The sequence below is a fragment of the Leptospira abararensis genome (assembly GCF_016918735.1).
GTDB lineage: Bacteria > Spirochaetota > Leptospiria > Leptospirales > Leptospiraceae > Leptospira_A > Leptospira_A abararensis.
This window is the reverse complement of record NZ_JAFFPR010000018.1, coordinates 1-57,671: the sequence shown is the minus strand read 5'-3', so window position 1 is coordinate 57,671 and position 57,671 is coordinate 1. Positions and strand designations below refer to the sequence as shown.

Here is a 57,671-nt window from a genome sequence, read left to right as displayed (position 1 = left end):
TCATTATTATAACGCAAAAGATCTTGGAAAGTTTGGGGAAATTGGTCGCACCAATCCCGCTTTAGCAGACAAATTTTTTGGATACTACAATGCTGTGATGGCAGAGGGTGCTCTCACAGAAAGAGAAAAGGCACTGATTGCTCTTGCTGTCTCCCATGCTTTAAAATGCCCTTATTGTATTGATGCTTATACCACTACTTCGTTACAAAAAGGTGCAGATGAAGCACAAATGAATGAAGCAGTCCATGTGGCAGCTGCTATGGCGGCAGGAATTAATTTGGTTCATAGTGTACAAATGCAAAATAAAATTGACGAACTTTCTTTTTAGTTTATGGAAGTAACCGAACAATTATCCACCTTACGAGCATATAGTGGAAAGCCGTTTCACGAAACTGTAGGAAAATCAATTCCAGCAAGATCTTTGAAGGTTTTTCAAATCAATGTAGGAAGGTGGTGTAACCAAGCTTGTCGCCATTGCCATGTGGATGCATCTCCGAAGAGAACCGAGATGATGGATAAGGCCACTGTGGATCTTTGTTTGGACTTAATTTCTAAAATTCCAGAAGTGGAAACGGTAGACATAACCGGCGGTGCTCCTGAGGGGAACCCACACTTTCGTCATCTAGTCGAAGGGGCACGAAACTTAGGCAAACGTGTGATTGATCGTTGTAACCTTACCATTTTGGAAGAACCAGGTTATGAATGGTTGTACGAATTTTTAGCAGAGAACCAAGTGGAAATTATATCCTCACTTCCTTCTGTTTTGGAAAACACAACAGACAACCAAAGAGGAAAAGGTGTATTCCAAAAATCCATCACCGCCTTAAAGAAGTTAAATGATCTTGGTTATGGGAAAAACCTACCCATTCATTTGGTGTATAACCCCAATGGACTTTTTTTAAGTTCCAGTCAATCGCAGTTAGAAAGAGAGTATAAAGAATCTCTTTCTAAAAAATTTGGAATCATATTTAACCAGTTGTTTTGTATCAATAACCTTCCTATCAATCGGTTTTTGGGCTCTTTAGTAAGGGCTGGTAAATTTGAAATGTATATGGAAACTCTTGTCAATGCATACAATCCTGCTACTGTGGAAGGTCTTATGTGTTTAGATCAAATTTCTGTAGGGTATGACGGGACAGTCTATGATTGTGATTTCAACCAGATGTTAGATTTGAAATCCAGAGAAGTGAAACACCTAAAAGATTTCGATTTGCAATCCTTCCTTGGTCGAGAGATCGTTGTAGCAAATCATTGTTACGGGTGCACTGCAGGTGCGGGATCCAGTTGTGGTGGGGAGATTGTTTAGATGTCGATACAAAATGAAAAAGACCTACAAGGGATTTTAAAAGCAGGGAAGTTTGTAGCAAAGGTGCGTGAGTTATTAAAACTCTTAGCAAAAGCTGGAGTTTCGACCTGGGATTTGGACACTGTCGCCAAACAAGAGTTTGAAAAAGCAGGGGCATTCTCCGCTCCCAAATTTGATTATCAATTTCCAGGTTATACTTGTATCAGCACAAATTATGAAATTGCCCATGGAATTCCGAAAAAAGAAACCATTTTGAAGAATGGTGATTTAGTGAATATAGATGTTTCGGCAAAACTAGACGGCTACTATGCCGATACAGGGATTTCCTTTGTTGTCGGTGAGTCTAACGAAACACTCCAAAAACTTTGTGCAACAGCAATCGAAGGAACAATGCGTGCCACAGAACAAGCGTTCACTGGTAATTATTTACGTCATATTGGAAGAGAAATTCATTCTGCTGCTGTGGAAAATGGATTTACTGTGATTAAAAATTTAGCAGGCCATGGAACGGGAAAAAAACTCCATGAAGAACCTCAAGTTTTGGTTTATGAAGAAAAACGAGACCAACGAAAATTGGGTAATGGATTGGTTCTTGCGATTGAGTCTTTTATTTCTACCGGAAGCCAAACTGCTTATGAAGAAGAAGATGGTTGGACACTAGTTGCGAGTAATCGTCGTGGGGAACTCAGTTATGTTGCCCAGTGTGAACATACTGTCATCGTACAAAACGGAAAACCTATCATCGCTACACTATAGATTCAACTGATTCGGTAATTTACTGTTAACCGCAACCACATTCATTTGAATGGATATCCTTTGGAACAGATAGGCTCATCATCCTTATGAACTCATCGGAATCTCTCGAAATTTTCGAATCAGGGGCCTCTCCTGAAAAAGCTCGAGGGGTAATTATCCTTTGGCCAAGCACCGGTGGAAATGCGAGATCGTTTCGGATCCGAGATAGCGAGCTCGAGGCTTCAGGAATTCGCCTCATTCGGTTTAATCCCCCTTCCCATGGAAACTCTCCCGGAATCTACGATCCTAAAACTGCCATACAATTGTTAGATGGCTATTTAAAGGAAAGAGATTATCGGAACAAAGAACTGTATGGAATTGGTCACAGTGGGGGAGGGGTAGCCCTTATGATGTATGCCAACCAAATTCCGTTTCGGCATCTGTTTTTACTTTCCCCCATTTTAGATAGTGTCCTTAGCCTTCGGTTTTTATACGAATCTGGTTCCATTGAAGAGTTTAGTCGGCTCCTTTTGTTACCTGGCGTTTCTGACGATACGAACCCCAACAAACAAATATTAGATACTTTGGCAACTTCTCTGTGGCTAGAGGATGGAAAGATCCAACACTTAACTGTATCGATCAAAAACAGTCGTATTCAAGTCCAAGACTTATCTATTTTTCTAAAGAATCTATTTCTACCAGGATTTGTTGTGGATGGATCCTTCATCCAAAAACGAACCAAATACACGATCTTTCTTCCCAAAGAGGATAAGTGGTTTCCAAAAGCGTACACTGGAACTTTTGCCAAACAGAATTGTTTAGATTGTATTGAAATGCCGGATGCTCCCGATCATTTTTTTTCTTCCTCATGGCTTACGGTTTGGAAACAGATTAAAACCATTGGATTATCAATGGAAAGCTAGGAAATGAGGAAATTCGTTTAATTACTTTACAAATGAACTAGAGTCATTTAGAATCTCCACCTGTATCTTATGAGACCAATCTAATTTGGTCCGGTACAAAAGGAGGATTTGTGGAAACGATTTATTTTACACTGATTGGTTTTGCACTATGGACATTAGGACTTGGTGTGTTTTTGACTTCATTTAGAAGTATACAGGTGTTACTCGGCAAAAAAAAATCAAATGAGTTCCCTGCAGGGATCCAACACGGATCGGATTTCAATTGGAGACTCAACCGTGCTCATATCAATAGTTTGGAAAACCTTCCCATCTTTTTGACAGTGGTTTTTTTAACTTCTAGTTTTGGGATGATTGATAGTTTTGTGAACCAAGCAGGAGTTGTGATTTTGGGAGCAAGGGTTTTACAATCCCTCACTCATTTAACTTCCACAAGTGTTTTAGCAGTGAACGTCCGATTTACATTTTATATGATACAAATTGTAGCCTATATCGTTCTTTTGGTTCGTTTAGTTTAAACACCTTCGCGTTTTAAATCTCGGCCCATAAGAGCTTTGACAACTTCTTTTGGGTCTTTATCTTCGTATAACATTCGATAAACTTCTTGAGTGATGGCCATCTCCACACCCAGTTTGTCAGAAAGATTTTTTGTAGAAAGAGTCGTTTTGACTCCTTCTGCAACCTCATTCATCGAAGCTAAAATTTCTTTTAATTTTTCGCCTTTACCCAAACGAAAACCAACTGTTCTGTTCCTTGATGCTTCCCCACAACAGGTAAGAACTAAATCTCCCATTCCCGAAGGCCCAAGGAAAGTCATTGGATCTGCACCCATCTTGATTCCCATGCGTGTGATCTCGTTTAACCCGCGTGTGATGAGAGCAGCTCTCGTATTTTGACCAAACCCGAGTCCATCGGCAACACCAGCGGCAATTGCGATGACATTCTTTAAAGCACCGCCCACTTCCACACCAACCACATCGGGAGTCCAATAGGTTCGAAAGTAAGTGAAACTGAAAATCTCTTGCACACGTTTGGCGGTGGCTTCGTTTTTAGATGCGATGGACACAATCGTTGGAACTCGTTTGACCATTTCTTTGGCAAAACTGGGGCCAGAAAGATAAGAAAGTTGTGAATGGAATTGTCCAGGAAGTTCCGACTCAAAGATTTCGGATACAAGTCTTAGGCTTTCGTTTTCGATCCCTTTGGAGGCGGAAACAATGGGCACTTTGGGTGGGATATGGTCTTTGATTTCTTTCAAAATTCCCGAAAGGGCATGGCTTGGAGGAGCCGAAACAATCATATCCTTGTCTTTAACAACGTGGATGAGGTTGGTATCTGCTTTCAGCTTATCTGGAAGCACCAAATCCGGCATATGTTTAGTATTCATATGGTTTTCATTGATGGATCTTGCTTGATCCTCACTTCTGGTCCAAAGGGTAACGTCATAACCCTTGTCCGCTAAAATACTGCCTAGTGCAGTGCCAAAACTTCCGGCGCCAATGATACCAATCTTCATGAGTTCTGTATTCTAAATCTGCTTTCCAAAAAGGCAATAGAAAATAAAATTAAAATATGCTTTTGACGGATCTTCTCCGTTTCAATCCACTCAATCTCTTTTTGCCACCAAAAGTGGTCCCAAAGAGTAATTATAAAGTTACCTTGCTTTTGGGTAGCTTACGAAAGGTCATATCGACTGAGATCATTGCAGGGGATCCCGATTTAGAGAGTTTAGAAGTCTCTTCTGCCAAGGGTGAAGTCATTATGACAGGAGTTTACCGGATGGGTTGGCTCTGGATTGCACGTTTTTTAAAAGTGGAATCTATTCGTTACCGAGTCCGTCTGAAACCAGTTTCTGTAAAAGACAACAAAGCTCGTTTGAAAATTGTAGGTTACCGAGTTTGGGATACAAAACCAAGGCGTTTTGACTTTGTTAGGTGGTTTGGTAAAGTGGATCCTTTTCACAAAAAAAAAGTATTTGAATCTATCCTTTATGCGGCACCGCATCTGCTCTCCCTTACTGGTTTACAATGGGAAATTTTATTCGATTTAAATTACTTTTTAAATCTAGTTCCTTCCATTGCAGGAAAAATTGAAATCCAATACATCATTGGAGATAATAACGAACTTTATATCTTTGTAAGATCTTCTACCATCTTAAAACCACTTGTGGATTTTTTTGGCCCTGAATATTTAAAGATAGATTATATTGAAGAAGATCGTGATATTCAGATGTTACTTTGGGAAAATGAATAAATGAAAATTATTTATCTTACAGATATCCATGACGGACTTCATGGTTTAAAACGAATTCTGCAAACTACAGAAGCAGATTTGTATCTGTTTTCTGGAGATATTATTTATAAGGCATTTTTTTCCTTTGATCGTATTATTGATTTTTGCGGAGTCCAAGAAGAATTATATTATTTGTTAACAGAAAGAAAGGATGATTCCACTCCTTTTGATTTTACCACTCATGCCATTCGGTTTCCTGAAAAATATTCCACAGCCATTGTGGAAAAATCTCAAAAGTATAGAGATTTGTACAAACTCGCAGCCAAAACGATGAAAGAAAAATACGAAATCATCGAAAAACTAATTCTTAAATATGCAAAGTCGCCTGTGTATTGTTTGCCGGGAAATTATGATTTGGATTTACAATACACAGAACTTTACCAACGCGAAGTACATCGTAAAAGTTTTGAATTTGGAAATCTAAAAGTTTCTGGTTACGGTGGTGCTCCCATTTGGACCTCAGGGATTCCTGAAAAACTCACCGTAGTCTTTCACGAATACACAAAGAATGGTAAAAATTATAGCGAACCGGAAGATTTTTTCCGCGAAGAACTACCCGATATTTGTTGGATTCACAATCCAGCTTATGGATATTTTGATACCATTCCTGGTGTGGGCAAATGTGGAAGCCAAGGGATTCGAAGGTACTTAGATGATGAATCTCCTTCTCTTGTTGTTTCCGGCCATGTACATGAAGACCAAGGGATCAAAAAAACAAGAAATACGGTCTTTATCAACCCATCTAACTTTGGTGCTGTGGATTCCTTACATGGATTCCAAGAGGGTGGGTATTATGCGGAAATCATTATGGAAGGAAAAAACGTAGTCCAGTCCAATCTTTGTCAATTGCGAGGAGAAGATTGGCATACACTGATTGAAGTGGATTGCACAGAAAAATATCCGAAATTAATATCACAAAATCCTATCTCCACAGTGAGTTCTGAAGATTACATTCGAGGCAATTGAATGGTCACCTTTCTCACGATATGCGGGGTTTTATTCACAGCCGCCTTTTTTTTATATGCCCTCTCTGCCGTTGACAACCAAAGTTTAGATAAAAAAGAAAAAGAACGGCTCGCAAAAGAAGGTTCTTTAAGAGTCGGAGATCCAAGAAAGGTCTATGGAAAACAAAAAGATCCGAATTTACCACAGATTCGCCTATGCCCTGTTTGTGGGACAGTTTTGCGCAAAGATGAATTTTTATATGCAGCGATTTCTACTTATACCAATAGTGAAGGGAAAAAACAGGCTCAGATTTATGGATGTAAATATTGTTATTTGATTTTGGATTCGGAAAAAAAAACAATAGGTTCTTCAGAAACAACAAAAATAAAAGACAATGGATTTGGACCACCCGCGCCCACGGATGAACTATGAAACAGGGTTTGGATCTATCAGAAAGTTTATCGGCACTCAAAGGGATTGGCCCCAAACGAAAGTCCATACTTTTGGATCATGGAGTTACTACTTTTTTCGAACTCCTTACTTATTTTCCCAGGCGTTACTTAGATCGTAATTTTACAAAAGACATTATTTTAAAACAAGGGGATACGGTAACTCTTCTTGGAACCATTGCGGATAGTTATATCGTACATGGAAAAAAGAGTCGGTTACTTGTTGGGTTTCGAACCTTAAACAACGAACGAATCAATTTGGTTTTTTTTCGTGGTGTGAATTTTTTTCATAAAATTTTTACAGTAGATCGAAAGGTTGTGGTTTCAGGAAAATTAGATTACTTTAAAGGATACCAAATCCTCCACCCTGAATATGAATTTTTGTCGGACAAAGAGGAACCGGAAGATTCCATCCACGCAGGTCGTATCATTCCATTGTATCCATCCACGGAAGCTCTCAAAGAAGAGGGACTTGATTCCAAAGGACTACGAAAACTCATCCACCAAGTGTTGGAAGGGGGAAAAATTCCTGAAAACCTTCCCCAGAAACTGGTCAAAAAACGGGCGTTACTTGAACGTGACAAAGCATTTCATGAAATTCATTTTCCTGAAACCATGGAAGCCGTACAAATTGCACGAAAACGATTTGCTTATGAAGAGTTTTTTTATTTCCAACGTCTTCTATTGTACAAACAAAGGGAAAGACAAAAAATAAAACGATTGTTATGGCCACTTCCGAAATCTCCTTCCCGGGAAAATTTAGAAAAGAACCTTCCCTTCGAATTGACTGAAGATCAAAAAGTTGCAGTTAATACGATTCTTTCCCAAACCAAGTCTGATTCTCCTTCCGCATTTCTTTTACAAGGGGACGTAGGGTCTGGAAAAACCATCACAGCCCTTCTCATTGCTCTCCATTATATTGATAACCATATCCAAGTGGCGTTTTTGGCACCGACAGAAATTTTAGCACGCCAACACTACCAAACCATTTATAAATTTATGGGCAATATGCCTTTCCTTGGCATTGAACTTCTTTTAGGCGGCGAAAATAAAAAAACTCGATTAGAGAAACTGACAAGGATCAAAATGGGAGAATCCAATATCATCATTGGAACACATTCCCTATTACAAGAAGATGTGGTTTTTTCCGACCTGGGGCTTGTTGTGATTGATGAACAACATAAGTTTGGTGTGGACCAAAGAGAAACCATTCGTTCTAAGGGAAAAAATCCTGATATCTTGGCAATGACGGCTACACCGATTCCGCGGACACTTTGTCTTACTTTGTATGGAGATTTAACATTAGTAAATATCAAAACAAAACCCAAAGGGCGTAAACCCATCGATACAAGATGGTATAAAGAAGACAGAAGGGCCGGTGTTTATAATTCCATTCGTAAATATGTGGGATCGGGAAGACAGTGTTATATTGTATATCCGCTTGTAGAAGAATCGGAAAAAGTTGATTTGGAATCTTGCACTGTGGCTTATGAAAACTTAAAAACCAATATATTTCCTGAATTAAAAATTGGTTTGTTACATGGTAAAATGAAGAGTGCAGAAAAAGAATCGGTGATGGAAAAATTCAAATCAGGAGAAATCCAAATCCTTGTGACTACTACTGTGGTGGAAGTAGGCGTGGATGTTCCCAATGCTACCATTTTAGTAGTGGAACATGCAGACCGTTTTGGAATTTCCCAATTACACCAGTTACGTGGTCGTGTAGGAAGAAGTGATATTGAAAGTTTTTGTATTTTAATGACGGGTGATTTTATTAGTGATGAAGGAAAAGATCGTTTGGAGGCTCTTGTTAGTTCCAATGATGGATACTATTTAGCAGAAAAGGATTTGGCCATTCGGGGACCGGGGGAACTTCTGGGAGTCAAACAAAGTGGGCTTCCAGAATTTAAAATTGCCGATTTGGTTTCGGACCGGAATTTACTTGATGAAGCCAAAGAAGATGCTTCTTCCTTTCCTTTGGATGATCCAACGGAACTGGCTGAATTGAGTACAAGATTCAGTGAAGGCAAATTTTTATTTGCGAATTAATCTGAAAATTTTTAATGAACCTATCTATGTTTCGCAATCAATACATAACACTATTATTCGTTTCTTTATTTTTAGTTTGCGGGGAAAAACCGCTAAAAACATCTCCAACAGATTTATATTTAGGCCTAGATAAAACATCCTATTTAACGGGAAAATTTAACTCCCCTGGACCATTAGCGCCTGTTATCTTGGAGGAAAATGGAAAAGATCATTTCCTTAGACCCGATGTAAAAAAGGCTCTCCACCAAATGGTAAATGATTTTGAAGATTCAAAACCACCGACTTACAAACAACATATCTTTTTAGTTTCTTCCTTTCGTAACTTTAGTCACCAAAAAGGAATTTGGGAATCTAAATTCACCGGTAAAAAAACAATGCGTGTTCCCATCAAAGGGAAATCACCGGAAGAAATCACTAGTTTGATTTTAGAATTCTCCAGTGCTCCCGGAACTTCGCGCCACCATTGGGGAACTGATTTTGATATCAATGCTCTTGACAATGCCTATTTTGAAGAAAAGGGAAAGGGGAAAATCCTTTACGATTGGTTGAAACAAAATGCTTATAAGTATGGGTTTTGCCAATCTTACAACAGTTTGTCGACAAGAAACAACAAAGGATACCAGGAAGAAAAGTGGCACTGGTCTTATGCTCCTATTTCGAACCAACTCACTAAAGAATGGATCAAGGGATATACATCAGGTGAGATTCAATTGGTTGGAAGTTTTCTCGGAGCGGAAGTACTCGGCGACCGGGCTTTGGACTATGTTCGTTCCATAAACCCGGAATGTGAAAAGATTCAAAACCCTTCTTTATAGGGTTTTATACAAATTCCACATACTAGATAATAATGTCTCTGCGTCACTATAAATTGGTTTCCAATTTAGGAGTTCTCTGGCTTTTGCGGAAGAGGCAAGTAACTTGGCTGGATCCCCTGCTCGCCTTGGGCCTGTTTTGTGAGGAATGTTTTTTCCTACCACTTTTTCAGATAAGTCCGCCATTTCTTTCACAGAGTATCCGGCTTCAGATCCTAAATTTACTGTCAAACTTGCGTTTTTCGACATAATGTAATCTAGAGCTAAGACATGGGCCTTGGCTAAGTCCGAAACATGGATGTAGTCACGAACACAAGTTCCATCTTTTGTTTCGTAATCGGTTCCAAAAATTTCGTATCCATTTCGTATTCCCGCAGCAGCTTCCATAATGATGGGTAGTAAATTGGCAGGAGTTTTTTCGATTCCTTTGATGCGACCTTTGGGATCATAACCCGCTGCATTGAAGTAACGTAATCTTGCTGATTTTAATCCTTTTAGTTTATCAAACCATTCGAGGTTTTCTTCAATACAAAGTTTTGTATATCCGTAGTAGTTCTCTGGTTGTAAAGGATGGTTTTCATCGATAGGGAGATATTTCGGTGCTCCATAGACTGCGGCCGAGGAAGAAAAAACAATGTACTGACAACCATACTGAATGAGTGCATTTAATAAAGTAAAGGTTCCATTTAAGTTGTTCATTGTATACTTAAGTGGATCCGTCATGGATTCCCCAGCGGCCTTCCAAGCAGCAAAGTGAAAAACTGCATCTATTTTTTTGGCAAATGCCTGTTCCAAAATTTCTGGGTTTTGGATTTCGCCTTTGATGAATTCATTTCCAGGAAACAAATTGGCTTCGTTTCCTTTTTCCATATCATCAACAACTAGGATCTCATGTCCCAGTTCCATTAGTTCTAAAACAATATGGCTTCCGATGTAACCGGCTCCCCCGGTAACGAGAACTCTCATTCTTCGTCAGATCCACCTGAGACAAAACGATGATCTACAACTCCGCGTTTACTAGATTCAAAGAATTCGATGATTTTTTGAACTTCAGGAGCAGGGTTTGGATCTTTTTTTAATTCGACAAGTGCTTGTTTGGTGTTAAGTCCACTGTGGTAGATGATTTTATACACCCGTTTGATTGCCAAACGAACATCCGCAGAAATTCCTGCACGTTTCATACCTACTACATTCAAACTAACAACTGCACCTGGATGTCCGTCCACTGTAGCATAAGGAGGGACATCTTTTACTACTTTGGTAAGACCAGCTAACATCGCATAATCAGCAACTCGTACGAATTGGTGGACTCCAACAGAGCCCGAGATAAAAACTTTATCACCTATGACAACATGACCCGCAAGCATCGTATTTTGGACCATAATGTTATGATCGCCCACAATCACATCGTGAGCAATATGCACATTTCCCATAAGATAGTTATGGCTTCCGATCGTTGTAGCTTTTCCTTCTACGGTTCCTCGGTGGAAGATGACGTTTTCACGCATGTGGTTGTGGTCACCAATTTCTAAATAGGTTTTAGTTTCCGGTTTGAAGGCTAAATCTTGCGGCAATCCGCCGTAACTACCCCCGGAAGACAGTTTGTTGAACTTTCCCATTCGAGTACCCGATAGGATCTTTACATGGGATTCAATTACGGTTCCTTCGCCGATTTTGACATCTTTCTCAATGATACAAAACGGTCCTACTTCTACGGACTCATGGAGTTCCGCCTTCGGATCGATGATGGCAGTGGGGTGAATTTTCATAGTGTTTTACAAAAAAAACCGATTCCGACGACCTGCAAATGATTTTTTAAAATGTAATTTACACGCTTTTCTTAGTCTGTTTACTTTTGGTAGGGTGGTGTAACTTGCTTATAGATTGGTCTCGTATAGAATCTTTAGTGGATATGAACGATCCAGAGGACCAGGCCTGGTTAAAAGAGATGATCACCTCTCTTTTGGAAAACATGGCAACTCGGATCGAAAATTTGGGCCGTCTTTTGGTTTCCAAAGAGCCAAAGGATTTGCAGGCAGAATTACACCAAATCAAAGGTGTGGCTGCGAATTTTGGTTTAGCAGCTCTTTCGGATGTGGTGATCAAGGCGGAAGGTTTTGCAAAGGCAGGTGAAATTGACGCCTCGGTAGAAGAGGGAAAAAAAATTGCCGCCATATGGGAATCTACCAGACAAGAATTAGAAAAAAGGTTTTCTACTTAAAAAAATCACTGACTTGTTAGTTTGCGGCCGACATTTCCACGGCCGCCTTACTACCGTTATAAACTCCCTCGATTGTATTTCTAATTACGGATTCATTCATACGAAGTAACAAATCTTCTGATTCTGTGAATATATGGATGAGTTCTTTGGCGTGGATTGCTTCTCTACATTCCACAGTACCTTCCCCCAATTCTAAGGAACGAAGGACCGATGCGGCTTCATGATCTCCCACTCTCCGAATAAAAAGTTTGGGAACCGGATAAAAGGCAAGCTCCGATGGTTTTGTTACTAAAACATCTGTAATACGGATCAGTTTATCGGTTGCTGAAAATGCTTCCGTGTGCGAGGGGAAATGAAACAAAACAACAGGTGGATTGTTTTCATTATCTTCGGAACGTAACGGGTGACGTTCCATAAAATGAATCAAATCGTCCCAAGTGTTGATGGATAAATAAGGAATTTTTTGGACAATGAGAAACTCTTCAATGGATTTTAAAACTTTGGTATGGTCTCCTGTGTTGATCCAAAACACTGCTTTTTTATTTTGCAAATGGTGTTTACTCAATCGTATTAAATCAAGTACATAACCTTTTTGTGCCCCAGCTCCCCCAATAGGAATGAGAAACCTTCTACATTTTTTGGAATCAATTCTACGAACGCGATTTTCGCTATCAGTCACTGCATTTGATACAACATCTTCGGAAACCCAATGTCCGCCAACAGCTAGGTTTTCTTTTGGAACACCCATTTGTATAAATTTTGTATAAGCCGAAGGAGTTTGGACTAAGTTTAGTGCACCTGGCACAAGTAAATAATACTGTGGATGGTTATCGCAGATTAGATGGATTGTTTTTTGAAATCCAGATGCCACCGCGATTTGACCATTTAACGGATATGTGGTGATGATGGGTCCGTCGTTAGGAATTCCCTTCATCAGTCCCTTGTAAAGTTCTGCCAATTGGCAAGAAAGTTCTAAAGAGGTTAGATTTCCTTGGGACATAAGTTGTCCCCAGAGCCATTCTACTGGTCCACCAATCTCGGCACTGAGTCTAGAAAAATAACTATAACCAGAATCAATGTCTGCGATAGCTGTGGCTTCTGGAGACTTAATGGCTAGAAGGTCATGTAAGTACGTGGGAATTTGTTTTTTTAAAGAATGAGAATATACGGAGAGTGCCATGCGGTGGTGGCCATATCCCATACGTATGCTACCGACCACCAATCGTTTTTGGATGGGATGGTTTCCTTCGTTTGAGATCAGCTCCAAACCAGGATAAAGAGGGGAGGGTGAGGAAAACAAAGGAACAGCGGAGTTGCCAATGGAATAACGTTTTTGGAGGATTCCGCGAATGAGCCCTGCGGTTTGTTTGGATAAAAAGCCGGTTTCCAGGCCGAACATGGGTTCTCGATTCATGCAGGAAGTCTATCCATCTTCGATTCCCTTTCAAGTGAAATTTCAATTCTTAGCTGACAGGTGACTAAATTTGGCCATTTCTGGTATCTATGGAACAAGTTTATATATTGGGCGGACTAAGAACCGCATTCGGTAGTTTTGGCGGAACTCTCAAAGATATGAGTGCCGTAGACCTTGGAGTAGAAGTCTCCAAAGCAGCACTTCAGAAAACGGGTGTGGATCCATCTCTCATTGAAGAAAGTATTTTTGGAAACGTAATCCCCACAGGTAAAGACGGAATCTATTTAGCACGACATATTGGTTTGAAGTCAGGAGTCCCGATTGCGAGTCCCGCACTCACACTCAATAGGCTTTGTGGTTCTGGAATGGAAGCTGTCATCCAAGCTGCAAAAAAAATTATGTTGGGGGAAGCACATACAGTTCTTGCTGGTGGTGTAGAATCGATGAGTAACGCGCCTTATGTGGTAAGAAACGCAAGATTTGGTGTTCGTTATGGAAATTCTGAATTTGAAGATTCATTAGCAACAGGTTTAACAGATATCTATGTGGAACTTCCTATGGGAATGACGGCTGAAAATTTAAGCGACCAATATAAAATTTCTAGAGAAGAACAAGACCTTTGGGCTGCGACTTCACAAGAAAGAGCCGAAGAAGCAACAAACAAAGGAATCTTAAAAGATGAGATTCATGCCATTACGATTAGTGGAAAAAATCCTATTGTATTTGATAAAGATGAATTCATCAAAGGAAAAGCGGGTGCTACAAAACTAGCTAACTTAAAACCTGCATTCAAAAAAGATGGAACTGTCACAGCCGGAAATGCCTCCGGAATTAATGATGGTGCATCTGCATTGATTGTGGCTTCTGCTTCCCAAGCAAAGAAGTTAGGAAAAGAACCTTTGGCTATTGTAAAATCATGGGGACATGCTGGTTGTGATCCTGCAAAAATGGGAATTGGTCCTGCAGTTGCGATTCCTGCTGCCTTACAAAAAGCTGGACTTAGTTTGAAGGACATTGGTCTTTTTGAAATTAATGAAGCCTTTGCTGCACAGTACTTAGCCGTTCAAAAAGAACTGGGCCTCGATCCAAAAATTACTAATGTGAATGGTGGTGCTGTTGCCATTGGGCATCCACTCGGAGCGTCTGGTAACCGTGTGACTTTGACTCTTGCATTAGAAATGCAAAGACGAGGAGTTAAATACGGAGTCGCCTCACTTTGTATTGGTGGTGGCCAAGGAATTGCAATCGTTTTAGAAAATCCGAAAGCATAACAGTCTACTTAAAATACTTCCGGGTTATCAATTTCTGTACTCTCCCCAAAGGTCATTGTGCTTTTGGGGGATGGCCGATTGACTTCTCGGAAGCTAAAAAAAACTCTGCGGAAACCCACTAAAGAATCTCCTTTCTTTTTAGATCCCGATACCACTCTTATTACTAAGTTTTTTCCAATTTAAAACTCAGTTTTGGGCAGAGGACCTTTATCTACTCAGGACTGCGTCGATTTCCGTCGATGTTAAAAGTATACATATGGATACGAATTTCTCTCTTAATTGGCCTTTTTCGGGCTTCGAATCCAGATGGTAGCGGAAAAATAAATGCAATCTGAAGTTAGGCGAAATCTTGAAAAAATCCGCACTGTATTTCGAAGTAATTATTTACTTGCGGAATTGGAAGAAGCGGAAAGGGAAAGCCTATTACAATACATTGAGGTACGTTTTGTTCGGTTAGGACAAATATTAATCAAAGCCAACCAAATGCCAGAATACATTCATTTTGTATTAACTGGTCGATTTGGAATGAAACAAAACAAACAAGACTTGAGTTTAGGTAGATATGCTTTTGTCGAGGTTGGTGAATCCATTGGGGAAAGAATCACACTCACAAAAAATCCATCCAAACATGATTATTATGCACTAGAACCTTCTATCGTACTTTTACTTCCCAGATCTCGTTTTTTAAAGTTAGTTGATTCTCATCCAACAATTGCGGAAAAAGCAAAACATAGAGAAGAAGAACAAGAAAAATTTCATTACGTTCGTAAACTTAGCTTTTTTGATGAACTATCTCCGGAAGAAATCAAACTCATTCTTAAATCCATTCAGTTTGTAAAAGTCAACCAAGGGGAGTTTATCTTTGCCGAAGGTGAAGAAGGTGATGCTGCTTATATTGTTCGATCGGGAAAAATCCAAATTCGAACAGAAAATCCAAGAAAGATTATCTCGATTATGCGTTCGGGAGATATTTTGGGTGAAATTGCAATCTTCAAACAGCAAAAACGTTTAGCGAGTGCTGTTGCTTCGGAAGATTCCGATTTATATAAAATACCAGGTGCCGTTTTTCGAAAAGTCATTGGTGTAGAAAAGGGAAACAAACTAGAAGAAATTGTACAGTCGCGTTTACTTCGTTATTCGACATACAAGGCAAAAGAAAAAGAAGAAAATACTATAAGACCTTTTGTTTCGAAACGTTTCGAATTTAGAAAAACAACAAAGAAAGTATACATAGAACAAGTCACTACGGATCAACATACTTTAGTTGGTTTGGTTTGTTCCGAATTAGCATTAAGAGTATTTGATAAACCGCTTCCAACAAATTGGAAAATTAGAATTAAAAACGAGCTAAGTAGAAATATTATACCTGGTATTTTTGAATTAGCAATTGAACTGGAAAAACTAGGTTTTTTAACAAAACAACAACATTTATCTTCTGAACAACTCCCAGAATTGGAAAATCCTGTTTTTATAACTGATGATGAAAATGTTCCTTGTCTGTTATATCTATATGAACCGGAGTTAGATGCAGTTCTAATCTCTCATCCAATAAAAGGAGTTTATGAACTTTCTATATCTCATTTTTTAACAATTTGGGATGGAGTGGTATTACAGTTTTCTCCAGCACCGGCAGCCATGTCAGCAGACGTAAGTTTGATTAGTTTTTTTAAAGAACTACGAATGTTGTTTAGTCCGAAAAAAAGTGAAATTCGTTGGATCTTAGTTGCTACTTTATTTTCAGCTCTTTTGACACTTGCATTGCCTTATTTGATTCGCCAGGTAGTGGACCAGGTTTTAGTATTTTCTGATCGTAATTTCCTGTTTACAATAGTGTTGGGAGTTGCACTTGCAATATTCTTCCAAACACTGTTTTCTCTATTTCGAAATCTAATTGCTATCGGTCTTATGCAAAGTTTGGAATATAATTATTTTGTTCGATTTTTCCAACATATATTAAATCTAACCTTACCAGAATTTCGAAAATTTGAAACTGGCGACTTTACTCAAAGACTTAAAGAAAATCAAAGGATACTGGAAATCACCCAAAGATCAGGGTTGTTTCTAATTTTGGATTTAGTGACTTTACCGATTTATCTTTTTATTTTATTTCGTTTGGATAGCAGTCTTACCTTTGTTGGGCTTTTATTTTTGATCGTTTATTCTTTGTTTGTTGTTCGCTCTAGTGCAAAGATTAAAAAATTACAAAAACATAGTTTTGAATCCAAAAAGAAAACTACATCTTTTTTTCTCTCTCTTTTTGCTGGTATGCCACTGATCAAATCTTCAGCAATGGAAAGTCGTTATCTTTCTAAGGGTCTGAATGAAATTGCAAGAACCATTCTTACCAACTTAAGAGTTGGAAAACGAGTCCATGTTTTGGAACTTATGAGTAAGTTTTTTGAACAGATTGGACTTATTGCTGTCATTACATTCGGTGTAAGCGATGTGTTAAATGAGTCATTGTCACTGGGTAGTTTTTTGGCCTTTTTAGCTTTATATTCTCTTTTGATGGAACCAATTGTTCGGCTATGCCATGTTTATGAAGATTTAAGTGAATTACGAGAGTCACGAGCTCGATTAACAGAGATTTATTCGTTACCAGGCGAAATTGTCAGCCAACGTCCGTTCGGTGAGTTACCGAGACTTACTGGAAAAATTACTTTAGATCATATTAGTTTTCGTTATTCTGAAACAAGTCCCGCTATACTTTCCGATATCAATTTGGAAATAGAAGCTGGCGAAAAGATTGCCATTGTGGGAAGGAGTGGATGTGGCAAATCTACTCTAATGAGAATTATGATGGGAACACTCACCCCCAGTAAGGGGAAAGTATTCGTAGACTCGTTTGACCTTTCTACTTTAGACCCTGAAGAAGTAAGGATTCAGTTTGGGGCTGTAGAACAAAATCCAATCCTATTTTCCGGAACTATCGCGGAAAACTTATCTAAAAAAAATCCTTCTCTGAACAAGGAATCGCTGTTAGCTGGTGCTAAGTTAGCTTCTGTTGATCATTTTGTGGAAAGATTTCCTATGAAATATGAAACAAAAATTGGAGAATCGGGAATTGGTCTTTCCGGTGGGCAACGACAAAGGTTGGCAATCGCTAGAGCATTAGTAACTAATCCAAGTATTTTGTTTTTAGATGAACCAACTTCTGCATTAGATTCTGAAACAGAATCCCATATCCAATCCCAGTGGGAAACTGTATTTCAAGATAGAACAGTCATTCAAATTTCTCATAGGCTCCATAGTACAGTAAGTGCAGATAAAATCATTGTACTTGATGAAGGTAGAATTGTAGAAATGGGAACTCATGCAGAGTTGATCACAACAAAAGGTTTCTATTACCATTTGTTCCCAACATTAAGTGAAGGGGATAAAGATGTTTAAAAAATTCAAAAATATAAAAGAAACAGATTCAAATTGGGAATCAAGGCATTCGGCCTCTTATTATGATGAGTTATTGAAACATCCGGCTCCCAATTGGGAACGTAAAGGAATTTATCTTATCTCCACATTCTTTGTTTGTTTTGTATTGTTTTTGGTTTTTGGCAGAGTAGATGTTGTGGTGCAAGCAACTGGTTCCATTAGACCTAAAGGTAACTACCATATGGTGGAAGCTTTGGAAACAGGAACATTAACAAATTTATATGTGAAATCTGGTGACTTCCTTAAAAAAGGAGATCCCATTATGGAGTTAGAATTTTCTGAACAACAAATCGAATTATCAAAAGATACAAATAACTTGGATTATGAAGAAAAAAAATTACAAAGATTGATTCGAAATAAAAGAGAAGCAGAGAAAATTTTAAAAAACTTAGCTTATAATTTAGAGAATAATTCTGGTTCGGCGCTTTCAGGTGGAGTATTAAATAAATTTGTAAGTTTAAAAAAAGCTTTTATGGATTTTCAAAATGGCGTCGGAGCAAAATTCATTTATGATCAAAGTTTATTAGAGTTTAATGAAGAGTTTGGAAATTTAAAGGACGAAATTCAAAGAGAAGAAAATATTATTTCGAGTCTTAGAGGGGATACGAAGTTAAAAAGAGAACGGGTTGCCAATGCTGTCATTCGAATGCCATTCTCTGGTATTATCGGTGAACTTTCAGTCAATAACGTAGGACAAAATATCATCCGAGGCCAGACTGTTGCTTCCTTAATGGAAGAAGGCCAACCGTTAGAAGCGATTGTGGAAGTAAGTAGTAAAGATATAGGTGCTGTTCGCATCGGTTTATCTTCTGTGATTAAAGTGAAAGCCTTTCATCAAAATGATTTCGGTGTGGTGGAAGGAACCGTTTCTCAAATTATTCCCAATACCAAGGAAAAGGATTCTTTTTCTGTGATTTTGATTTTAGGAACTCAAGATTTAAACCAAGATGGAAAAGAATTTCAATTATTTCCAGGTTTGAAGGTTGTAGCAGATATCGTTATTGATCGAAAAAGTATTTATCAAATTTTATTTCGTTATGCGGATCCTAGGAATTAACTTTGAAAAGAAAGATAAAAGAAATTCCAAATTTATTTGTTGAGGATGATTTTTTATCCACGCTGACAGCTAACGATTTAAAGAAATTTCTTGGTTTATTTGAATTTAGATCGTTGGTTGCAAACGATAGAATTGGTGCAAGCGAATTAGACCCAACACCGATCCTCATTGTGGAGACAGGCAGGATTCAGGTAAAATTAAAAATCAATGAAAGAGAACTATTAATTAAAACATTAACAGAAGGTTCTTTTTATGGAGTTTCTGAATTTTCTTCTGATTCATTAAAAAAACAACTCTTCCTAGTAGAAGAAAATTCTAATGTTCGTGTTTTATCACAAGTTCAATTTTTAAGATTCATTGAATCGGATAAAAATAGAAAAAAAATATGGAGTGAATATAAAGAAAATTTCCAATTACGTGATGAATTAAGAATCCATCCTTATTTTAGAAAACTTTCTAATTCAGAAATCCAAGAATTATCCAAAGTACTGATAAAAAGAAAGATTAGCACGGGACAAATATTAATGAAAGAAGGAAGTAAAAGTTCCTCTTTGTTTTTTATTCGATCAGGAAGATTCAAAGTCACTAAATCAACTTGGCAAAAGGATTACTATTCTTTTGTGGAAGCAGGTTCTGTGTTAGGTGAAATGGGGGTATTGGAGAAAAAGGCAAGAAATGCAACCGTTACTGCTGTCGAAGAAAGTTTTGTTTATGAACTTTCATCCAAAGATGCTGAAAATTTCTTCAAAAAATCTGAGAGTTTACTAATTACCATTCGTTCTATTATGAGCGAGAGGAAACTTAACTTAGGAGATGGTTCTGATGAAGATAAATTTGAAACATCTTCTATTTATGAAGAGGATAAGTTTCATCTTCTTCCGAAATTAAAGTTTTCTCCTCCGCTTAGAAACCAAATCAGATTTCCTTTTTTATTTCAAGATGGTAAGTCACAATCGGGTGACGCTTGCCGTAAGATGATTTTTCGTTATTGGGGATTTTCTTTTGCAGACTATGATGCGGATTCCACTTTTCCTGATTTTGATCCTGACATTCGCCCTAACCATTGGAAGACAAGTTTTGGTGAAGACAGGGGCGATTGTTATTTTGTAAATTGGAGAGATCATGAATTAGAATTAAATAACAATCCGACAATTACTTTTTTTGAGAATTCTAGGTATGTTGTCTTAAAGTCTATAGAGAAAAAAAGAGTTCTCATCATGGATCCAGAGTTTGGTGAAGTGAATCTTTCGCGTGAAGAGTGGGAAAAGAAAGCTTCGGACGTAGTCATCTATTTCATTCCAAAAAATAAACCTGAACAAAAATGGGAGTTGAAGAATCGTTTTTTCGCGGGCCTTGCGGAATATTTTTTGCCTGCCATTCAATATTTAAAAGCCGGGATTGTTGCTAGTTTTGTGATTAAAGGTTTAGAGGTCTTTATTCCTCTGGTAAACTTGTATTTGATTGATGCAGTATTGTTACAAGAGAACAAAGAGTTCTTTTTACCAGTGATTTTGGTGGTTGTTTTACTAAGTTTTTCTCAATCCTTTCTCGCATATTTTAGATCGAATGTAATTTTTTTTACAAGCAATCGAGTGAATCAAACGATAGCCATTCGATTTCTAGTAAAATTAATCTCTTTGCCAATTTCTTTTTTTGAAAGGAATCGGAAAGGTGAAATCCTGACTCGTTGGGAGGAAATTGAATCAGTGATTTTATTCTTCTCTGACCAAGGGGCAATGAAAATTTTTGACTTAGTTTTCAGTTCCTTAGTTTTCATTCTTTTTCTTTTTCTTTCTCCAATGTTACTTGTCATTATTGGATTTTTAATTTTACCAGAAATGTTAATCCTTCGTGTATTAACACCAAAGATCATTGAAGAAACAAAAAAAGAGTCACTTAAAAAATCCGAAACTCTCAGTTACTTTATCGAAACAATTCATGGATTCGAAACGATAAAGAACTTAGGTGCTACTTATTCCCATCGTTGGGATTTTGAAAAAAGACTCGCCACACAATTAAATTCAGAAGGAAAAAAACTATTTTTTTCGAATTTGATTTTTACAAACACAGAGTTTTTTAAACAAATTACTGTTGTGATAGTTATGTTAGTTGGTAGTATGTTGATCTTAAAAGATCAGATGACATTGGGTACATTATATGCCGTTATTGGACTTGTTGCTTATATTCGAAATCCGATAGTTTCTTTGTATGATGATTTTTTAAAATTTCAAAAGGCAAATGTTTCATGGAACCGCTTGCGTAGTTTTGAATCTTTAGATAGCGAGATGACAGACCGAGACAATTTATTCAAAGTAGATTTACCCGAGGTAAAAGGGAATATTGAGTTTAAAAATTTAACTTTTTCGTATGATACTTTAAAGCCAGAATCGGGAATTCGTAATCTAAAAATTAAAATTCAAGCTGGTAAAAAGATAGCCTTTGTCGGTCGGAGTGGAAGTGGGAAATCCACAATTCTAAAACTGATTCTTGGTTTGTATAAACCGCAAGAAGGAGAAATCATCATCGATGATGTTTCTTTGGATGAAATTTGGCTTCCTAGTTTACGTACAAAAATAGGTGTTCTCTTCCAGGAGAATCCTTTGCTTGCGGGAACTGTCAGAGAAAATATTTCAATCACAAAACCAGAAGCGACTCTAAGTGAAGTAGTGGATGCAGCCAAACTTGCTTGTATTCATGATGATATCGTCAAACTCCCGCTTGGTTATGATACGGAAATTTCCGAAAGAGGATTTATTTTCTCTGGAGGGCAAAAACAAAGGTTATCGCTCGCTCGTTTGTTCCTCCAAAAGCCAAATCTTCTATTATTGGATGAGCCGACAGCTTCTTTAGATAAGGAAACAGAGGCGCGAATTCTGTCTCATATCAACGCAGTATTTGCAGATGCGACCATCATCACAGTGGCCCATAGGTTAGATACAATACGAAATTATGATCAAATTTTTGTATTGGAACGAGGGAAACTGGAAGGTAAGGGTACTCACCGAGAATTACTTTCTAAAGGCGGAATTTACCAATTACTTCATTCCAAACAGGAAGCAATCCGATAATTGATTTAGTGATTCGTTTTTATTTATATATAATTTCAGTTTTTTTATCCATTTTTATGGTTTCCAATTTATGGGCCGAACCTGTGGATTTTTATGACTTACCTAAGTTAGTCGGGGAGAAGTCCTATGAATTAAAATTGAAAGAAATGGAGATCGAACGTAAAAAAGTTGATATTGATTCCAAAAATTTACGTTATTTACCTTCCGTAAATTTAGAACATTCTCCATTTTTCGAATCACTCAGAGGAGATGGTTATAATAGAAAGGGTTGGAGTACATCCTTAAATCTTAATTGGAATTTCCAAGACCAAGGAAATACCGTTCTGACCAATATGATATTGGAATTGGAATACGAACGGCTGTTATTGGAATATCGTGCCCTTTTCCAAAAAGAGTTATTTGATCAAGCCTTTCAATATGCTGAAACGTTGAAACTTTTAGCATTCTATGATTATGATTTTTCAAATGAATCAGATGCAGATAAACAATTCCAAACGATCCAAAAATTATACAAACAAGGTATTGAATCATATTTAGTGACTCAAAACTCTAAAGTAGATTATTTCTTTTACAAATATAATGCCATCAAATCTAGATTAGACCAACAAAAAAGCCAGTCAATATTTAGAAGAAAGTTTTTATTGAAAGAAGTTGCACTAAAACAAATTCCAGAACGAGATTACAAAATTCTTCCTTTGGAAGCCACTCTTTCCGAATACGAAAAAAACTTAACTGATCTCAACTTTGATATTATTTTAACGATCAACCAGGTTAAAATTTTAGAAATCCAGAAAATGGTCAGGTTCAATGAGCTTTGGGTTCCTGACTTTTTTGTAAATGTTTACAATCAATCTAACCGTGAATCGTTTTCTGGTTTGAGTGGAACTTGGACTAACTCCATGGAAGTTTACGATTATAGCAGAAATGATTTTAGTCGGTATGCGAGGTCTTCCGATGCAGATTATAATGTCGGCGGAAATTTTGGATTTAGGTTTCCTTTGTTTAATCGATGGCTATCTAAAAACGAATTTGATAAATCTAAAGTTGAGATTAAATTAGCAAAATCTCAATCTCAATTTTTAAGAGAAAACACTGGCTTGTATCTTTTTGAATTGATCCAACAGCACAATAACCTTATTGAATTGTATGATATTTCTCGAGAAAGCAAACGGATAGCTGAAGAGAACTATCAAATCATGGAAAAAGCTTACAAAACAGGTTCCGCATCCATTATTGAATTACAAACAGTAGATAGACGTCTTCGTGATGTAATGCGAAACGAAATTCAAAATCGGTATGATTTAATCCAACTTAGGCTTCAAATTGGTCTTCTTTTGGGAGATACTATGAAGTTTTTAAATAATTAAAGATCTGTAGGGCGAATTGTGTTTTCTTCTGGATTGATTTCTATAATTCCACACCTATCTTTTCTCCAGTGGCTTAAAATTTCGTCCGATTTTACTTTATTTTTGTAATGAATGTATGGAGTGGTAAGGATTGGTAAAAGAAAAATGGGTGAGAAGACGGAATTGAGAAGGGAAAGGGTCACAACAAGTCCCAGCGTTAGTACATTTTCATCAAAAACCTCAGTGACCTGGCGTTTGGTTTGGTAGTAATAGGCTAAACAATCATCTGTATGGTTTGCTGGTTGGAAGGGAATACTGACACATCCAACAAAGCTAAAGAGATTTACAATTATAATGAATCGGATAAATTTTTGATACATGTGGTAACAGCTTCTAAGTTTGTTTCTTCAATCATTCGATGGAAGTTACGGACTTTATAAAATCCATATAAGAATTCGTTTGTATTTCCAGTTTTGGTAATAATCTCTTCTTTTATAATCACTTTGTTTTTAAATAATTTGTATTTAAATTCAACATTGTATTCTGCTATTCTATATTGAATGGGCCAAATTCCTGTAAAGGGATAAACTGCGGGAAAGGTATACCACCAATTGTATTTGTCAGTATACTGCGTTTTCATTTCCACATCAATGGTGTAAAAATCGGATGATGTTTTGGATTCTAATTCGGTGACAACACTTGCAAATAAACCGGATGAGATTAGGTGGCCCTTAAACGCCATTCGCCAAGCGTCAGTATACACTCCACGATCTGCAGAAAGGATTTCAAATTTTCCAATCACTAAAGGAAGGTTAGATTGTGATCGATTCAAATTTCCATTGGGCGAGGGTGGTGGCACCTGGCGCAAATCAACAGAACAATGAATGAGAAAAAAGAATAAAATGCAAAAGGTAAAGGATCTCATTTTTCAGATATTCAGCATAAGAGGTTTCAGAAAGGAATCAATCAATTTTCCTTACGTTTATAGATTTGTATGTAGTTTTCTATATTTCGCTCCCACTGGTATCCAGCGTGAATACCAGAGATTGGTAAGTGGGTGTTAAATTGATAAAAAACGAAATAATCGGCAGAATCATTTCTATTTGGCAAAAGTAACTGAACTTCACTGCGGTTGGATAGATATTGCGGTACATTCGAAACTACTGATTTACCAGGAAACAAAGTACGAAGGGTGGCCACATCCTTTGTCGAAACACCGGGGTTCATATATTCTTTTTTATAAGAATAAGATTTGGAAAACGGACCAAAACAAAAGAATAAAACTATTGATGCGAGTAAGGTGGTCCCACCAAATATAAGTTTGTATTTATGCGAAAACTGATCGAAAACCTCTATAAAACTAAGAACGATGATGGGAATAGCAATAAAACTATGGTGAGTGAAGGGCGTTTTGTTCACTTCATAAGAAGAAAGAAGGGAATATAGAAAGTAAGGGACTAAACATAATATTATTTTATTCTTAAATTGAATCAAAAGAAACGGCAAGTTTAGAAATAAAAGTAGATAGGGAAACAAATGTAAGTTTTGTAAAGCGGTGATCGGATCTTTATACCGTTCCCAGTGTGCCGGCATTTGACTGTCGAGAGTCGGATCTCTCAGTTCGGTAAGTAGAAAAATACAAAAGAAAAAATAAATAAACGATACAACGCCCATCCAAAGACTTTCCTTCGGTCTTGATTTTCCTTCGACCAAAGAAAAAACAATCCAAACCAAAGCACATTCTTCTTTGGCCAACAAACTGAATATAAAGAAAAGAATCCAAAAGGGAGATTTTTGTTTCCAAAAGTAATAGAATAAAAAAAACAAAGGAATCCAAACAACTTCGGGGTGAAAATCAAAGATTTGAATCCAGTAGATCGGTAAAAACAGAGAATATAAAAACGGATAAACCCACTGGTAAAAAGTTTCCTTTTTGAAAATGGGTAAGATTAGGATAGGAAAACTTAAAACAAGAGCTTGAAAAATTAGTAAGGTTTCCACAAAGGGAAATTGACCATATAACATAGATAAGGGGTAAATATACCAATTGATATGGTCTGTAAAGTAATGGTGGGGATTGCCATCAATCCCAATGGAAGTGACTGCTTTTGCATTATGGACTAAATTATAAAAAAGATTTTCAAAGAGCCCAATATCGACTCCTGCACCCATATGTTGGTACCGAAAGATCGATCTTTCTGATAAAAAATAAAATACTACCATCCATAAAACAAAGGATGGCAAGTGATACCAGATACGTTTCATTTTTACTTTGTAAAACTACCAATGAGTGCCGCTTCTGCACATTTCATTCCATCAATGGCTGCAGAGACAATCCCTCCCGCATAACCCGCTCCTTCCCCACAAGGAAACAATCCTTTGATTCGTATATGTTCCAAAGTTTCTGGATCTCTCGGAACTTGGATGGGAGATGAAGTCCGTGTTTCCGGTGCATGGATGATAGCTTCGTTTGTGAAGTATCCTTTCATGGAGGACTCAAATTCTTGAAATCCTTTTTTCAGTGAGTCAGAGATAAGCGGAGGGAGTAAATCAGAAAGTGATACTGAGACAAGACCTGGTGTGTACGAAGTTTTAGGTAGATCAGTGGATATTCTATCTTTTGTAAAATCAACCATCCTTTGGGCTGGGGCTTTCTGAGTTCCCCCATTAATCTGGAAGGCTTTCTGTTCAATTACCGATTGGTATTTAAGAGCAGAAAAAACACCAAAGGATTCAAATGGTTTGAAATCGTCAAATCGAAGTTCTACGACAATTCCGGAGTTTGCCGTTGGACGAGATCGTTCTGCACTTGACCAACCATTGGTGACAACTTCTCCTTGTTTGGTGGCGCAAGGTGCAATCACTCCACCGGGACACATACAAAAACTATACACCCCCCGACCATTGATTTGTTTGACCAGTGAATATTCCGAGGCGGGTAATAATGGATTTTTGACATCACAATGGTATTGGATGGAATCGATCAAACTTTGTGGATGTTCGACTCGAACACCGATGGCGAGAGGTTTGGTTTGGATTTCAATTCCCTTTTCGTAGAGAAGTTCAAACATCTCACGTCCAGAGTGGCCTGTGGCAATAATTACATTTTTTGCCATCCACTTGTCTCCAGTGAGAGATTTTACTCCCGTGATCGAATTTCCGGATAGAATTAAATCAGTGATCCGTGTTTGGAAATAAATCTCTCCACCAGAAGAAAGAATACATTCTCTAATATTTTGAATGATCCGCGGGAGTTTGTTTGTACCGATATGAGGATGTGCATCTACTAGTATCTGTTTGGTGGCTCCAAAACTTACAAGATATTCCAAGACCTTGCGGATATTGCCTCTTTTTTTGGATCTAGTATAAAGTTTTCCATCAGAATATGTACCGGCCCCCCCTTCGCCAAAACAATAATTCGAATCTTCGTTTACGATATGATGGACATTGATTCCTCGAAGGTCTTCTATACGATCTTTGACATTTTTTCCTCGTTCTAGGATGATCGGTTTTTTCCCCAATTCTAATACCCGTAAGGCGGCGAATAATCCTGCAGGACCCGCTCCAATGATAAGCACAGGCTCTTCTAAACTTACATTGGGAAAGCTAGGGATTGTATATTCCAAAGGAATGAAATCTTCGTTTACATACACATCCAATCGCAGTTGGAAGACAACATTTCTTTGCCTTGCATCAATGGAACGTGATGTGCATTCAATATGTTTGATGGATGTTTTGGGAATTTTATTTTGTTTAGAAATAAATTGTAAGAGATGTTCCGGGTTGGATGCAATCTCTGGAGTCACTCTGACATTTAATTCTAGTTTCACGGGAGATTTTTTTTTCCTAAATTAGAAATTCAAACAAAAACCAAACAGGGCACAAAGACCTACAATGACCCAGGATGGAAGTTTCCAGAACATTAGTAAAACAAACCCTATTGCAAATACAACAAAATCATACCGATTGAAGATGGCTTCTGTCCAAACAGGAGAATACAATGCTGCGATGAGTAAACCAACAACCACAGCATTGATACCTGCCATGGATTGTTTTAACCAGGTTTCCTTTCGAAACCTTTCCCAAATAGGAAGTACTCCGATGATGAGTAAATATGCTGGTAAAAAAGCGGCAACCAAACAAAATATCCCTCCCCAGATTCCCTTTGGTGCCAATTGAGATACCGTTCCAAGATAAGCAGTAAAAGTAAACAGTGGCCCAGGGATGGCTTGGGCGGCACCATAACCCACCATAAACATTTGGTTCGATACCAAACCAGTTGTGACTACCTCTTCTTTGAGTAGCGGCAGTACAACATGTCCTCCACCAAACACTAAAGAACCTACACGAAAGAAACTATCAAAGATTCGTAAGGACTGATTTTGTAAAAAGTTCGCGAGAAAGGGAAGAAAAAATAGGATTAGAAAAAAAATGGTAAGCAGTGTGTAAGAGTAGAGATGAGAAATTTTAAATCCAGAAGGGGAGTGGGGAAGACCTGCTTCTTTTTTTAAAAAGAAAAAACCAAAAACTCCACCTAACAAAATAGGAAGAAGCTGACCGAATGTACCACCAATGGCAACAGATAAAACCAATGCAAGTAAGGCCAAACTAATCCTTTCTTTATCAGGACAAAGTTTTACACCCATAGACCAAACTGCATGAGCGACAACTACCACAGCCGCAATTTTGAATCCATGTAAAACACCTTGATTCCAAAATTCGGGATACAAACCAACACCGAGCCCAAAAAGAATCATGATTACAGCTGATGGAAGTGTGAAAGCAAACCAAGCAAGGATACCACCTGAGATTCCACCACGAATCTGGCCAATCGCAATTCCGACTTGGCTACTAGCAGGGCCGGGTAAAAACTGCGAAAGAGCAACTAAGTCTGCGTAGGCGGAAGAAGTGATCCACTTTTTCTTTTCTACAAACTCATGTTGGAAATAACCCAGATGAGCGATTGGGCCTCCAAAGGAAGTACATCCTAAAATCAAAAAAGTTTTGAATAGGTCCCAGTATAGATTCATGGATTTCCTCATTTTATATCCAAAGGTAAAGTATTGAATTTTGAACTTTCTTATACTTAGTTTAGACTGTCTTTCATTAATTTGGCAATGGCTCTTTCATTTTCGCCAGATACTGATTCCAATTCCTTGATGACTCGCTTTCTGCGTTCCTCGGAATGGTTTTGGCTTAGTTTCTGTTTTCCTTCTAAATGAGTGATTTTGATTTCAAAAGGAACAATTCCTTTTTTTAATCCTTCAATGTATTGAGTGTCTACCTGATCCATTTTATATTTTGAATCTTTGGATTCAAATTTTTTGACAAGCGCCTGCAAACTCTTATGAATTTTTTCTGGGTCTTCCACAATGTTTAGAATCCCTTTGGCATGAACTGCTATAAAATTCCACGTGGGAACGGCTCTTTCTGTTTCATACCAAGTCGGTGAAATATAACAATGAGGTCCAGAAAAGATACAAAGCACTTGTTTTCCAAAGCTATCTTTTTGTGGATTTGGTTTTGCAAAATGACCAATTAACGATTGTTTATCTTCGGAAAGAAGTAGGGGTAAATGAGTGGCAATCATCTCTCCATTATTTTCAGAAACCAATACAGAAAAGGAATTCTCTTCAATACATTGGTAAATAAACTCTGTTTCCATTTTAAAATGATCGGGAATGTACACTCTAACAAACTCCTTTAAAAAAATTACAAAGACTTCCAAAAATAAGTTAAAAATTCTGTTTCTTCTACAAATCCTTCTTTTGTATATAAAGCACGAGCTTCTTTGTTGTGTTTAGAAGTGGAGAGTTCTAAACCTTTGCCAAAATTGATTTTGGTAAAAAATTTGGCTTCGGCTATTAATTGTTTGGCGATCCCTTGTTTGCGGTATTCCTTTTTTACAAAAAGATCATTTAAGAGATAAGTTCTTTGCATCGAAATAGAAGAAAATACAGGATAAAGTTGTGTGAATCCGGCAATATCTCCTAAGTTTGGATCTTCAGCTAAAAAAACAATGGATTGTCCATGTTCCGTTCTGTCTTGAAGGAATCGCATAGCTCCCGTTATGTCTGAATTTTGTCCGTAGAATTGTCTGTATGCATCAAAAATTTCGGAGAGTTTGGAAACGTCTTTATAGTTAGCTTGTCTAATTTTCATATTTGGGTACCAATGAGAAACAAATTACCGATAAAAATGCTGTTACCGGTGTAGCCAGTAAAGTTTCTAAATTGGTGAGGGCAACTAGATTCCCAATAGTATTGAGTAAAAAAATAAATCCAATGAAACCAAACACAAGTCGGATCCAGATGGGCACCAAACCTTTATTTATGTAGTGTAAATACCGAATGCATGCCCAAAGAAAAAATCCATTTACGACAAAGGATATTGATTCCATCACATACATCTCTTCTACGCTACTAAGTCTCCCGCCCCAAAGGTATTGGTAGGGGATGATTTGAAGGAGAGCAACAATATGAAAGATCATGGTAAAAGAAAACAAGGCAATTAAAATCCTACTTGCGATGGCTCTAGTTTTTTTGGATGGATTCCACATCTTATTTTCCTATTGTTTGAAGGTAATATACAAAATCAATTTCGGGAGACTTCCCACCTAATTGTGTTATGGCGGCTGTGATTTGTCCTCTATGGTGGGTGCGGTGGTTGAAGTTATGTTGGACTACATCGCTAAAAATAAGTTCCGCTTCAAACCCGCGCATGGTCTTATAACGAAAGAGAGTGGGCCAAATCGAATGATCGAGGTCTTGTAGCCAAGTGTTCCACAATTCCAAGGTTTGGATCATTCGTATTTCTAATGTTTGGCGATCAGGTTCAATTTCTTCTGCGAGAGAAGCCGGCACATACACTTCGCCCACAAGCCTTGAATACCAAACTTTCTCCACCAGTAACAAATGATTCAGCGTTCCATGGATTGATTTAAAAAATAAACCCACATCCTTTTTGTAATTTTCCTCAGAAATATTTCCGAGTGATTCATATAAAAGTTTTGTGGCCCAAATATGATAAGCATTGTTTCGCAAGAAAAAATCTTTCATACAGAATGGTTTTTATTGTTATCAAGGGAAATCAATGACTAAATTTGAGCGCCTCGAAATTGTTAGTTGAGTAGGATTTTTTTCTGACACGACCGCGCCCTACGTTCCAATCTTTCCCTTCGGGAAAGGATTTCCACTACGGTCGCTGGCGCGGGAAAAAACTTCCTTTCATTCAAAATCTTAAACTAATTGGAAGAGGGTATTCTTTTTCGGATCATGCAACAGGAAGCTTTCTTCTGGGAAGTGATTCCATTTTTCTTGGGTTTGTTTTTTTTCTGGAAAGTTTGTGTATAGGATGTCAAAGGAAAAACGGTTCGAACCATAATTCCCTTTGTGAATCAGATGAGCAGAAAACACCAAAAGATCTCCTGGTTTGTGTGGAACAAGGATTTGGGTTTCCATGTCTTCGTGATTTTTCCTTTCTTCCAACTCCAAACGCACTTGCCTTTCTTTCTCTGTATCCCAACGAATGTGAGAACCGGGAACAAACCAAATCCCAGGATCTTTTTCTAAGGGAATACGAAAATGCCAAACATAGTCTTTATGAATGCGTTTTTTTTGTTCCTCTTCTGGAATGCCAAGGTATTGGATGTCCCTATGCCAATAGGGAAGTTTGTTTGGATCTATAGGATTAAAAAAAATTTGTGTATTGAGAAAGTAGAAAGGATCTTCGAATATCAAATCACAAATATCCAGCAACAAGTCAGATCCAATGAATTGAAAAAGACTTTGCCTATCTTCTTTGTCTTTTGTATATTTTGTGGATGTAAGATAAGCACTATTGACATTCTTTGGATTTTGAAATTCTTGTAACCATTGTTCATTCGATTGGATAAGGATTTCTTTTAGCAATTTTATTGTACCAAGAGGAATCAAATTGGGAAACAAATAGTATCCCAATGTTTTCAATTGTGATTTTGCCTTTGAAGGAATCACTTCATTCATTCCAATCGACTAGATTTGTTTTTCCATATAATGGTGGGAAGGAATGGTTCCCTCCCAACCCAAAGGATGTCTTGTTTCTTTGATTTGAAAACCTAACTTTTGATAGAGGGCGATGGCAGGTCCATTTTCTGCAGATACATCCAAAGAAGCGGTTTTGTATTTGGTTTCTTTAGAGATCATATAGTTGATGAGTTCTTTGGCGATCCCTTTGTTTCTTTCTGTTTCTAGAACGGCAATATGACCTAAATACAAACATCCGGATTTTGGTGGTTGGATGATGGTTTCTGTTTTGAGACCACGTGCCATCACCTTCGGAGCATGAAGGCCATAGACAGATAAGATGCGAAGGGCAGTTCCTAATGTGAGTGCTAAAAAACTCGGTTGCGAATAAGAGAGAATTGAGCCAACAATCCTACCGTCTATCTCTGCCACAAAATGGTTGGTATACGAAACTGTATTTCCCCGGCGAACATAAGATGCATTCAAAAAATCGAAGGCAGTTTTTTTCCCTTCTTGGAATACAAAAGTCCAGGCTTTCGGGCCTGATGAATAGATGAGGGGGACTATGGAATCAAGATCAGATGGTTTTGCTTTACGAATGATTAGGTGGGTGTTGGTCATGGTGGGTGCTGGAAAATAGAGTCCTTAATTTTAGATAGATAACTATCCAAAATTTTTTTGGATCACTTAGATTCGTCAATAGAGAATTCAATCTTCCCGCGCCCCGGATCACAGCGGAAATCCTTTCCGTTAGGAAAGATTGCAGCGGAGAGCCGGAGATGTGCGCCCAGAAAAGAAAATTAAATTTTAAAATGTAAAAGAGGCAAATACATTGATGAGTTCTCTTGTTCCCAGTTGTGGTCCGTTTAGATTTTGATGGAAGGGTTTGCCATATTCAAATCCAAATCGTGCTCCTTGTAAAATTCCGTTCGTGACAAGGAAATTTAAACCGATGAGTAAGTCGCTACGGGTTCCTCCTTGGCGGTAGGGATCGTTTTGTGGATCCATCTTGGGGTCTAAGGTTGCATCTAATCCTTGTAAGTTGAGCCACCTTTGTTTGGCTACACGAACAGAAAAAGAAACGGATTCGTGCACAAGAAAAGAAATCCATCCAGAAACTTCGTATCGATTTCCAAATCGATAATTGTTGTCATTTTTTCCAATTCGTAAAGTGGCTTGTGACTGGGCACCCCAGGAAATTCTTTTATAATTCCCGTTATACGATAGTTGTGGTAACAAACTGTAGGTGCCTGTTCCTGGCTGCATATTATAAGGAACTTTTTGTTTTCCCATCATGGGCATATTATCCCTTTCATCGATCGAACCTGTAGGAAGCGAAAGGCCCATCCCTGTAAAAAAATTCTGATGTTCTGTTTTAATCAATCGGTAAGCTGTACTAAAACTTACGTCCCCGATTCCTGCAGAACTCATTGGTGCTCGATCAAAATTACTGGATACCATAGTCATTTTGTTTTTTACTGCAGGAACCATAAACATAATCATCCACTTATCGGAAATGGAAGTCATTGCACTTACCATATTCATTTCCATCACCATATCTGTCGGAACAGACATATAATTGTACTTGTTAGGCGAAATCAAGGGAATGGTAGTTCCTAAGGGAGAACTTGTAATCAAACTTCCTGTTGGCATTTGCACCGTTGGGTCTGTAAAAGGAAAATATAAGGTTCCAAGATCAGATAAACCACTGGTTCCTGACTGTAAACCCCACATCTTCATTCCCATATAACGGTAATCAATCATCCACTTCCCCTTTTCATGGATATGTGGGTTCATGATACCTGCAGGGGCTAAGGCATCAGCTCGATTGTGTTGTTCATGTCCCGTATGACCTGAATGGTCATGATTCGAATGGTCTTCGTTAGGTGAATCAGTTGGATCATAAGTAGACATATCCGTTTCGCTAGAACCGTTCAAAGGAGATGGTTCCTCTTTTTTGGATGAGTTCCCAGACGAATTTGAATGAATATCTTTGTTAGGTGGATTTGATTCCACAGGAATATTGATTTGAACCTCCGACCCATCGGAAAATAGAAAACGAAAGGGAATGGATTCTTTTAGATTGAGAGGAGATTTGATTCCAAAGAGCATGATATGATAACCCTTCGGAGTGAGAGGAACGGAACTCTTTTGGGGAATAGTGATTTCAGAAACAGGAATCATTTTCATTCCTGTTTCCGTTGGTTTCATTGTGAATAACTCTACTCGGTCTGCTATGTTTGATTTTGCTTCGATGAGTGTTTTTTCTGAATTGGAAGTATTGTTTAGAGTCAAATAAACTACGGAAGTTCGTGATGTTGTATATTTGATATAAGCATTCTCTAGTTTTACCTCTTTTGAAAATAGAGGAGTGGTTATAATAAGTAAGATGGTTATAATTTTAAATTTCATTTTGTTTTTTGTCCTTGTCCAAAAAATCATACTGGCTACTAAATTCACCAGTATGACAAGTGTTTGGAGAGAAAGCTTACATTTCTGTATTCGATACGATGGAACCAACTGTGAAAGAAGTGATTGTCGCTCCGTTCAACACAAAACCCAATCGATTGCCACCGGTATATACGGGTACGTTCACCATTTGCATGATTGGATAGTAGGACATAGATCCTCTTTCTGTATCTGTGAGTTCCGAACATGGTTTGTTGAAACCATTTAAGAATCTGGATCCACCTGGCGTGGATTGAAAATCCAAACAGTAGGTATAACTAGTTCCCACTGCTGGTATGGGTGCGACCACAGATCCACCTTTACCTGTGTTTCCAAACACATTAGAAGCATTTTTGTATTGTGTTTGTGCTCCAGCGATCAAACGATATGTGGGTCCACTGAGTACAGTTCCCGTTCCATAGGCAATCACATCGAGTGTGCTAGTTGGTGAGTTCAAAGTAAAAGATACTTCGATATTGGTTCCACCTTTACTTGAGGCGAGCATAACATCTCCCTTTGTATAAATAATGGAGGTTCCACTGGTTCCTGTTGCTCCTTTTATGATTTCTGTTTGTGCTAGATCTAAATTGTTAAATCCATTTTCATCACATCCATAGATCGAATATTTAAGCCGAGGTTTACTTTCGACCTGTGTTAAATTACTTGGGATGGCAGAAGCAGAAGAGATGGCGCAACCGGGATTCGTGCTGGCCGCGGCAAGTAAAGTGAGTAAGTTCGAAGAATGATTGGCCTCCGTATTTTTAGCCATACTACAATTGATCGAGACCAAACATAGAAGAGAGATGGAATATAAATTCTTAAACATAAAATTACCTTTGTATAGAAGTCCAAGGATTGAACGGTCGGCTCAGTGATCCTAATTGATTGTTTTACTGTTCCTTCGGAAAGGAACGAACTTAAATGGCTCTTAGGTGAGGGTATGTCTTGGTGGTTTGTCAGGTGGGTGCGAAAATCCGGTCAAGAGCTGGAATGTTGTCTTGCAGGGTAGGATGATTACTTCATAGGAGATTTTGTTTAGAAACTTTGATTCAAATGGGAAACTGGGATTCATCAATTGGGATTGGATAACTTTTGTTGCCGATTTTTTTTTGGCACAGGAACATTGATGAGGGCCATTTCCTTTGGTTAGGTGGCATATGATTCGTTTTGAAGGTGTTGGATTTTCTTCTCTATGGACTTCGTTTTTGGAACCATGATTGCAATGGCAAACCATTGAGAGTTGATACAAGGATTGTGCAAGCAGTCCCGTTTCCAAAAATAGGATTTTACCTATAAAGGGAAGTAGGATTAAAATCGATGCAATTTGTATCCAACGTTTCATGGTAGTCAAATCTCATTCTACTCAATCCACTTTGATCTATCCATGATCTAAATCAAGTGGATTCAATTATTTGTTCATATCAGAAATAAAAATTAGAAATTTCTTTTTTGGAATCGTTTAAAAGAAATCATAAGAGGAATACTTACCCATAAAGATAAAAACAAAACAGTAATTCCTAATACACCTAAAAGTCCAAATTGTTTTAATAACAAAGCTCCTGAAAAACCAAGTAAAGCGGAAGAGCTTGTTTGTAGAATCAAAAGAATTCTAATTAAATCTATGGGATTGAGTAGGATGATGATAAGAGAAGGAACTTCAATCGGATAATCACCCAAGTATAAGCTAAAGATAAAAACTAATGCATCGAAGAAGATAAAAAAATACAACCAAACCAAAAGAGAGACAGTTAAAACAATTTCGCCTCTTCGGATAAAAGAAGAAATCAAAAACGCAATCGCAACAAAGATAGCAGTTAAAAAGATTCCAAAAATCAATAGTTCAAAAAATAAAAATAGAAACTTAGGATCGTTCATAAAAAGGATGAGTCCCGGAATTCCCAGACCAAAGAGCAATCCAAGGGAAAGTGAAATGGTGATTCCAAAATACTTCCCAAAAAACAATGAATTGCGACTGACCGATTTGGAAAGTAATACTTCAGCAAAGGGCATAGATTCTAAAAATGACATTCCAGAAAAGGTAATCGAAAAGAGTGGAATCACGATAAGAGTGAGATTCATTGTGCTTACGAGCAAACGGATTCCGTTTTGATCGCCAAAAAAACTTAAGATCATCATTACGAGAACAAGAAGGCCAGAGTAGATAAATACCCAACGGCTTCGAATATTTTCTTTAATTTCAAAAAGTAGAATTTCTTTCATGGTTTTGTTTTGTATTCCTCATTCCAGAAGTTCATCAAAGCTTGATCCAGATCCGTTTTGTTATTTTTTCGGAGGAAATTTTCTGGAGAATCATCGATTAGAATGGATCCTTCTGATAAAAGCAAAAAACGATCCGCTAACTCTTGTAATTCTGCGAGTATATGCGTAGAAAATATGACGAGTGAGCCTTCATTTTTCTTTTCGACTAAAAGAGACTTTAGTAGATGCGAGATGTAAGGATCTAAACTAGCAGTAGGTTCATCTATTACATACAAATCTTTTTTGGAAGAAAAACATTGTAGAATACTGATTTTTTGTTTGGTTCCTCCAGAGAGAGATCCAATTTTTTTATCCATATGGTTGTCTAATTCCAAAATAGATAGTAAGTTTTGAAATCTGTCTTCTTCCACAGGTTCTAGTTTTTTAAAAAAAGAAATCAGTTCTTTCACTTTGATGTTTGTCGGAAAACGAGGGGTTTGTGGCATATAACCGATAGAATGTGGTTCCTCATTTTTACTTCGAAATAGAATTTGTCCCGAACTAGGTTGAACGAGTCCAAGGATTCCTTTGATGAGAGAACTTTTTCCTGATCCATTGGGACCAATGATGGAGAGAATCTTCCCTGATTCTGTTTGAAAGTTTACATCTCTTACGGCAACTGAGTTACCACCGTAATTGATGGTAAGATTTTTTACTTCTATCATATTCTTTCCTTCATCCTAGGATGTTGGTCTTCAAACTCGATCGGTGTCACAATGGGGAATGCTTTTTCAATTCCTTGTAAAAATAGAACCACTGGGGATTCATAAAGCACCATAAGAAAAGGGTACACAGCAATCCAGTAACCAAAAAAGTGAATGGTTTTATGGGGAACATCTCCAATATGATCTTTGTCCAAATCATAACCTTCATAATGATCCCAGTAGTTATTTAAAAATATATTGGTAGTAGATTTTGTATTGGTGCTGATATCAAAAACATTCTTTATAAAATTATTATTTATAATTTTGTTATAATCAGTATTACCAAGAATTTTAATTCCCCAACCATTATTAATAAAATCATTACTTTGAAATTTTATATTGGTGATCCCGTCGGCAAAGACAGCAATTGTATTTCCTTCAAATCGATTTTTGGATAAAGTACTATCGGCAATATCTTTTAAAAGAATTCCATTCGAACTTTCTCCCCAGTTGTCCAAAAAATCGTTTTCTTCCATATGGATGTCTTTGCTATACATCACCGCGACACCGGCAGAATTATTTTTAAAAACATTTCGATTGAATTGATTATGACTGGAAAACATAAAATGCATTCCATAACGAATGTTTTCTTTGGCTTCATTGCCTTCTATTTCTAAGTTTTCTGAAAATTCTAAATAAATTCCATCGCGGTGGTTTTTTAGTTGGTTCCCAATGATTTTATTATTGCGCGCAGACCAAAGATGGATTCCGTTTCCACCCAGGACTTCATTTTCTGCGTTTCCGATAGAAACATTATTTTTTAGAGTACAGTTGGTTGTTTCTGCTAAATAAAAACCATATACATTATCTTCTAAGTTTAAGTTTTCGAAATGGCAGTTTTTCACTTTATCAGCATACACTCCTGCAAATTCGGTTAAATCAGAAATTCCACTTCCAATGATTTTTAAATTTTCTAGACGAACTCCATTGGAATAAATTCCAAACACATGTTTTTCTTTGAGTCCGTCGATGACAACTCCTGCTTCACCGATGATGGTGATGGATTTTGTAATGGGTAAAAATCCTTCTCTGTAGATTCCTGATTGGATATGGATTCTGTCTCCATTTTGTGCAAGAGAGATGGCAGATTTTACTGATTTTACCGTACAGTGGGAACAAACAGAAATAGTTTTTGCAATCAAGGGAAAGTTAGGAAAAATAAAGAAAAGAATAAAAGATAAAATAGAGAGAGATTGTTTCCATAGAAATTGGATATGATTATGTGATTGATTGAGTTTATGATTCAAATTGGTTCTTGGATCAACTCTTTTACTTTTGGAATGGAATTGAGTCTTCATGAGTTTTAAAAGCGGCTAGTCCCGCTCCCATTGGCGAACGAATTTTGTCTGAATGGATGATGATGGCTTCGTCTTTTGAAAGAAACTCATTTGTATCTAAATAGTTAGTGACCCATATTTTTTGTGCTTTTAAGTTTTTTTCATTTTGGAATTGATCCAGACATTCAATGGCATCGAAGTGGTATCTTTTTCCTTTGTATGTAATGAGTTGTGTATGAAATCTCATATCTACAATGTTCATAGAACAATGACTGCATTTCATTTCCCCAACAGTCAATCGTTCGGGACGGACTTCCCCACAGTTGATCAGACCAACTGTGAGAAAGATACAAATTAGTTTTAAATTTTTAAACCACATTTGATTTTTTCCTACGATTTTCATCCCAGAGAATATAGATCAATGCGACGAGACTTAACCCTAAAATCATACCACCATAAGAAGGATAACTACAAGCAGTAATGTTTAACATTTCTTTACAACCAAGTAGTGGCGGCTGGTAAGCCATTCCTTCGACAATGATAGGTGCTTCTGGATTTAAGTTGTGTCCATAGTTGTATTCCCATCTCCAAAAATCAGAAAGTCCCACAAGCCCTACAAGGATCAAGTTGATGATCCCAAGAATTGCCATCCCCACTTTGGGATAGAGTTCCGAGATAAAAGCACCAAAGATCAGATAACCAAGAACATACGGCATAAATAGAAGTTCCGGAATGGATTCCGAAACGATCTCTTGCATTCCAATGTAATGATTCAGAAGATTGATGTTTTTTAAATCATAAGGAGTGGCCCCAGTGATTTTACTAATCCAAATTTGCATTCCAAGTCCTTCAGGATACTGTGGAGCTGAAATGGATATGGACCAAATGGGAATGAAATAGACTAAAACCAGAACCAAACCGACCCCTAAAATTAGGAGTCGGTTTCTTTTACTTAACGTTTGGAAAAGTAAAGTTTTCATATAATTTATGGACTAACTCGGATGTACTGTTGCATCTCTTGGTGTAGAGCGGAACAGAAATCTGTGCAGTAGAAAGGATACACTCCTGGTTTTGGAGCAACCCACTTAAAGGTTCTAGTTTCACCTGGCATGATAAGGAGATTTGTCATGTTAGGTGCTCCACCGATTGCAAATCCGTGAGGAATGTCATAATCTTGTTCCAAGTTGGTTACGTGGAAGTATAAGGTTTCTCCAGTCCTTGCTTCAATGATGTCCGGTTTGAAGTGGGAACGAATTGCAGTCATGTAGATGTGGACAGTGCTTCCGAGTCTTACAATTTTTGCTTCATTCTCATTTTTAGTCGCGTATGGATGTTTGTTTTCCTCTAGAGGATAGAGTTTTGCAGTTTTATCCATAAGCAGTTTTGCCGGAATCATTTGTGAATAGTGTGGTTCCCCTACAGTAGGGAAGTCTGACAACAACTCTGCTTTTCCAGAAGAGATATCATAGAGCTGCGCACTTTGTGGTAACTCCATACCTACGGGTAGATACCTATCCTTAGTAATTTTGTTCATCGCAATCAGATACTTACCATAAGGCTCTGATGAACTTCCACCAACGATAGACAAGTGACCTACACTATAATAAGCAGGTAGATGTTGTACCACTTCCCATGTTCCGAGTTTCCATTTTACAACTTCTGAACTTACGAAACAAGATGTATAGGCATAACCTTTTCCGTCGAACTCAGTATGTAATGGACCAAGACATGGTTTTTGTACTTCACCAGCAAGTGTGGATTCGTATTTAAGGACGGGAATTCCTTCGATTTCAGTCGAGTGATGTTCCTTTTTGTCTTTCACTTCCATCATTTTGCTAAAGGAGTGAACTGGGATTACAGATGCTAACTTTCCACCACCAACAATGTATTCTCCTGTAGAGTCAACGTCAGTTCCATGTGGACTTTTTGGTGTTGGCATGTAATACATCATACCTGGACAATCCTTCGGATTTAACATCTTCACGCCGCTTAACTTAGTTGAGACGGCTGCTTTGTTTTCTTCATGAAAATTGTTTACGTATTCACCACCAAAGTTATAAGCCTTTCCTTGGTCTTTACATTCTTTAGCACGAACCCAGTTAAAAGCTAAGATAAAGTCTTTATCTTTTTTGGAAGCACCAACTTCTAACATTTTGTGCGCTTGTTCCGAGTTGTAACTACTGAAGAAACACCAATCATGGGATTTCTTTTTACCACAATGGGATAAGTCATAGTTAAACCCAGGAACAAGGACTTGTAATTCAATGGAAAGTCTACCTGTGTTTTTATCTACTTTCACCATAGTGACAGTTCCTTTGAACCCACCTTTGGAGAAACTATCGATGGCAACACTTGCTTGCGGAATCGGAACTGAGAATCTTGTTGCTGCCATCAAATACTCTGTATTTTCGGTAGCAAACGGAGATGCGTGGTTACCGGCAGTGTTTGGGATTTCTAAAATTTCTTTTGTTTCAAAAGACTTTAAATCAATCCTTGCAAGCCTTGGTGTGTTGTTTGCGTTTAAAAACATCCAACGACCATCTTGTTTTCCATCTGTCATAGACGCTTCTACGTGATGGCTATCATCCCATGGCACATAACCATGAGTTGTTTTTAACATGTCTTTGGTTTCTTCATCAAATCCATATCCGTTTTCAGGGAACACGGAAAACACGGGAATGATCTTGAATAACCTAGCAGATGGGATTCCGTAAACAGACATCTGACCACTAAACCCACCAGATAAAAAGGCGTACACTTCGTCCTTTTCTCCTGGAGCCACATACACTCTAGAAGCAGCATCGGAAGCAAGTGTTGCCGTAGCTGCGCCCTTTTTGCAATTCGGAACGAATGCCATCAGGGTGATTCCAAGTGTAACAATTATTAAATTTGATTTTTTTAACATATAGTTACCTATTTTAAATCCATCTTGCGGAAGTATTCGAGGATCTCTCGTGCTTCTTCTTCCTTAATATTTTGAAAAGTCATTTGAGTTAAGTGTTCACCGAGTAACTCTTGTCCGATTGGATCTTTTTGAGTCATCTCGATTGGGTTTAGAATCATATTCATAATCCATTCAGGAGTTCGGCGGAGTGTAACATCTTGGAGAGCAGGTCCTACAACCTTTTCCTCAAATTTGTGACAAGCGGAACACTTGGCTTCAAATTGTTTTTTTCCACGATCGGCCATTGACTGGTCTAATGTTCCCAGGGTAACAGACGACACTGGCCCTATTCCCTTAGAACTTGCGTTAGATGACGGTGTTTCTTCTGTTTTGTCTCCTCCACAGGAAATAATTGTCATACTGATTAAGAGTCCTACTATAAGTCCGAGTTTCAGTCGGTAGTGCACTCCGGTTAATTTTGAAGGGTTCATCTTAAATACTCCTTAGTATTTTAGTATTTATCATTTCTTCGCAGGAGGTAGTAAGACTGTGTCTACTACATGGATGATCCCGTTAGTAGCAGGAACGGATGCGATAATGGTGGCACCATTGATCATAACCTTTCCATTTTTTACGGAAACTTTTGTGTGACCTCCATTTGCCATACCGAGTTCGTCATCTTTGCCGGTGAACTCTGATTTCAAAATGGATTCAGTTAAATTACCCACCACAACATGGTATTCCAAGATGTTCTTTAAAGAATCCTTTTGGCTGAGTTTTAAAAGGTCATCCACAGTACCTGCCGGTAACTTTGCAAATGCATCGTTTGTTGGTGCGAACACAGTGAACGGGCCTTGGTTGGCAAGGGAATCCACGAGTCCAGCAGCTTGGACAGCAGCGACAAGGGTTGTATGGTCTTTTGAACCCAAAGCAATTTTTAATACATCTTGTTGTGATTTGTCATCGGCAACGGCAGATATTCCTTGGCCTGCATTGGAATTTTCATCCTTTCCGCAAGAAACACCGACTAGCGAAAGACAGGTGACAATTGTTATCATGGTTAATTGAAAGATTTTTTTGTTCATTGGATACCGCCCACTCATTGGTTCACCTCCCATTGAATGCCAGATTTTGCGAAGATGAATTGATCTAGATCAAGATGGGTCGAATCCTTTGTGTTGATAATTGTCAATTAGGGGGATGAGTAAGCGAAGTAAGCTTCGCATAAAAAACGGAAGAAGCGGTAGAAAGCCTGTTCTCTGACAGTTTAGCATTCCTTTGGGAATCAATTAGAACGATTCTTATTCTAATCATAGGCTTAGTGAAATCTATAGTTTCGCAATGTTTGGGATTAATCACTTGTCCTCTTTGGGCAGTGCAAAATCCTGAAAGAACGAGGCTCTTATGATAGCGCATTGGGATTCGAAGTATGAAACGAATATTTCCGAGATTGATTCTCAACATAAAAAACTCTTTCGGTTGATTAACAATATCGAAGTAGTTTATGAAGAAAACAAACACCACCTTTCAGGAAAATCGAAGGTGTTACTCGAGGCAGTTTCTGAACTTGAGGATTATACGCTGAGTCATTTTTTGATTGAAGAGCGTGTGATGGAACTCAATCAATATCCGAATCTGGAAGCTCATATCCTACAACATAATAAGTTTACAGATAAAATATTGGATCTAAAGAATCGACTGAATCAGGGAAATTTACTTTCTAATGATGAATTATTGGATACGTTCTTTAAGGATTTAATTGATTTTTTACGCGCTTGGCTTACTAATCATATCCTGAAAGAAGATTTAGATTACAAACCGTTCATTAAGTTTAGTATATAACTACAGTTTTTTGAATTTACTTTGTTCATTCAAAGTATAACGAATATCTAGTTATTTTTTCCACGAGATCTGATTTTGCTTTTTTAGCTAATCCAATATCATTTCCTTTCATGATATGCACTTCTTCTAATAATAAATTTATATATTTATGTAGTTCTTCATGACCTTGTCCTGACATTGTACAAGAAGATTGAATTTCATTGATAATAGATAAAATTTGATCTGCTTGTTTATGGTAGTCCTCTATTGACTCAAGAGAATTAGCATGATGAAATTGTTCGTCCATCTTCTGAAATCCCAACCTTGTAGATTTGTCCGCCAGCCAAGCTTTGCCATTATTTAGTTCGGGAAATTTTGAACCAGTATGTTCATGGCATGAGAACGAAACCGTTATTAGGAATAAAATAAAACCATGGAAAGTAGAGTTAAAATACTTCATGGTACAAATTACCACTCATCTTGTAGGAAGGAATTGATCTAGATCAATGAACCTATTTTTTATGAATTATAGGAAATCACCCGTGCCCAAGTAAGTTTTATAAATGTAACTAAACCAAAAAAGATGAGAAACTTTCCAAGTAGGGCCAAGGAATCATAGGGAAAAAGAATTTTTGTGATTAAATACAAAATGAGTCCAAGATGGTAACTACAAAACATCATCCATGCCTGCCAACTCGACCCCCTCGGAAATTCTGAAAGAAATTTGGGAAACATCCAATACGCATTTCCCATGATAAACGGAATCAAAAATCCCCAAATCAGAATGGTAAAATGCAAAGGTAGGAATTTCCAAATTGTGGGATTCCATTCAAAGGCTTTCTGAATCATTAGGAGAGCTCCTAACAAGGATCCGATGAGTAGGTAGATCAGGGAAATTCGAATGAACCAAACGGATTGTATAGGAAACATAGATTCTATTTTTTCCTTTGCGGTTCGAGTCTTGGCCAAATTTCCAAGACAAAACAAAGGATTCCCGCAAATTGTAAAAAGATGGAACTAACAAAAGGGATAATGGAGAGGTCTCTATTGAGATACAAAAAAGGCTCAGAAAGAATGCGAAAGATAAGCCCTGAGTTTAAACAAACATAAGCCATCCAAGAAAGATTGGATCCGTTTTTTGCTCCTGGATTTTTTCCCTTAGGATACATCCAAAGAGAAACTCCCATAATGATTTGAGTGATCCAACCAAGGGCTATCATGTGCCAGTAAACAGGCATTAGATGAATATTCCAGTGAGATCCTGGAAATTCAGAGTAAGCATAAACTAAAATTCCAAACAACAAATACAACATTCCAGACTTAATAAAGTATCTTGAAATCTTTGGCATAAATAATCCAGTTTGTTCTTAGATTATTTTTTTTCCGAGTCGAGTTCTATTTTGTAACTAGCATGGCAAGCCACACAATTACGTGTGAGTTCATCCATTTCTTTTAGTAAGTTATGGATATCTTGTTTTTTGCGAATTTTTGCCGCGATTTCATCAAACTTTTCATGAGTTCCAAAACCCAGTTTTTTGAATTCCACAGGAAGTTTCAAAAGGATAGTTTTTTCCTGGTGTTCTAAACTGGCCACAAGACCCATGCCGACTGCATCTGCGGCTTTTGCTGCACTTTCGTAGTCTTTGTCTGCAAGTCCGCCAAGCATTCCATTGACTGCTGTGAGTAGGGCCCTCATTTCAGTCAGCACTAATTGTCGTTCTGCAGGTGTTAGGTGTATGGCAGTTCGATTGTCAAGAGAACGGCTTGTACTTCCGAAATAAAAAAAATACCCAAGTGTGATGACTGTTACAATCCAGAGTCCGATCGCAAATTTTCCAATAGATTTTGAATTCATTTTTTCCCTTTTAAATATTTTGTTCCATTCCAAGATAAATACTAAATACACTCATTTGTTTGTTATAAGAAAATTGGAATGGATGAATTTCTTTACTAGAATAGATGGCATGGGATAACGTCCAGTCTGAAGTTTTTCCCCCATAAGTTTTTTTAGGAAATCCATATTCGCAAGCAATGTGTATTGTGGAATCATTCCAGGAGATACTTCCTCCCATCGAAAGATGGTGTTCTATACTTGCTCCTAACATGGGACTTACGCCACTAGCAGGAATTACATTATTTCCATAACTATATCCCATTCGACTCATAAAACGATCATTCCACTTATACTCAGCTCCAATGGCAAATATGGTTTGATTTTTCCAATTTAAATTGAATTGAAAGGCATTGGTTTCCACTCCAATGGGTGTCCTTACCCAAACATCCTCTAGGCGAAATTTACTAGAATTGAAACTTTCAGACCAAGGAATGTATTTGATATCGAAGTCGATGATAAACCTATCGGTGCGGTAGGAAATTCCTGCGATATGTTTGTCTGGCCAAATCATATACCGAGACACTCTTGTTCCGAAGGATCTTTCTGGTGCGTAACCATCTACCTTCATGGTTCCATCCATGGGTAAAAAATTTCTGGTAGTGTAGGAATAAGCAATTCGTATATTTTCTGTTAGATCATAGGAAACTCCGACTTTTCCTCCCATAGTATAGGCCGAATCACTTTGATAACGAATTCCACCAGGGATGGTAAGGCTTCTTGTTTCATCTTGGTAGGTTCTTTTTAATTCCATAAACCCGTAAACTAAGTCAAAACCCGCACCTATGGCAAAGTTTCCTTTTTTGAAACCGGCACCAAACGTAGATTTCATGGTCATAAATCTAAAATTTAAATCTTCTACTGCTTTTGTACTTTCTCCGATGATGGGGATGTTTGTCCCAAAGGTTTCATTAAGTGTTCTACCATCAGGAGTATGTCGTTTGATATTTTTAAACTGTCCGCCCCCACCACCTTGTGCATACAAAGCAAAACCAATACTGATATTTTCAGATATAGGTTTGATGATCCCGATATAAGGTAGAACTGCTTTCGGATGTTCCACTGTGGAGTTTCGATAAGAACGACTAGGATCTGGATCAATGTACTCGTCATTATATTCAATCGTGGGCAAATGGATTGCAGAACCTAACTCCCATTTGGTACGTTTGACTCGTGCCAGATGGGATGGATTCGATTCCAAATCCATCACCGATCCTCCCACTGCTTGGAAGGCACCTCCCATTCCCGCTTGTCTTGCTCCAAACGCCGGCTGTAGGATTCCGTGAAAGGCCTCCAGAGTGGGGGAAAGCCTCGGATCCAAGATTAGAATTAGAATGAATAAAAATATGAAAATGCGACTCGAAATCATTTACTCCAAAGGAAGAGGAGACCTTTCGAAGTCAAGGGGATAAAAATTCAGAAAAGGGAGAATCCCCGGGACACAAGGATTCCTAAAATCGCAATCGAAACGGATACCAACAAATTGAATCTACCAAAGAAAGCAGAAGTTTTTCTATACCGTTCATATTGAACAGGATCAGTTGTTAAGTAGAGAAATGTTTTGGGGCCAGTCACAAAGTCGTGATATAAAGAAGATAAAAATAAAATGGTAAATAATCCTATTTTAGATAGAAACATGAAACCTATGTTAGTTGAAAAAAGTGCTCCATTTGATTCAAAATAACCTTTGTTATATAGAAGTCCTATCCCTGAGATAAGAAAAACTAAAAAAATAAAGTAAGATATATTTCTAAACTGGAGAGCTGTTAATTGGAGTAACCTTAATTTCTGATCTTTTAGTTCCGGATTTCGTATGACAGGCATCACTACGATTACATAAAAAATCATTCCTCCCACCCAAACCATCGCAGAGAAAATATGTAAGATTAAAAGTATAAAGTAAATCAACATGATAGATTAGAATGGAATGGATGGATCTCTTTGTCGTTTCCTTTTTTATTTTTAGAAACAATCTAAAAATCTATCTTATATATTTTCCTTTTTAGAAAAGGGGATTCTTTTGGGATGGGTAAAGAGTATATCCCAGATGAGAAAAATTCCAGAACTGTTACTTCCCGCGGGAAGTTTAGAAAAATTAGAAATTGCTTATCTATTTGGTGCCGATGCAGCCTATTGTGGTGTCCCTAGGTTTTCCTTGCGAGCGAGAGAAAACGATTTTACTATTGAGGCATTGGAAGCGGGTGTATCCCTTGCCCGGAAACTCGGTAAAAAAATCTATTTCACTGTGAATAACATTCCCAGAAATTCTAAGTTACCATCCTATCCAAAGTATTTAGATAGGATGGCGGCTCTAAAACCGGATGCATTGATTATGGCTGATCCTGGTTTGATACTTATGACTAAAGAAACTCACCCTGAAATCGACATTCATATTTCAGTCCAAGCCAATACAATGAATTATGCGGCAGTAAAATTTTGGAAAAAATTTGGTGCCACTCGCGTCATTTTGTCGCGTGAAGTTTCTATTTCTGAAATAACAGAAATCAAAAATGAAGTTCCTGATATGGAAATTGAAGTGTTTGTTCATGGATCCATTTGTATCGCCCATAGTGGTCGTTGTTTTATGAGTAATTATTTTAAAAAACGGGATGCCAACCAAGGTTCTTGTAATAACGCCTGTCGGGATTTGTATAAAGTGTTTGTGACCAATCCGAAACAGAATGATGAGGCGATGGAACTCATTACAGACGAGGAGGGAACCTTTTTAATGAATTCAAAAGATCTACGAGCTATTGAATTCTTACAAGAGTTATGTGATGCGGGAGTGGATTCTTTAAAAGTGGAAGGTCGCACTAAAAACGATTATTATGTGGGGATGGTGGCTCGCAGTTACAGACACACCTTAGATAGGATTGCACGAGGAGAAGGTTTTGACAGGAAGTGGTTACTAGAACTGGATAAAGTTTCTTCTAGAAAATATTTTTCTGGGTTTTTAACTCGTGGGATGGAAGATAGAGTTCCTGAAGAGGAAAGAGATTTCCAAAACAATGAATTTGGAACGAGTTTACAGATGAGTCAAAAGTATGCAGGGTTTGTAAAAGAATATAAATCCGATACAAAACGAATTGTCATTGAAGTCAAAAATAAAATCCAAAAAGGGGATGTGATGGAAGTGATCACAACCACAGATCCGGATCCCTTAACGTTTACTGTAGATCAAATTTTTTATAAAGAGAAACCCGTGGAAGTAATTAGTGGGGGAATGGGAACTGTTGAGTTAGAAGTTCCATTTCTGATTCCTTCGAAATCTTTTTTAAGTAAAAAACTATAAGACAGTTTTACTCGTCGGAGATTTTAACCACTTCTTATTGAGAATCTGTCTAAGGAGAGCTGTTAAGTAACTATAGAAATGGTTAGTAAGGATTTTTTGTGAGAAATAAAATAATATTTTTAATCTTCGTACTGTTTGTCTTCACCCTGAACTGTGGAAAAGAATCTAACGGGGAAAGTACGGCACCGCTCGAAGCCGAGATGCGTTCCATGGATGTTGCTAGTGAAAAAAAAGTGGCTCCCAGTGCTCCGAGAGTCGAAGAGAACGTTGAACAACCGTCAGTCGAAAGCCAATTAGGACAAGTATTTGTTCCTATCCCCACTAGTTCCGAACGATTACTCGAATACCAAGTCCAATTAAGTTACCAAACCCAAAATTTGATTAAAACACGTAAGGATATCCTTGGTTTTATCACCAAATATGGTTATATCGAAAGTAGTTCTGCTGTGAATGCAGACTCTCCTTATATGAGCCTTCGCGTTCATATCCATTCCGAAAAATTATATGAAGCCTTGATTGAATTGGATACTTATGGGGTATTACTTAGTGAAGACATTTCCACTGTAGATCATACCGAAGGAATGGTTTGGCAGAAGATCAAATCAAATCGTGAAAAAATTCGTTTAGCTCGACGTTCGAATGCGAACAACCAAACTTCAGCCAATTCAAAAAATTGGCAAGCGATCGAAGAAGCTGTAACCGATAGCGAAAATAATTTGGACAATTCGGAACATGAAATTTGGAAAATCAAAGATAAGGTAAAATGGGCCACCTTAAACGTAAATTTTTCGACACCCATCCCACCGGATAAAATCCAAGTCCCAACGTACAAAAATGCTTTTATTGGAATCCTAAATGTATTTTTAGAATTAACATACTATCTGATTTGGATGATTCCTTTATTTTTCCTTGTAGGTATTTTGTATTTTCCTGTGAAAAAAATCGGGAAGTATTTTAAAAAATAATTTAGAGAGAAAAAGGAAGGAAATCCAATCATACAACGAAAGACTGTAACCTTTCGTTGTTGTTTTTCTTTTAGTTACAACTACTAGAAGAGAGATTGAACTTTTTTTTCTCTTCTAGATCAGCGATGGTTTTTCCGTAATCACTTTGAAGTTTGAAACAACCCATTTTGTTTTGTTTTTCTGCTTTTTGAAAACAATCACAAACAGCAGATACTTTTTCTTCTGTGGAAAGATTAGAATTTGTTTCTGGTGTGCCAACTAACTCTTGTTCGCATTTTTGTAAAGAAGTGAGGTAGGAATCATAGGCTTTAGATCCTTTTTTTAAGGCAACTACATGTTCTTCTCTTTGTGACAAACATTTCTTTTTATCCGCCTCTTTTTCGGAAGCCTTTGCCTTTTTTAAACAATCGCAGAGTTCTTGTGCTTTTGCTTCTGGACTAGCCATGAGTCCTGTTGTGAACAAAAATAAAATACAAAGGAGGATTTGTTTTTTCATCCCAGCGATTTTATGTTTTCTCACTTAAAGTCAAGGACGTTTTCTCTTCTCAATTTAGAGAACAAGATTCATCTCATAGAAAACAAAAAGCCAATCCGCTGAGACCAGGGAGTGGCTTTTTACTTAAGAAAACGATTCGCTTTTCTTAATTTAATTAGCGGGTAAGGAATAGTTTCGTATCCATGATTCTGACTTTTGGGGATCATCAAAAAAATGTTCTGAATCTTTTCCGAATCGATTTTCGTATTCATTGATTTTATAACTATCATGGTGGCAATGGACAGCAGCCAAACATTCAATTTTGTTTTTGGAAGTAAGTTTTAAATCCTTTGCTTCGTCGAATAAATCCAAGTACCCAATTCTCCAATTGTACTGGCTTAAAAGAAGTGGGATTATGTCCCGGTAGGATTTGTGTGCGGAAACGGAGGCAGGGTTTAGACCGTGAAGGTTTACAAAGATTTTGAATTTGGTGCCAGCAGGAATTTCAGCAAACGTTTTTTCCAGACTTTGTTTCCATTCGGATACTTCCGTTTCTGTCACAGCACCAGAAATTCGAGTGATGACTAAAGATGACTGCTCTTCCCATTTTGTATAGATTTCGTTGTTCATATGGTTTGGACATGAGTAGTAATCCCTATATTATAAAAAAAGTATTTTTTGTTAGAATGATTCTAGGTATGTTGCAAAAAAACAGTGCTTTCAAACTCTGAACTAATAGACCATGTGGTGGGTTCTTTAAGAATATTCTGATATTCATAACCACGTTCAATATAAACAATCGGGAAAAATTTATGCAGCGTAATTCTATTAAATTCATTTTGTTACTGAGTGGAGCTTCTATTCTGTTTATCATCAGCTGTTCTGTTGGTGTTATTGCCTATTATTTCGGACAGAAAAAGATAAAAGAGGCTTATATCGGACAAATGCAAGGAATTGTAGAAGTTGTTGGGCAAGAGATCGATGATTTTTTTGTAAATCATGTGAATGTCATTAAAACTGTAGCCAATGACCAGAGAACCATTACATCCTTAAAAACCGGGAAACCTATCGCGCAGGCCTACTTTAAGGAGATGAATGATCGGTATGGAGTTTATGAAAATATCTACACACATACTTACGATAATGATCCCCGAGTTGTAGCTGATGCTACTGGCCAAGCCATTGGTTGGAAAATGAAACCGGAGGATATGGATCCAGAAGAACTAAAGGCTGGTAAAGAAAAAAGACACTTCGTTGGAAAACCTATTCTAAATCCGCTCACAAACAATCCAGTGGTTACCATTACTTACCCGGTGTATGACAACGGAAAATTAATTGGAAACGCGGGCATTGCACTTTCACTCATAAACTTAACTGATAAGGTAATCAATAAAATCAAAATTGGTCGCGACGGTTATGTTGTTGTTTCTACAAAAGCGGGACTACTCATTGCTTTAAAAGAAAAAGCTCAAATTTTAAAGTACGATTTGTCCAAAGATGAATCAGGTGCACGTATGTTGTCTTTGAAAACAGGAGATGTACTTGAGTTTGAATATTTAGAAAGAGAACACCTTGCTGTGAGTCATCATTTAAAAGATTGGGGAATGGTGATCCTTGCTATCCAACCAAAAGAAGAAATTAAAGAAGCATTGTTTGAATTACTTGTGATGATTGGAATTTCTTCTGTTGTCATAGCTTGCATTTCCATCTGGTTATTTTTTATCCTACTTAGCAAACGTTTGAATCCATTAGAAGACGTGAGTCATATTTTTAAAGAGATGTCAGATGGGAATTTAACTTCGACCATCAAGGTTGTTTATGATGATGAGATTGGACGAATGGGACAAGGACTCAACTTATTTATTGCTAGTTTAAGAAAATCTTTTGAAGAGATCCAAAGGATTACCATTGAACTTGCGGCCTCATCAGAAGAATTAACTTCCTCTTCCAATAATTTTGCCACAGGAGCCCAGTCTACTGCTGCATCTTCAGAAGAAATGTCTGCCACGATTGAAGAAATGTCCGCAGGAATGGATCATATTGCCGCGTCTACAGATAGGCAATTTGGAAACTTTACCAATTTCCATTCTAAAATTAGAGAACTATCAGAAAGTATTCGCAAAATTGGATCTGAAATTGAAAGCACATTGAAGTTAGCGGAATCTATTTCTAACCAAGCCAAAAAAGGAGAAGAGTCCATCCAAGGTATGAGCCAAATGATTGAAAACATCCTTCATTCCTCGGGAGAGATGACTGCCATCATTCAAATCATCAATGAAATCTCTGACCAAACACAGCTATTGGCTTTGAACGCTGCCATTGAGGCAGCTAGAGCTGGTGAAGCAGGAAGAGGGTTTGCCGTTGTAGCGGATGAGATTTCCAAACTTTCAGAAAAAACAGCCTCCTCTATTAAATCGATTGGAAGTATGATTACTAAAAACAATCGGGAATTGGATTCTGGTGCCAATGCCATTCGTTCTTCCGCCGAAATGTTACACAACATCATCCAAAATGTGGAAACAGTAAATAAAGCGATGAACAAATTATACTCAGTCACTTCTGCCCAAGAGTCCATCAAACGAGAAGTAGATGAAGGTGCTGAACAAATGGGTCTCGATGCAGAGACAATCAAACTTTCTACTAATGAACAAAAGAGAGCAGTAAGAGAAATTTCGGAAGTCATCATTCAAATCAATGAACATACGTTAAGTACTGCTTCTGGTTCGGAAGAGATGTCCTCCTCTGCACAAAATTTAGCCTCGACAGCAGAGATTTTGAGAGGGATCACAGAACGATTTAAATTGTAAAAATTGGTTCGACATAGAATCAAAATTTGCCATTGTCTTTATCAAATTGTAATTTGAGGATTTCATGGCAAATTTACTAAAGATTTTTTTCTCTCTGGCAGTTTCGATTTTTTTATTCCAATGTTTGGGAAGTCGTCGGCCACTTGTTCCTTCCTATGTAGATCCGCAAGGAAGTTTACGTGATGCTGCCGTTGGAAAAAAGTTTATGGTGTCTACTGGGAATCCATTGGCGACTAAGGCTGCGATCAAAGTTTTAGAAAGTGGTGGGAATGCTGTTGATGCAGCAGTTGCAGCCCTCCTTGTGTTAAATGTAACCAATGGAGAAGCTGCTAGTTTTCCTTCCGTTGCACCAACATTAGTTTATGATAAAAAATCAGGACAAGTCAAAAGTTACATAGGAGCTGGGACAGCACCTAAAAAAGCAAACATCGAATGGTTTAAAGAGAAAGGTTATGATGTGATGCCAAAAAATTCTATTTTGACTCAGTTGTTACCTGCATCTCCCGATGTGATAGTACGATTGTTACAAGATCACGGAACCAAATCTTTCTCAGAACTGGTGCAACCTGCAATCAGTGTAGCGGAAGAAGGATTTCCAGCAAATCGAATTCTAGTAAAGAACTTAGACTTACCTTTATATAAACGTTTAGGTTTTACATTGATTATGCCATACAACTCAGAAGTATATCTTGAAAAAAAATGGTGGTATGGAATTAGAGAAGGGGAACTTACCAAACGATTGGATCTTGCGAAGACATGGAAGTCTATGGCCAATGAAGAAGTTCAAACCTTAAAAAGGGGAAAAACCAGAAAACAAGCGTTAGAATCTGTAAGAGACTATTTTTATAAAGGACCTATTTCTGACGCCATTGTAAAACTACATACGGATAAAAATGGTCTGATTACGAAAGAAGATTTGGCAAACTATGTTGGTGGTTGGGAAAAACCAGTTCCCGGTGAGTTTAGAGATTATCAAATTTTATCAAACCAAACTTGGACACAAGGACCGGTCGTTCCCATGGTTTTGCAACTGTTAGATGGTATTGATCTTAAATCGATGGGTCATAACTCACCGGAATATATCCATACAGTTTCACAAGCGATTGAGCTTGTCATTGCGGATAGAGAAAAGTATTTTGGAGATCCAAAATTTGTAGAGGTTCCTATTGATGGTTTGCTTTCCAAAAAATATGCGACTCTCAGAAGAAAACTGATTCAAAAAGATGCCTTTGGGGTTACACCTCCTTCCGGAAATCCTTGGATGTTTGATACAAAGAAGCCAAACTCTGCTAACACAAAACCTAACGAAACAAAGGATGAGACTATCAGTGAAATTAAGTATGGGAAAGACACAACTTATTTGAGTATTGTGGATGAAAGCGGGAATGCAGTCTCTCTCACACCGAGTGATTTTCCTCAATCCCCTATGGTTCCAGGTACAGGACTTACTTTAGGAATCCGTATGACACAGTTTCGTTTGGACCCAAATCATCCTTCCGCACTCGCTCCTGGAAAACGACCACGGATCACACCTAATCCAGGAATGGTATTAAAACAAGGAAAGTTGTGGATGAGTTTTGGGACACCTGGTGGCGATGTCCAAAGCCAAGCGATGATTCAATTTTTTCTAAATGTCATAGTGTTTGGAATGGATCCACAAAAAGCAGTGGAGGCGCCTAGGTTTCGTTCGGTGAACTGGCCAGATAGTTTTTCTCCACATACTTACAGGCCTGGTGGAATAGAATTAGAAGAGACTTTGTATACAGCGGTCTCTGATTCTTTAGAAACGAAGGGTTACAAAGTTTATAAAAAAGGGCATCTGGATAATGATTTTGGTTCCGTCTGTGCAGTGTTAAATGATGTTAAAAATGGGAAACTGATCGGAGTTGCCGATCCTAGAGAAGAGTCCTGGGCAGAAGGAAAATAAATTTTCACTTATGACCAAAATACTTCTGATAGAAGATGAACCAGGGATTCAGGAAACCATCCAAATCACTTTGGAGTCGGAAGGATTTTCTGTATCGCTGGCTTCCACAGGAAAACAGGGAATTCAAAAAGTTTCCCATGATATCTCTCTCATTGTTCTCGATATTGGACTACCTGACCAAAGTGGATTTGAAGTTTTGAAAGAAATCCGAAAATCATATCAAACGCCTGTTATTTTTTTAACGGCAAGAAATACAGAAATTGATAAAGTTTTGGGATTGGAAATTGGAGCAGACGATTATCTTGTAAAACCATTTAGTCCCAGAGAACTTTTGGCAAGGATACGGGCCGTTTTAAGAAGAACAACACAACCCCAACCAATGGAAGATCATAAATTTAGAATTTCATTGGATAAAAAATTAGTTTATTTGAATGGAAAAACTTTGAATCTTTCGCCTTACGAGTACAAAATCATAGAATTATTTTTTAAATGGCCCGGTCGTATTTTTACTAGAGAAGAAATTATGGACAATGTGTGGACGGAACCAGAAGATAGTTTCGACCGCGCTGTGGATACAGTTATCAAAAACATCCGTGCCAGGTTCAAAGAAATTGAAAATGACTTCGACCCGATTGAAACGAGAAGGGGACAAGGTTATGGATTGAAGGAAAAGATATGAACCTTTGGATTCGAATCATCATTAGTTTTTTTTTATCCTAAGTATTGGATTTTATTATTTAATCGATAAAACAGAAGAATCCATTCGCCCTCGTTACATGGAAACTGTCGAGGAGTCGTTAAACGATACGGCTCATATTTTGTCTGCCGTTGTGGAAGAAAGATTAGAACAAAATCCTCGTGCCCACCTAAAGTTCCAAGATACCCTTCATTCCCTATTTTCACCTGTATTTGAAAATACAAACAAACGTTCCTTCAAAGCAAAAATCTATTCTCTTTTAAAAACTAATGCAGACATTCAAGTTTATATCACCAATGCAAAAGGAATTGTGATATTTGATTCTGAAGATTATAGAGTAGGACTCGATTACTCTAAGTTTAACGATGTGTATTTGACTCTTCAGGGAAAGTATGGTGCAAGATCGAGTAAACTCCTTGATAAGGAAGGGGAAGGTGCTTTGTTTGTAGCCTCTCCCATCCAATATAAAAATCAAATCATTGGTGTTCTCACTGTCATCAAACCCAAAACTGGTGTGATTCCCTTTATTGATGAGGCAAAAAGAAAGTTTTGGAGAATTTCTCTCCTTGTTGCTTCTGCGATTGCCATCCTGTTTAGTGTGCTTGCATATTTGATCTTTCGGCCCATTTTAAGACTTTCTCAATATGTGAGTTCACTTCGAAAAAAAGAGAAAGTTGTGTTTCCCAAACTTGGAATTCGTGAGTTGAACGAACTGGGACAAGAGGTGGACTTACTTGTCGAAGAAATTGAAGGGAAAAAATATATAGAATCTTATGTGCAAACTTTGACTCATGAAATCAAAAGTCCACTCTCCTCGATTTTAGCATCAGTAGAACTGTTACAAACCCATCCCAACGAATCGGAACGACTCACTAAAAATATACAGGAAGAAGCAAAACGAATCCAGAATATCATTGAACAATTGTTAGAACTTTCGTCTCTGGAGGGAAAAAAATCTTTTTCCTTGGAAGATAGAGTTTTCATTCATGGGTTAGTCGAGGAAGTGATTTCTGATTTTCAATCCGAATTACAATGGAAATCCATACTTGTGGTGATTGGTTGTGAAGATACAACTTGGGAAATCAAGGGAAATCGCCATTATTTGTATTTAGCCATAAAAAATTTGATCAGAAACTCGATCGATTTTGCGAGCGAAAACCAAACCATAAACATAGAAATTTATAAAGAACCAGACGATTCCTTAAAATTATCTGTGATGGACGAAGGCCAGAAGATTCCTGATTATGCACTCACTCGGGTGACAGAAAAATTCTATTCTTTACCAAGACCAACAAACAATCGTAAAAGTTCTGGTTTAGGACTTAGCATTGTAAACCAAATTGTCAACCTTCATGGCGGTAAGTTGGAAATCATGAATCGAGAACCGCGAGGTGTTGTGGTTTCTATTTTTTTTCCAAAAACTTAAACCCTCACAGAATCCTCACATTCAGAACATAAAAGACTCACGATAAAGATCTATCCTGGTAATAGGAGATTTTTATGAGCAAACTACAAACATCTGTCAACCTTCGCCTTGCCATCCTTGGCGGAATGGTTTTATTATTTATCATTCCACTGGTGATGATTGGTTCTTTAATCGAAGAAAGAAGTGCCGCAAGAAATGAGGCTGTAATCGAAGTGGGAGAAAAATGGGGAACTAAACAAACATTAGTTGGCCCAATCCTGATGATTCCTTACAACCTAAGAATTCCAAAATCGGGTTCCACTAAGGAAAAGGACAAATGGGACTATATTACCGATTATGCCTATTTTTTGCCTGAGGATTTGGATTCTTTTGTAGATATGAAAACAGAACTTCGAAAAAGAAGTATTTACGAAATTCCATTATACACAAGTAAGGTGAAGGTAACTGGAAAATTTTCACCAATACAGTCATCTGATTTTCCGATTGATACAACTTATATCTACTGGGATGATGCAAAACTCATTGTTTCTGTTTCTGATCTGAAGGGACTTGGAGGCGAAATGAAACTATCATGGGCAGGTAAGGATAAAAAGTTTTTACCTGGGACCAGATCTTCCTATTTACCCTCAGGACTGAATTCCCCCGTTTTTATTTCAGAAGCTGGTAATTCGATTACCTTTGAAATCCAAATGGATGTTAAAGGATCTGAAACACTTTCTGTGATTCCCGTTGGAAAAAAATCCAAACTGATGATGAGTTCTGATTGGAAAGATCCATCCTTTAATGGAAACCTTTTACCAAAAGATCGTTCGATTCATGAGAATGGATTTTCTGCTGTTTGGGAGTCATCTTACTTTGCAAGATCCTATCCCCAAGTGATCCATTCTATGGACGATTCGATCTTAAATTCCATTTTGAATTCTGGGTATGGAGTGAGTTTAGTGATTCCTGTGGATCATTATTTGAAGATGGAGAGGTCTGTAAAGTATGGACTTCTCTTTATTGTGACCAGTTTTGCTTTGTTTTTTCTGATGGAAGTGTTTGGTGGAGTTTTGTTACACCCGATCCAATACATTTTAATCGGTTCGGCTATGGTATTGTTTTACATTCTGAATCTATCTTTTTCAGAACACTTTGGGTTTTTGCCAGCCTACATTTTGTCGAGTTTGGCAGTAACAGGACTCATAGGATACTATGCGATCAGTGTATTGAAGAACAAAAGAAAAGGACTTATCACTGCTTCGTATTATTTGGTTCTGTATTCTTTTCTTTATGTAATTTTGGCATCCGAAGAACAAGCGTTACTTCTGGGATCTTTGGCTCTCTTTTCCATTCTTGCAGCCGTTATGCATTTCACTCGCAAAGTGGATTGGTATCAGTTTGGAATAAAGAAGGAAGGTTAGGAAGGAACAGAATTTTTGGAATTGGAAAATTAGAAGTCGAAATGATTTAAAAGGTAAATCTAACAGGGATCAAATCCC

The 57,671-nt window shown here is 37.7% G+C and carries 58 protein-coding genes (1 of these 58 running past the window's edge); 24 read left to right on the top strand and 34 right to left on the bottom strand.

Features of this window, described 5'->3' with window-relative positions:
• The 5 genes from JWG40_RS05115 to JWG40_RS05095 form a co-directional block, all read left to right on the top strand.
• Positions 1-328, top strand: partial view of an arsenosugar biosynthesis-associated peroxidase-like protein gene (locus JWG40_RS05115; protein ID WP_205271549.1) — the 3' portion only. The gene continues 11 nt to the left of window position 1, outside the view; the window shows 328 of its 339 coding nt (coding positions 12-339); the start codon falls outside the window, past its left edge; the stop codon is at positions 326-328.
• A 3-nt stretch (positions 329-331) separates the two neighbouring features.
• Positions 332-1,306 carry an arsenosugar biosynthesis radical SAM (seleno)protein ArsS gene (gene arsS, locus JWG40_RS05110; RefSeq protein ID WP_205284783.1) on the top strand — a complete coding sequence of 325 codons (975 nt, stop codon included), beginning with the start codon at positions 332-334 and terminating at the stop codon, positions 1,304-1,306.
• Positions 1,307-2,062: a type I methionyl aminopeptidase gene (gene map, locus JWG40_RS05105; RefSeq protein WP_205284782.1), complete on the top strand. Its 756-nt coding sequence runs from the start codon at positions 1,307-1,309 to the stop codon at positions 2,060-2,062.
• Between the two features lie 86 nt (positions 2,063-2,148).
• On the top strand, positions 2,149-2,964 hold the full coding sequence (locus JWG40_RS05100) for an alpha/beta fold hydrolase (protein ID WP_205284781.1): 816 nt from the start codon (positions 2,149-2,151) through the stop codon (positions 2,962-2,964).
• 110 nt (positions 2,965-3,074) lie between these two features.
• The gene (locus tag JWG40_RS05095) at positions 3,075-3,479 is read left to right on the top strand and encodes an MAPEG family protein (protein ID WP_205284780.1); all 405 of its coding nucleotides are present in this window, start codon (positions 3,075-3,077) and stop codon (positions 3,477-3,479) included.
• Here the strand turns inward: JWG40_RS05095 and JWG40_RS05090 are convergent.
• Positions 3,476-4,477: an NAD(P)H-dependent glycerol-3-phosphate dehydrogenase gene (locus JWG40_RS05090; protein ID WP_205284779.1), complete on the bottom strand. Its 1,002-nt coding sequence runs from the start codon at positions 4,475-4,477 to the stop codon at positions 3,476-3,478. The two genes, JWG40_RS05095 and JWG40_RS05090, sit on opposite strands and share 4 nt — an antisense overlap.
• 56 nt (positions 4,478-4,533) lie before the next feature.
• Here JWG40_RS05090 and JWG40_RS05085 point away from each other — a divergent pair, with 56 nt between their 5' ends.
• The 5 genes from JWG40_RS05085 to JWG40_RS05065 are packed head-to-tail and all read left to right on the top strand — an operon-like array spanning position 4,534 to position 9,511.
• Positions 4,534-5,214 (top strand): hypothetical protein, encoded by a 681-nt coding sequence (locus JWG40_RS05085; protein ID WP_205284778.1) that lies wholly within the window; start codon positions 4,534-4,536, stop codon positions 5,212-5,214.
• On the top strand, positions 5,215-6,219 hold the full coding sequence (locus JWG40_RS05080) for a metallophosphoesterase family protein (RefSeq protein ID WP_205284777.1): 1,005 nt from the start codon (positions 5,215-5,217) through the stop codon (positions 6,217-6,219).
• The gene (locus JWG40_RS05075) at positions 6,220-6,630 is read left to right on the top strand and encodes a hypothetical protein (RefSeq protein ID WP_205284776.1); all 411 of its coding nucleotides are present in this window, start codon (positions 6,220-6,222) and stop codon (positions 6,628-6,630) included.
• Entirely contained in the window at positions 6,627-8,696 is a 2,070-nt protein-coding gene (recG, locus tag JWG40_RS05070) for an ATP-dependent DNA helicase RecG (protein ID WP_205284775.1), read from the top strand. The genes JWG40_RS05075 and recG overlap by 4 nt, the downstream gene beginning before the upstream one ends.
• Before the next feature lie 14 nt (positions 8,697-8,710).
• On the top strand, positions 8,711-9,511 hold the full coding sequence (locus tag JWG40_RS05065) for a M15 family metallopeptidase (RefSeq protein ID WP_232369183.1): 801 nt from the start codon (positions 8,711-8,713) through the stop codon (positions 9,509-9,511).
• On the opposite strand, the gene galE is transcribed toward JWG40_RS05065, so the two are convergent.
• On the bottom strand, positions 9,506-10,474 hold the full coding sequence (gene galE, locus JWG40_RS05060; protein WP_205284774.1) for a UDP-glucose 4-epimerase GalE: 969 nt from the start codon (positions 10,472-10,474) through the stop codon (positions 9,506-9,508). The genes JWG40_RS05065 and galE overlap by 6 nt on opposite strands.
• Entirely contained in the window at positions 10,471-11,277 is an 807-nt protein-coding gene (lpxA, locus tag JWG40_RS05055; RefSeq protein ID WP_205284773.1) for an acyl-ACP--UDP-N-acetylglucosamine O-acyltransferase, read from the bottom strand. Before lpxA ends, galE begins: the two co-directional genes overlap by 4 nt.
• Positions 11,278-11,420: 143 nt before the next feature.
• Here lpxA and JWG40_RS05050 point away from each other — a divergent pair, with 143 nt between their 5' ends.
• On the top strand, positions 11,421-11,729 hold the full coding sequence (locus JWG40_RS05050; protein WP_205284772.1) for an Hpt domain-containing protein: 309 nt from the start codon (positions 11,421-11,423) through the stop codon (positions 11,727-11,729).
• A 16-nt stretch (positions 11,730-11,745) separates the two neighbouring features.
• Here the strand turns inward: JWG40_RS05050 and JWG40_RS05045 are convergent, their stop codons facing one another.
• Positions 11,746-13,143 carry a DUF6938 domain-containing protein gene (locus JWG40_RS05045; RefSeq protein WP_205284771.1) on the bottom strand — a complete coding sequence of 466 codons (1,398 nt, stop codon included), beginning with the start codon at positions 13,141-13,143 and terminating at the stop codon, positions 11,746-11,748.
• A gap of 89 nt (positions 13,144-13,232) precedes the next feature.
• On the opposite strand from JWG40_RS05045, the gene JWG40_RS05040 reads away from it, so the two are divergent.
• The 5 genes from JWG40_RS05040 (at position 13,233) to JWG40_RS05020 (ending at position 23,335) form a co-directional block, all read left to right on the top strand.
• A complete protein-coding gene (locus tag JWG40_RS05040; protein ID WP_205284770.1) occupies positions 13,233-14,414 on the top strand; it encodes an acetyl-CoA C-acetyltransferase in 1,182 nt (393 codons plus the stop codon).
• A gap of 324 nt (positions 14,415-14,738) precedes the next feature.
• Positions 14,739-17,804, top strand: a complete 3,066-nt coding sequence (locus JWG40_RS05035) for a peptidase domain-containing ABC transporter (RefSeq protein ID WP_205284769.1) — start codon at positions 14,739-14,741, stop codon at positions 17,802-17,804.
• The gene (locus tag JWG40_RS05030; protein ID WP_205284768.1) at positions 17,797-18,900 is read left to right on the top strand and encodes a beta-barrel domain-containing protein; all 1,104 of its coding nucleotides are present in this window, start codon (positions 17,797-17,799) and stop codon (positions 18,898-18,900) included. The genes JWG40_RS05035 and JWG40_RS05030 overlap by 8 nt, the downstream gene beginning before the upstream one ends.
• Before the next feature lie 2 nt (positions 18,901-18,902).
• Positions 18,903-21,968 carry an ATP-binding cassette domain-containing protein gene (locus JWG40_RS05025; protein ID WP_205284767.1) on the top strand — a complete coding sequence of 1,022 codons (3,066 nt, stop codon included), beginning with the start codon at positions 18,903-18,905 and terminating at the stop codon, positions 21,966-21,968.
• Between the two features lie 8 nt (positions 21,969-21,976).
• Complete coding sequence (locus tag JWG40_RS05020; RefSeq protein WP_205284766.1) at positions 21,977-23,335, top strand: TolC family protein; 1,359 nt, start codon at positions 21,977-21,979, stop codon at positions 23,333-23,335.
• On the opposite strand, the gene JWG40_RS05015 is transcribed toward JWG40_RS05020, so the two are convergent.
• The 22 genes from JWG40_RS05015 to JWG40_RS04910 form a co-directional block, all read right to left on the bottom strand.
• Positions 23,332-23,694, bottom strand: coding sequence for a hypothetical protein (locus JWG40_RS05015; RefSeq protein WP_205284765.1), 363 nt, complete (start codon positions 23,692-23,694; stop codon positions 23,332-23,334). The genes JWG40_RS05020 and JWG40_RS05015 overlap by 4 nt on opposite strands.
• Positions 23,664-24,239, bottom strand: a complete 576-nt coding sequence (locus JWG40_RS05010) for an LBF_2127 family putative lipoprotein (RefSeq protein ID WP_205284764.1) — start codon at positions 24,237-24,239, stop codon at positions 23,664-23,666. The genes JWG40_RS05015 and JWG40_RS05010 overlap by 31 nt, the downstream gene beginning before the upstream one ends.
• A 41-nt stretch (positions 24,240-24,280) precedes the next feature.
• Positions 24,281-25,579: a DUF2079 domain-containing protein gene (locus tag JWG40_RS05005; RefSeq protein ID WP_205284763.1), complete on the bottom strand. Its 1,299-nt coding sequence runs from the start codon at positions 25,577-25,579 to the stop codon at positions 24,281-24,283.
• Positions 25,580-25,581: 2 nt separating this feature from the next.
• Positions 25,582-27,144 (bottom strand): NAD(P)/FAD-dependent oxidoreductase, encoded by a 1,563-nt coding sequence (locus JWG40_RS05000; RefSeq protein WP_205284762.1) that lies wholly within the window; start codon positions 27,142-27,144, stop codon positions 25,582-25,584.
• Positions 27,145-27,165: 21 nt separating this feature from the next.
• Positions 27,166-28,344 (bottom strand): chromate efflux transporter, encoded by a 1,179-nt coding sequence (gene chrA / locus JWG40_RS04995; protein ID WP_205284761.1) that lies wholly within the window; start codon positions 28,342-28,344, stop codon positions 27,166-27,168.
• Between the two features lie 56 nt (positions 28,345-28,400).
• The gene (locus tag JWG40_RS04990; protein ID WP_205284760.1) at positions 28,401-29,003 is read right to left on the bottom strand and encodes an FMN-binding negative transcriptional regulator; all 603 of its coding nucleotides are present in this window, start codon (positions 29,001-29,003) and stop codon (positions 28,401-28,403) included.
• Between the two features lie 23 nt (positions 29,004-29,026).
• A complete protein-coding gene (locus JWG40_RS04985; protein WP_205284759.1) occupies positions 29,027-29,476 on the bottom strand; it encodes a GNAT family N-acetyltransferase in 450 nt (149 codons plus the stop codon).
• Entirely contained in the window at positions 29,466-29,873 is a 408-nt protein-coding gene (locus JWG40_RS04980) for a hypothetical protein (RefSeq protein WP_205284758.1), read from the bottom strand. The genes JWG40_RS04985 and JWG40_RS04980 overlap by 11 nt, the downstream gene beginning before the upstream one ends.
• 1 nt (position 29,874) lies before the next feature.
• The gene (locus tag JWG40_RS04975; RefSeq protein ID WP_205284757.1) at positions 29,875-30,372 is read right to left on the bottom strand and encodes a DinB family protein; all 498 of its coding nucleotides are present in this window, start codon (positions 30,370-30,372) and stop codon (positions 29,875-29,877) included.
• Positions 30,373-30,552: 180 nt separating this feature from the next.
• The gene (locus JWG40_RS04970; protein ID WP_205284756.1) at positions 30,553-31,317 is read right to left on the bottom strand and encodes a phytanoyl-CoA dioxygenase family protein; all 765 of its coding nucleotides are present in this window, start codon (positions 31,315-31,317) and stop codon (positions 30,553-30,555) included.
• Between the two features lie 9 nt (positions 31,318-31,326).
• Positions 31,327-31,938 (bottom strand): GNAT family N-acetyltransferase, encoded by a 612-nt coding sequence (locus JWG40_RS04965; protein ID WP_205284755.1) that lies wholly within the window; start codon positions 31,936-31,938, stop codon positions 31,327-31,329.
• Between the two features lie 186 nt (positions 31,939-32,124).
• Complete coding sequence (locus JWG40_RS04960; RefSeq protein ID WP_205284754.1) at positions 32,125-33,729, bottom strand: copper chaperone PCu(A)C domain-containing protein; 1,605 nt, start codon at positions 33,727-33,729, stop codon at positions 32,125-32,127.
• A 76-nt stretch (positions 33,730-33,805) separates the two neighbouring features.
• The gene (locus JWG40_RS04955) at positions 33,806-34,591 is read right to left on the bottom strand and encodes a hypothetical protein (protein ID WP_205284753.1); all 786 of its coding nucleotides are present in this window, start codon (positions 34,589-34,591) and stop codon (positions 33,806-33,808) included.
• 102 nt (positions 34,592-34,693) lie between these two features.
• On the bottom strand, positions 34,694-35,107 hold the full coding sequence (locus tag JWG40_RS04950) for an LIC_11090 family protein (RefSeq protein ID WP_205284752.1): 414 nt from the start codon (positions 35,105-35,107) through the stop codon (positions 34,694-34,696).
• 92 nt (positions 35,108-35,199) lie between these two features.
• On the bottom strand, positions 35,200-35,985 hold the full coding sequence (locus JWG40_RS04945) for an ABC transporter permease subunit (protein ID WP_205284751.1): 786 nt from the start codon (positions 35,983-35,985) through the stop codon (positions 35,200-35,202).
• Positions 35,982-36,689, bottom strand: a complete 708-nt coding sequence (locus JWG40_RS04940) for an ABC transporter ATP-binding protein (protein WP_205284750.1) — start codon at positions 36,687-36,689, stop codon at positions 35,982-35,984. Before JWG40_RS04940 ends, JWG40_RS04945 begins: the two co-directional genes overlap by 4 nt.
• A complete protein-coding gene (locus JWG40_RS04935; protein WP_205284749.1) occupies positions 36,686-38,026 on the bottom strand; it encodes a nitrous oxide reductase family maturation protein NosD in 1,341 nt (446 codons plus the stop codon). The genes JWG40_RS04940 and JWG40_RS04935 overlap by 4 nt, the downstream gene beginning before the upstream one ends.
• Positions 37,998-38,384: a nitrous oxide reductase accessory protein NosL gene (locus tag JWG40_RS04930; RefSeq protein ID WP_205284748.1), complete on the bottom strand. Its 387-nt coding sequence runs from the start codon at positions 38,382-38,384 to the stop codon at positions 37,998-38,000. Before JWG40_RS04930 ends, JWG40_RS04935 begins: the two co-directional genes overlap by 29 nt.
• Complete coding sequence (locus JWG40_RS04925) at positions 38,374-38,985, bottom strand: hypothetical protein (RefSeq protein WP_205284747.1); 612 nt, start codon at positions 38,983-38,985, stop codon at positions 38,374-38,376. The genes JWG40_RS04930 and JWG40_RS04925 overlap by 11 nt, the downstream gene beginning before the upstream one ends.
• A 5-nt stretch (positions 38,986-38,990) precedes the next feature.
• Entirely contained in the window at positions 38,991-40,910 is a 1,920-nt protein-coding gene (gene nosZ, locus JWG40_RS04920) for a Sec-dependent nitrous-oxide reductase (RefSeq protein WP_205284746.1), read from the bottom strand.
• 8 nt (positions 40,911-40,918) lie between these two features.
• Positions 40,919-41,380, bottom strand: a complete 462-nt coding sequence (locus tag JWG40_RS04915) for a c-type cytochrome (protein ID WP_205284745.1) — start codon at positions 41,378-41,380, stop codon at positions 40,919-40,921.
• Positions 41,381-41,410: 30 nt separating this feature from the next.
• On the bottom strand, positions 41,411-41,974 hold the full coding sequence (locus JWG40_RS04910) for a fasciclin domain-containing protein (RefSeq protein ID WP_408611485.1): 564 nt from the start codon (positions 41,972-41,974) through the stop codon (positions 41,411-41,413).
• Positions 41,975-42,293: 319 nt separating this feature from the next.
• Between JWG40_RS04910 and JWG40_RS04905 the strand changes: the two genes are divergently transcribed.
• Positions 42,294-42,731 (top strand): bacteriohemerythrin, encoded by a 438-nt coding sequence (locus JWG40_RS04905; RefSeq protein WP_205284743.1) that lies wholly within the window; start codon positions 42,294-42,296, stop codon positions 42,729-42,731.
• A 25-nt stretch (positions 42,732-42,756) separates the two neighbouring features.
• Here the strand turns inward: JWG40_RS04905 and JWG40_RS04900 are convergent, their stop codons facing one another.
• Genes JWG40_RS04900 through JWG40_RS04875 form a run of 6 tightly spaced genes read right to left on the bottom strand, consistent with a single transcriptional unit; the run spans position 42,757 to position 46,449 of the window.
• Positions 42,757-43,170 carry a hypothetical protein gene (locus tag JWG40_RS04900; RefSeq protein WP_205284742.1) on the bottom strand — a complete coding sequence of 138 codons (414 nt, stop codon included), beginning with the start codon at positions 43,168-43,170 and terminating at the stop codon, positions 42,757-42,759.
• Positions 43,171-43,229: 59 nt separating this feature from the next.
• Positions 43,230-43,640: a heme-copper oxidase family protein gene (locus tag JWG40_RS04895; protein ID WP_205284741.1), complete on the bottom strand. Its 411-nt coding sequence runs from the start codon at positions 43,638-43,640 to the stop codon at positions 43,230-43,232.
• 5 nt (positions 43,641-43,645) lie between these two features.
• On the bottom strand, positions 43,646-44,059 hold the full coding sequence (locus JWG40_RS04890; protein WP_205284740.1) for a hypothetical protein: 414 nt from the start codon (positions 44,057-44,059) through the stop codon (positions 43,646-43,648).
• A 23-nt stretch (positions 44,060-44,082) separates the two neighbouring features.
• A complete protein-coding gene (locus JWG40_RS04885; protein ID WP_205284739.1) occupies positions 44,083-44,565 on the bottom strand; it encodes a hypothetical protein in 483 nt (160 codons plus the stop codon).
• Between the two features lie 10 nt (positions 44,566-44,575).
• A complete protein-coding gene (locus JWG40_RS04880) occupies positions 44,576-45,970 on the bottom strand; it encodes an OmpP1/FadL family transporter (protein WP_205284738.1) in 1,395 nt (464 codons plus the stop codon).
• Between the two features lie 47 nt (positions 45,971-46,017).
• On the bottom strand, positions 46,018-46,449 hold the full coding sequence (locus JWG40_RS04875; RefSeq protein WP_232369182.1) for a hypothetical protein: 432 nt from the start codon (positions 46,447-46,449) through the stop codon (positions 46,018-46,020).
• Between the two features lie 190 nt (positions 46,450-46,639).
• Here JWG40_RS04875 and JWG40_RS04870 point away from each other — a divergent pair, with 190 nt between their 5' ends.
• Entirely contained in the window at positions 46,640-47,893 is a 1,254-nt protein-coding gene (locus JWG40_RS04870; RefSeq protein ID WP_205284891.1) for a U32 family peptidase C-terminal domain-containing protein, read from the top strand.
• A gap of 98 nt (positions 47,894-47,991) precedes the next feature.
• A complete protein-coding gene (locus JWG40_RS04865; protein WP_205284736.1) occupies positions 47,992-48,858 on the top strand; it encodes a DUF4349 domain-containing protein in 867 nt (288 codons plus the stop codon).
• Positions 48,859-48,928: 70 nt separating this feature from the next.
• On the opposite strand, the gene JWG40_RS04860 is transcribed toward JWG40_RS04865, so the two are convergent.
• The gene (locus JWG40_RS04860) at positions 48,929-49,378 is read right to left on the bottom strand and encodes a hypothetical protein (RefSeq protein ID WP_332470270.1); all 450 of its coding nucleotides are present in this window, start codon (positions 49,376-49,378) and stop codon (positions 48,929-48,931) included.
• 126 nt (positions 49,379-49,504) lie between these two features.
• On the bottom strand, positions 49,505-49,963 hold the full coding sequence (locus JWG40_RS04855; protein ID WP_205284735.1) for a hypothetical protein: 459 nt from the start codon (positions 49,961-49,963) through the stop codon (positions 49,505-49,507).
• Between the two features lie 182 nt (positions 49,964-50,145).
• On the opposite strand from JWG40_RS04855, the gene JWG40_RS04850 reads away from it, so the two are divergent.
• The 5 genes from JWG40_RS04850 to creD all read left to right on the top strand — a co-directional run bounded on the left by JWG40_RS04850 (position 50,146) and on the right by creD (position 57,593).
• Positions 50,146-52,140, top strand: a complete 1,995-nt coding sequence (locus JWG40_RS04850; protein ID WP_205284734.1) for a methyl-accepting chemotaxis protein — start codon at positions 50,146-50,148, stop codon at positions 52,138-52,140.
• Positions 52,141-52,204: 64 nt separating this feature from the next.
• Entirely contained in the window at positions 52,205-54,067 is a 1,863-nt protein-coding gene (locus JWG40_RS04845; RefSeq protein WP_205284733.1) for a gamma-glutamyltransferase family protein, read from the top strand.
• A gap of 10 nt (positions 54,068-54,077) precedes the next feature.
• The gene (locus JWG40_RS04840) at positions 54,078-54,746 is read left to right on the top strand and encodes a response regulator (RefSeq protein ID WP_205284732.1); all 669 of its coding nucleotides are present in this window, start codon (positions 54,078-54,080) and stop codon (positions 54,744-54,746) included.
• Positions 54,747-54,807: 61 nt separating this feature from the next.
• On the top strand, positions 54,808-56,190 hold the full coding sequence (gene creC / locus JWG40_RS04835) for a two-component system sensor histidine kinase CreC (protein ID WP_408611487.1): 1,383 nt from the start codon (positions 54,808-54,810) through the stop codon (positions 56,188-56,190).
• A gap of 74 nt (positions 56,191-56,264) precedes the next feature.
• Positions 56,265-57,593: a cell envelope integrity protein CreD gene (creD, locus tag JWG40_RS04830; protein WP_205284731.1), complete on the top strand. Its 1,329-nt coding sequence runs from the start codon at positions 56,265-56,267 to the stop codon at positions 57,591-57,593.
• Positions 57,594-57,671: the final 78 nt, after the last annotated feature.

Coding starts and splice junctions, on each gene's coding strand:
- arsS (WP_205284783.1), top strand. CDS start 332: ATGGAAGTAACCGAACAATTATCCACCTTACGAGCATATAGTGGAAAG.
- map (WP_205284782.1), top strand. CDS start 1,307: ATGTCGATACAAAATGAAAAAGACCTACAAGGGATTTTAAAAGCAGGG.
- JWG40_RS05100 (WP_205284781.1), top strand. CDS start 2,149: ATGAACTCATCGGAATCTCTCGAAATTTTCGAATCAGGGGCCTCTCCT.
- JWG40_RS05090 (WP_205284779.1), bottom strand. CDS start 4,477: ATGAAGATTGGTATCATTGGCGCCGGAAGTTTTGGCACTGCACTAGGC.
- JWG40_RS05085 (WP_205284778.1), top strand. CDS start 4,534: ATGCTTTTGACGGATCTTCTCCGTTTCAATCCACTCAATCTCTTTTTG.
- JWG40_RS05080 (WP_205284777.1), top strand. CDS start 5,215: ATGAAAATTATTTATCTTACAGATATCCATGACGGACTTCATGGTTTA.
- JWG40_RS05075 (WP_205284776.1), top strand. CDS start 6,220: ATGGTCACCTTTCTCACGATATGCGGGGTTTTATTCACAGCCGCCTTT.
- recG (WP_205284775.1), top strand. CDS start 6,627: ATGAAACAGGGTTTGGATCTATCAGAAAGTTTATCGGCACTCAAAGGG.
- JWG40_RS05065 (WP_232369183.1), top strand. CDS start 8,711: ATGAACCTATCTATGTTTCGCAATCAATACATAACACTATTATTCGTT.
- galE (WP_205284774.1), bottom strand. CDS start 10,474: ATGAGAGTTCTCGTTACCGGGGGAGCCGGTTACATCGGAAGCCATATT.
- lpxA (WP_205284773.1), bottom strand. CDS start 11,277: ATGAAAATTCACCCCACTGCCATCATCGATCCGAAGGCGGAACTCCAT.
- JWG40_RS05050 (WP_205284772.1), top strand. CDS start 11,421: ATGAACGATCCAGAGGACCAGGCCTGGTTAAAAGAGATGATCACCTCT.
- JWG40_RS05045 (WP_205284771.1), bottom strand. CDS start 13,143: ATGAATCGAGAACCCATGTTCGGCCTGGAAACCGGCTTTTTATCCAAA.
- JWG40_RS05040 (WP_205284770.1), top strand. CDS start 13,233: ATGGAACAAGTTTATATATTGGGCGGACTAAGAACCGCATTCGGTAGT.
- JWG40_RS05035 (WP_205284769.1), top strand. CDS start 14,739: ATGCAATCTGAAGTTAGGCGAAATCTTGAAAAAATCCGCACTGTATTT.
- JWG40_RS05030 (WP_205284768.1), top strand. CDS start 17,797: ATGTTTAAAAAATTCAAAAATATAAAAGAAACAGATTCAAATTGGGAA.
- JWG40_RS05015 (WP_205284765.1), bottom strand. CDS start 23,694: ATGTATCAAAAATTTATCCGATTCATTATAATTGTAAATCTCTTTAGC.
- JWG40_RS05010 (WP_205284764.1), bottom strand. CDS start 24,239: ATGAGATCCTTTACCTTTTGCATTTTATTCTTTTTTCTCATTCATTGT.
- JWG40_RS05005 (WP_205284763.1), bottom strand. CDS start 25,579: ATGAAACGTATCTGGTATCACTTGCCATCCTTTGTTTTATGGATGGTA.
- chrA (WP_205284761.1), bottom strand. CDS start 28,344: ATGAATCTATACTGGGACCTATTCAAAACTTTTTTGATTTTAGGATGT.
- JWG40_RS04985 (WP_205284759.1), bottom strand. CDS start 29,476: ATGAAAATTAGACAAGCTAACTATAAAGACGTTTCCAAACTCTCCGAA.
- JWG40_RS04980 (WP_205284758.1), bottom strand. CDS start 29,873: ATGTGGAATCCATCCAAAAAAACTAGAGCCATCGCAAGTAGGATTTTA.
- JWG40_RS04975 (WP_205284757.1), bottom strand. CDS start 30,372: ATGAAAGATTTTTTCTTGCGAAACAATGCTTATCATATTTGGGCCACA.
- JWG40_RS04970 (WP_205284756.1), bottom strand. CDS start 31,317: ATGAATGAAGTGATTCCTTCAAAGGCAAAATCACAATTGAAAACATTG.
- JWG40_RS04965 (WP_205284755.1), bottom strand. CDS start 31,938: ATGACCAACACCCACCTAATCATTCGTAAAGCAAAACCATCTGATCTT.
- JWG40_RS04960 (WP_205284754.1), bottom strand. CDS start 33,729: ATGAAATTTAAAATTATAACCATCTTACTTATTATAACCACTCCTCTA.
- JWG40_RS04955 (WP_205284753.1), bottom strand. CDS start 34,591: ATGTTTAAGAATTTATATTCCATCTCTCTTCTATGTTTGGTCTCGATC.
- JWG40_RS04950 (WP_205284752.1), bottom strand. CDS start 35,107: ATGAAACGTTGGATACAAATTGCATCGATTTTAATCCTACTTCCCTTT.
- JWG40_RS04945 (WP_205284751.1), bottom strand. CDS start 35,985: ATGAAAGAAATTCTACTTTTTGAAATTAAAGAAAATATTCGAAGCCGT.
- JWG40_RS04940 (WP_205284750.1), bottom strand. CDS start 36,689: ATGATAGAAGTAAAAAATCTTACCATCAATTACGGTGGTAACTCAGTT.
- JWG40_RS04935 (WP_205284749.1), bottom strand. CDS start 38,026: ATGAAGACTCAATTCCATTCCAAAAGTAAAAGAGTTGATCCAAGAACC.
- JWG40_RS04930 (WP_205284748.1), bottom strand. CDS start 38,384: ATGTGGTTTAAAAATTTAAAACTAATTTGTATCTTTCTCACAGTTGGT.
- JWG40_RS04925 (WP_205284747.1), bottom strand. CDS start 38,985: ATGAAAACTTTACTTTTCCAAACGTTAAGTAAAAGAAACCGACTCCTA.
- nosZ (WP_205284746.1), bottom strand. CDS start 40,910: ATGTTAAAAAAATCAAATTTAATAATTGTTACACTTGGAATCACCCTG.
- JWG40_RS04915 (WP_205284745.1), bottom strand. CDS start 41,380: ATGAACCCTTCAAAATTAACCGGAGTGCACTACCGACTGAAACTCGGA.
- JWG40_RS04910 (WP_408611485.1), bottom strand. CDS start 41,974: ATGAACAAAAAAATCTTTCAATTAACCATGATAACAATTGTCACCTGT.
- JWG40_RS04905 (WP_205284743.1), top strand. CDS start 42,294: ATGATAGCGCATTGGGATTCGAAGTATGAAACGAATATTTCCGAGATT.
- JWG40_RS04900 (WP_205284742.1), bottom strand. CDS start 43,170: ATGAAGTATTTTAACTCTACTTTCCATGGTTTTATTTTATTCCTAATA.
- JWG40_RS04895 (WP_205284741.1), bottom strand. CDS start 43,640: ATGTTTCCTATACAATCCGTTTGGTTCATTCGAATTTCCCTGATCTAC.
- JWG40_RS04890 (WP_205284740.1), bottom strand. CDS start 44,059: ATGCCAAAGATTTCAAGATACTTTATTAAGTCTGGAATGTTGTATTTG.
- JWG40_RS04885 (WP_205284739.1), bottom strand. CDS start 44,565: ATGAATTCAAAATCTATTGGAAAATTTGCGATCGGACTCTGGATTGTA.
- JWG40_RS04880 (WP_205284738.1), bottom strand. CDS start 45,970: ATGATTTCGAGTCGCATTTTCATATTTTTATTCATTCTAATTCTAATC.
- JWG40_RS04875 (WP_232369182.1), bottom strand. CDS start 46,449: ATGATTTTTTATGTAATCGTAGTGATGCCTGTCATACGAAATCCGGAA.
- JWG40_RS04855 (WP_205284735.1), bottom strand. CDS start 49,963: ATGAACAACGAAATCTATACAAAATGGGAAGAGCAGTCATCTTTAGTC.
- JWG40_RS04850 (WP_205284734.1), top strand. CDS start 50,146: ATGCAGCGTAATTCTATTAAATTCATTTTGTTACTGAGTGGAGCTTCT.
- JWG40_RS04845 (WP_205284733.1), top strand. CDS start 52,205: ATGGCAAATTTACTAAAGATTTTTTTCTCTCTGGCAGTTTCGATTTTT.
- JWG40_RS04840 (WP_205284732.1), top strand. CDS start 54,078: ATGACCAAAATACTTCTGATAGAAGATGAACCAGGGATTCAGGAAACC.
- creD (WP_205284731.1), top strand. CDS start 56,265: ATGAGCAAACTACAAACATCTGTCAACCTTCGCCTTGCCATCCTTGGC.